At 57.8% G+C, this 55294-nt stretch carries 60 protein-coding genes, 1 tRNA gene and 1 pseudogene (1 of these 62 cut by a window edge); 30 read left to right on the plus strand and 32 right to left on the minus strand.

What is annotated here, in order from left to right; all coding sequences use genetic code 11:
- Positions 1–138: pseudogene (locus KQ296_RS01740) on the minus strand (photosystem II D2 protein (photosystem q(a) protein)); the annotation flags it as partial.
- Between the two features lie 155 nt (positions 139–293).
- Between KQ296_RS01740 and KQ296_RS01745 the strand changes: the two are divergent.
- From KQ296_RS01745 to KQ296_RS01760, 4 genes are all read left to right on the plus strand, one after another.
- Positions 294–557: a hypothetical protein gene (locus tag KQ296_RS01745; protein ID WP_011934127.1), complete on the plus strand. Its 264-nt coding sequence runs from the start codon at positions 294–296 to the stop codon at positions 555–557.
- 5 nt (positions 558–562) lie between these two features.
- Positions 563–1267, plus strand: a complete 705-nt coding sequence (locus KQ296_RS01750) for an ABC transporter ATP-binding protein (protein WP_011934128.1) — start codon at positions 563–565, stop codon at positions 1265–1267.
- 23 nt (positions 1268–1290) lie between these two features.
- A tRNA-Asn gene (locus KQ296_RS01755) sits at positions 1291–1362 on the plus strand.
- A gap of 314 nt (positions 1363–1676) precedes the next feature.
- Positions 1677–2474 carry a response regulator transcription factor gene (locus tag KQ296_RS01760; RefSeq protein ID WP_011934129.1) on the plus strand — a complete coding sequence of 266 codons (798 nt, stop codon included), beginning with the start codon at positions 1677–1679 and terminating at the stop codon, positions 2472–2474.
- Position 2475: 1 nt separating this feature from the next.
- Here KQ296_RS01760 and KQ296_RS01765 read toward each other — a convergent pair whose 3' ends face one another.
- The 3 genes from KQ296_RS01765 to KQ296_RS01775 are packed head-to-tail and all read right to left on the minus strand — an operon-like array spanning position 2476 to position 6464.
- The gene (locus tag KQ296_RS01765; RefSeq protein ID WP_011934130.1) at positions 2476–3450 is read right to left on the minus strand and encodes a DNA polymerase III subunit delta'; all 975 of its coding nucleotides are present in this window, start codon (positions 3448–3450) and stop codon (positions 2476–2478) included.
- A gap of 3 nt (positions 3451–3453) precedes the next feature.
- Positions 3454–4095 (minus strand): dTMP kinase, encoded by a 642-nt coding sequence (gene tmk, locus KQ296_RS01770; protein ID WP_011934131.1) that lies wholly within the window; start codon positions 4093–4095, stop codon positions 3454–3456.
- A gap of 2 nt (positions 4096–4097) precedes the next feature.
- Positions 4098–6464 (minus strand): cation-translocating P-type ATPase, encoded by a 2367-nt coding sequence (locus KQ296_RS01775; protein WP_050815900.1) that lies wholly within the window; start codon positions 6462–6464, stop codon positions 4098–4100.
- Positions 6465–6522: 58 nt separating this feature from the next.
- On the opposite strand from KQ296_RS01775, the gene KQ296_RS01780 reads away from it, so the two are divergent.
- Positions 6523–7044 carry a photosystem I assembly protein Ycf3 gene (locus KQ296_RS01780; protein WP_011934133.1) on the plus strand — a complete coding sequence of 174 codons (522 nt, stop codon included), beginning with the start codon at positions 6523–6525 and terminating at the stop codon, positions 7042–7044.
- 12 nt (positions 7045–7056) lie between these two features.
- On the opposite strand, the gene radA is transcribed toward KQ296_RS01780, so the two are convergent.
- Positions 7057–8451: a DNA repair protein RadA gene (gene radA, locus KQ296_RS01785; RefSeq protein WP_011934134.1), complete on the minus strand. Its 1395-nt coding sequence runs from the start codon at positions 8449–8451 to the stop codon at positions 7057–7059.
- A gap of 90 nt (positions 8452–8541) precedes the next feature.
- Between radA and rpaB the strand changes: the two genes are divergently transcribed.
- Genes rpaB through KQ296_RS01810 form a run of 5 tightly spaced genes read left to right on the plus strand, consistent with a single transcriptional unit; the run spans position 8542 to position 13234 of the window.
- Positions 8542–9288, plus strand: coding sequence for a response regulator transcription factor RpaB (rpaB, locus tag KQ296_RS01790; protein ID WP_011934135.1), 747 nt, complete (start codon positions 8542–8544; stop codon positions 9286–9288).
- On the plus strand, positions 9269–10576 hold the full coding sequence (gene plsX, locus KQ296_RS01795) for a phosphate acyltransferase PlsX (RefSeq protein WP_011934136.1): 1308 nt from the start codon (positions 9269–9271) through the stop codon (positions 10574–10576). Before rpaB ends, plsX begins: the two co-directional genes overlap by 20 nt.
- Before the next feature lie 22 nt (positions 10577–10598).
- A complete protein-coding gene (locus tag KQ296_RS01800) occupies positions 10599–11642 on the plus strand; it encodes a beta-ketoacyl-ACP synthase III (protein WP_399239995.1) in 1044 nt (347 codons plus the stop codon).
- Between the two features lie 27 nt (positions 11643–11669).
- Positions 11670–12566: an ACP S-malonyltransferase gene (fabD, locus tag KQ296_RS01805; protein ID WP_011934138.1), complete on the plus strand. Its 897-nt coding sequence runs from the start codon at positions 11670–11672 to the stop codon at positions 12564–12566.
- 2 nt (positions 12567–12568) lie between these two features.
- Complete coding sequence (locus KQ296_RS01810; RefSeq protein ID WP_011934139.1) at positions 12569–13234, plus strand: 1-acyl-sn-glycerol-3-phosphate acyltransferase; 666 nt, start codon at positions 12569–12571, stop codon at positions 13232–13234.
- Here the strand turns inward: KQ296_RS01810 and KQ296_RS01815 are convergent.
- From KQ296_RS01815 to KQ296_RS01825, 3 genes are read right to left on the minus strand one after another with little or no spacing between them, the layout of a single operon-like run.
- Entirely contained in the window at positions 13225–13812 is a 588-nt protein-coding gene (locus KQ296_RS01815) for a YdcF family protein (protein ID WP_011934140.1), read from the minus strand. The genes KQ296_RS01810 and KQ296_RS01815 overlap by 10 nt on opposite strands.
- On the minus strand, positions 13812–14462 hold the full coding sequence (gene tsaB / locus KQ296_RS01820; RefSeq protein WP_011934141.1) for a tRNA (adenosine(37)-N6)-threonylcarbamoyltransferase complex dimerization subunit type 1 TsaB: 651 nt from the start codon (positions 14460–14462) through the stop codon (positions 13812–13814). The genes KQ296_RS01815 and tsaB overlap by 1 nt, the downstream gene beginning before the upstream one ends.
- Positions 14459–14710 carry a Ycf34 family protein gene (locus tag KQ296_RS01825; protein ID WP_011934142.1) on the minus strand — a complete coding sequence of 84 codons (252 nt, stop codon included), beginning with the start codon at positions 14708–14710 and terminating at the stop codon, positions 14459–14461. The genes tsaB and KQ296_RS01825 overlap by 4 nt, the downstream gene beginning before the upstream one ends.
- Here KQ296_RS01825 and KQ296_RS01830 point away from each other — a divergent pair.
- Together KQ296_RS01830 and KQ296_RS01835 are read left to right on the plus strand one after the other, a co-directional pair.
- On the plus strand, positions 14709–15974 hold the full coding sequence (locus KQ296_RS01830) for a CCA tRNA nucleotidyltransferase (protein WP_011934143.1): 1266 nt from the start codon (positions 14709–14711) through the stop codon (positions 15972–15974). The genes KQ296_RS01825 and KQ296_RS01830 overlap by 2 nt on opposite strands.
- Before the next feature lie 64 nt (positions 15975–16038).
- A complete protein-coding gene (locus KQ296_RS01835; RefSeq protein WP_011934144.1) occupies positions 16039–16476 on the plus strand; it encodes an RNA-binding protein in 438 nt (145 codons plus the stop codon).
- Between the two features lie 81 nt (positions 16477–16557).
- Here the strand turns inward: KQ296_RS01835 and KQ296_RS01840 are convergent, their stop codons facing one another.
- Both KQ296_RS01840 and KQ296_RS01845 read right to left on the minus strand, forming a co-directional pair.
- Complete coding sequence (locus KQ296_RS01840) at positions 16558–16734, minus strand: hypothetical protein (protein WP_259726313.1); 177 nt, start codon at positions 16732–16734, stop codon at positions 16558–16560.
- Between the two features lie 59 nt (positions 16735–16793).
- Positions 16794–17312 carry a cyclic nucleotide-binding domain-containing protein gene (locus KQ296_RS01845; protein ID WP_011934145.1) on the minus strand — a complete coding sequence of 173 codons (519 nt, stop codon included), beginning with the start codon at positions 17310–17312 and terminating at the stop codon, positions 16794–16796.
- 78 nt (positions 17313–17390) lie between these two features.
- On the opposite strand from KQ296_RS01845, the gene KQ296_RS01850 reads away from it, so the two are divergent.
- From KQ296_RS01850 to KQ296_RS01870, 5 genes are read left to right on the plus strand one after another with little or no spacing between them, the layout of a single operon-like run.
- On the plus strand, positions 17391–18293 hold the full coding sequence (locus tag KQ296_RS01850; RefSeq protein WP_011934146.1) for an HlyD family efflux transporter periplasmic adaptor subunit: 903 nt from the start codon (positions 17391–17393) through the stop codon (positions 18291–18293).
- Positions 18290–19489 (plus strand): ABC transporter permease DevC, encoded by a 1200-nt coding sequence (gene devC, locus KQ296_RS01855; protein WP_011934147.1) that lies wholly within the window; start codon positions 18290–18292, stop codon positions 19487–19489. Before KQ296_RS01850 ends, devC begins: the two co-directional genes overlap by 4 nt.
- 5 nt (positions 19490–19494) lie before the next feature.
- A complete protein-coding gene (locus KQ296_RS01860) occupies positions 19495–20220 on the plus strand; it encodes an ATP-binding cassette domain-containing protein (protein WP_011934148.1) in 726 nt (241 codons plus the stop codon).
- Positions 20221–20240: 20 nt separating this feature from the next.
- Positions 20241–21206, plus strand: coding sequence for an alpha/beta fold hydrolase (locus KQ296_RS01865; RefSeq protein ID WP_011934149.1), 966 nt, complete (start codon positions 20241–20243; stop codon positions 21204–21206).
- Complete coding sequence (locus KQ296_RS01870; RefSeq protein WP_011934150.1) at positions 21203–22396, plus strand: tetracycline resistance MFS efflux pump; 1194 nt, start codon at positions 21203–21205, stop codon at positions 22394–22396. Before KQ296_RS01865 ends, KQ296_RS01870 begins: the two co-directional genes overlap by 4 nt.
- Here the strand turns inward: KQ296_RS01870 and KQ296_RS01875 are convergent.
- From KQ296_RS01875 to pds, 10 genes are all read right to left on the minus strand, one after another.
- Entirely contained in the window at positions 22369–22785 is a 417-nt protein-coding gene (locus KQ296_RS01875; RefSeq protein ID WP_011934151.1) for a VOC family protein, read from the minus strand. The genes KQ296_RS01870 and KQ296_RS01875 overlap by 28 nt on opposite strands.
- A 40-nt stretch (positions 22786–22825) precedes the next feature.
- Positions 22826–23875, minus strand: a complete 1050-nt coding sequence (locus KQ296_RS01880; protein ID WP_011934152.1) for an aromatic ring-hydroxylating dioxygenase subunit alpha — start codon at positions 23873–23875, stop codon at positions 22826–22828.
- A gap of 12 nt (positions 23876–23887) precedes the next feature.
- Entirely contained in the window at positions 23888–24166 is a 279-nt protein-coding gene (locus KQ296_RS01885; protein WP_011934153.1) for a hypothetical protein, read from the minus strand.
- A complete protein-coding gene (locus KQ296_RS01890; RefSeq protein ID WP_011934154.1) occupies positions 24163–24933 on the minus strand; it encodes a MinD/ParA family protein in 771 nt (256 codons plus the stop codon). Before KQ296_RS01890 ends, KQ296_RS01885 begins: the two co-directional genes overlap by 4 nt.
- A 75-nt stretch (positions 24934–25008) precedes the next feature.
- A complete protein-coding gene (locus KQ296_RS01895; protein WP_259726314.1) occupies positions 25009–26427 on the minus strand; it encodes a TolC family protein in 1419 nt (472 codons plus the stop codon).
- Positions 26428–26639: 212 nt separating this feature from the next.
- Positions 26640–27581 carry a phytoene synthase gene (locus KQ296_RS01900; protein WP_011934156.1) on the minus strand — a complete coding sequence of 314 codons (942 nt, stop codon included), beginning with the start codon at positions 27579–27581 and terminating at the stop codon, positions 26640–26642.
- A gap of 2 nt (positions 27582–27583) precedes the next feature.
- A complete protein-coding gene (locus KQ296_RS01905; RefSeq protein WP_011934157.1) occupies positions 27584–28618 on the minus strand; it encodes a response regulator in 1035 nt (344 codons plus the stop codon).
- Entirely contained in the window at positions 28618–28992 is a 375-nt protein-coding gene (locus tag KQ296_RS01910) for a response regulator (protein WP_011934158.1), read from the minus strand. Before KQ296_RS01910 ends, KQ296_RS01905 begins: the two co-directional genes overlap by 1 nt.
- Positions 28989–31664: a Cache 3/Cache 2 fusion domain-containing protein gene (locus KQ296_RS01915; protein ID WP_011934159.1), complete on the minus strand. Its 2676-nt coding sequence runs from the start codon at positions 31662–31664 to the stop codon at positions 28989–28991. The genes KQ296_RS01910 and KQ296_RS01915 overlap by 4 nt, the downstream gene beginning before the upstream one ends.
- A gap of 5 nt (positions 31665–31669) precedes the next feature.
- On the minus strand, positions 31670–33091 hold the full coding sequence (gene pds, locus KQ296_RS01920) for a 15-cis-phytoene desaturase (protein WP_011934160.1): 1422 nt from the start codon (positions 33089–33091) through the stop codon (positions 31670–31672).
- Between the two features lie 108 nt (positions 33092–33199).
- Between pds and KQ296_RS01925 the strand changes: the two genes are divergently transcribed.
- Both KQ296_RS01925 and KQ296_RS01930 read left to right on the plus strand, forming a co-directional pair.
- On the plus strand, positions 33200–33547 hold the full coding sequence (locus tag KQ296_RS01925) for an NAD(P)H-quinone oxidoreductase subunit M (protein WP_011934161.1): 348 nt from the start codon (positions 33200–33202) through the stop codon (positions 33545–33547).
- Complete coding sequence (locus tag KQ296_RS01930) at positions 33544–34176, plus strand: DUF3172 domain-containing protein (protein ID WP_011934162.1); 633 nt, start codon at positions 33544–33546, stop codon at positions 34174–34176. The genes KQ296_RS01925 and KQ296_RS01930 overlap by 4 nt, the downstream gene beginning before the upstream one ends.
- Here KQ296_RS01930 and KQ296_RS01935 read toward each other — a convergent pair.
- On the minus strand, positions 34167–35180 hold the full coding sequence (locus KQ296_RS01935; protein WP_011934163.1) for a LysR family transcriptional regulator: 1014 nt from the start codon (positions 35178–35180) through the stop codon (positions 34167–34169). The genes KQ296_RS01930 and KQ296_RS01935 overlap by 10 nt on opposite strands.
- A 131-nt stretch (positions 35181–35311) precedes the next feature.
- Between KQ296_RS01935 and KQ296_RS01940 the strand changes: the two genes are divergently transcribed.
- From KQ296_RS01940 to KQ296_RS01970, 7 genes are all read left to right on the plus strand, one after another.
- Positions 35312–36013 carry an NnrU family protein gene (locus tag KQ296_RS01940; RefSeq protein ID WP_041428971.1) on the plus strand — a complete coding sequence of 234 codons (702 nt, stop codon included), beginning with the start codon at positions 35312–35314 and terminating at the stop codon, positions 36011–36013.
- 34 nt (positions 36014–36047) lie between these two features.
- A complete protein-coding gene (locus KQ296_RS01945) occupies positions 36048–38060 on the plus strand; it encodes an NAD(P)H-quinone oxidoreductase subunit 5 (RefSeq protein WP_186472057.1) in 2013 nt (670 codons plus the stop codon).
- Between the two features lie 49 nt (positions 38061–38109).
- Positions 38110–38571: a hypothetical protein gene (locus KQ296_RS01950; RefSeq protein WP_259726315.1), complete on the plus strand. Its 462-nt coding sequence runs from the start codon at positions 38110–38112 to the stop codon at positions 38569–38571.
- 31 nt (positions 38572–38602) lie between these two features.
- Complete coding sequence (locus tag KQ296_RS01955; RefSeq protein ID WP_259726316.1) at positions 38603–38731, plus strand: hypothetical protein; 129 nt, start codon at positions 38603–38605, stop codon at positions 38729–38731.
- A gap of 180 nt (positions 38732–38911) precedes the next feature.
- Complete coding sequence (locus tag KQ296_RS01960; RefSeq protein WP_011934167.1) at positions 38912–40567, plus strand: NAD(P)H-quinone oxidoreductase subunit 4; 1656 nt, start codon at positions 38912–38914, stop codon at positions 40565–40567.
- Positions 40568–40620: 53 nt separating this feature from the next.
- Complete coding sequence (locus KQ296_RS01965; protein ID WP_011934168.1) at positions 40621–41523, plus strand: segregation/condensation protein A; 903 nt, start codon at positions 40621–40623, stop codon at positions 41521–41523.
- A 46-nt stretch (positions 41524–41569) separates the two neighbouring features.
- Complete coding sequence (locus KQ296_RS01970; RefSeq protein ID WP_011934169.1) at positions 41570–42748, plus strand: NDP-sugar synthase; 1179 nt, start codon at positions 41570–41572, stop codon at positions 42746–42748.
- On the opposite strand, the gene KQ296_RS01975 is transcribed toward KQ296_RS01970, so the two are convergent.
- Positions 42729–43622: a methylenetetrahydrofolate reductase gene (locus KQ296_RS01975; protein ID WP_011934170.1), complete on the minus strand. Its 894-nt coding sequence runs from the start codon at positions 43620–43622 to the stop codon at positions 42729–42731. The two genes, KQ296_RS01970 and KQ296_RS01975, sit on opposite strands and share 20 nt — an antisense overlap.
- Positions 43623–43710: 88 nt before the next feature.
- On the opposite strand from KQ296_RS01975, the gene KQ296_RS01980 reads away from it, so the two are divergent.
- A complete protein-coding gene (locus KQ296_RS01980; RefSeq protein ID WP_011934171.1) occupies positions 43711–43989 on the plus strand; it encodes a helix-turn-helix transcriptional regulator in 279 nt (92 codons plus the stop codon).
- A 208-nt stretch (positions 43990–44197) separates the two neighbouring features.
- Here KQ296_RS01980 and KQ296_RS01985 read toward each other — a convergent pair whose 3' ends face one another.
- The 9 genes from KQ296_RS01985 to KQ296_RS02025 all read right to left on the minus strand — a co-directional run bounded on the left by KQ296_RS01985 (position 44198) and on the right by KQ296_RS02025 (position 51864).
- Positions 44198–44707 (minus strand): CYTH domain-containing protein, encoded by a 510-nt coding sequence (locus KQ296_RS01985; RefSeq protein ID WP_011934173.1) that lies wholly within the window; start codon positions 44705–44707, stop codon positions 44198–44200.
- 7 nt (positions 44708–44714) lie between these two features.
- The gene (locus KQ296_RS01990) at positions 44715–45656 is read right to left on the minus strand and encodes an NAD(+) kinase (protein ID WP_011934174.1); all 942 of its coding nucleotides are present in this window, start codon (positions 45654–45656) and stop codon (positions 44715–44717) included.
- 15 nt (positions 45657–45671) lie between these two features.
- Positions 45672–46004: an NADH-quinone oxidoreductase subunit NuoK gene (nuoK, locus tag KQ296_RS01995; protein WP_011934175.1), complete on the minus strand. Its 333-nt coding sequence runs from the start codon at positions 46002–46004 to the stop codon at positions 45672–45674.
- Positions 46005–46025: 21 nt separating this feature from the next.
- Entirely contained in the window at positions 46026–46625 is a 600-nt protein-coding gene (locus KQ296_RS02000; protein WP_011934176.1) for an NADH-quinone oxidoreductase subunit J, read from the minus strand.
- Positions 46622–47278: an NAD(P)H-quinone oxidoreductase subunit I gene (gene ndhI, locus KQ296_RS02005; protein WP_011934177.1), complete on the minus strand. Its 657-nt coding sequence runs from the start codon at positions 47276–47278 to the stop codon at positions 46622–46624. Before ndhI ends, KQ296_RS02000 begins: the two co-directional genes overlap by 4 nt.
- A gap of 81 nt (positions 47279–47359) precedes the next feature.
- The gene (gene nuoH, locus KQ296_RS02010) at positions 47360–48478 is read right to left on the minus strand and encodes an NADH-quinone oxidoreductase subunit NuoH (RefSeq protein WP_259726322.1); all 1119 of its coding nucleotides are present in this window, start codon (positions 48476–48478) and stop codon (positions 47360–47362) included.
- Positions 48479–48538: 60 nt separating this feature from the next.
- Positions 48539–49729, minus strand: coding sequence for a citrate synthase (locus tag KQ296_RS02015; RefSeq protein WP_011934179.1), 1191 nt, complete (start codon positions 49727–49729; stop codon positions 48539–48541).
- A gap of 25 nt (positions 49730–49754) precedes the next feature.
- Positions 49755–50255 (minus strand): phosphohistidine phosphatase SixA, encoded by a 501-nt coding sequence (gene sixA / locus KQ296_RS02020; RefSeq protein WP_011934180.1) that lies wholly within the window; start codon positions 50253–50255, stop codon positions 49755–49757.
- Positions 50233–51864 carry a DUF3352 domain-containing protein gene (locus KQ296_RS02025; protein WP_041428974.1) on the minus strand — a complete coding sequence of 544 codons (1632 nt, stop codon included), beginning with the start codon at positions 51862–51864 and terminating at the stop codon, positions 50233–50235. The genes sixA and KQ296_RS02025 overlap by 23 nt, the downstream gene beginning before the upstream one ends.
- A gap of 76 nt (positions 51865–51940) precedes the next feature.
- Between KQ296_RS02025 and KQ296_RS02030 the strand changes: the two genes are divergently transcribed.
- From KQ296_RS02030 to KQ296_RS02040, 3 genes are all read left to right on the plus strand, one after another.
- Positions 51941–52291, plus strand: a complete 351-nt coding sequence (locus tag KQ296_RS02030; RefSeq protein ID WP_011934182.1) for a rhodanese-like domain-containing protein — start codon at positions 51941–51943, stop codon at positions 52289–52291.
- A 94-nt stretch (positions 52292–52385) separates the two neighbouring features.
- Positions 52386–53381, plus strand: a complete 996-nt coding sequence (gene hrcA, locus KQ296_RS02035; RefSeq protein WP_011934183.1) for a heat-inducible transcriptional repressor HrcA — start codon at positions 52386–52388, stop codon at positions 53379–53381.
- 63 nt (positions 53382–53444) lie between these two features.
- A complete protein-coding gene (locus tag KQ296_RS02040; protein WP_083833659.1) occupies positions 53445–54608 on the plus strand; it encodes an ABC transporter substrate-binding protein in 1164 nt (387 codons plus the stop codon).
- A gap of 17 nt (positions 54609–54625) precedes the next feature.
- Here the strand turns inward: KQ296_RS02040 and KQ296_RS02045 are convergent, their stop codons facing one another.
- Positions 54626–55294: the 3' portion of a hypothetical protein gene (locus KQ296_RS02045; protein ID WP_011934185.1), read on the minus strand. It continues 555 nt past the right edge of the window; the window shows 669 of its 1224 coding nt (coding positions 556–1224); its start codon lies beyond the right edge, outside the window; it ends in the stop codon at positions 54626–54628.

The following is a 55294-nucleotide window of genomic DNA, read 5'->3' on the forward strand; positions in this document are numbered from 1 at the left end:
GCCACCGATGGCCAAGTAGGCCGTTGGAAAGAGAAGAATGCCGGACCAGCCGACAAAAACGAAGCGGTCGCGCTTGAGCCAGTCATCGAGGACGTCAAACCATCCCCGCTGAGGCGCGCGTCCTACAGCGATCGTCATGAGGGAGCTTCATGAAGCTTTACGTGCCGAGCCTAGTGGGCGCCGCCGGTTTGTGGGCAAGAAACCCGAGCAACACACCCGACATGAGTAGAAATGCCCAACGCTTCGCTGAACGCGCTGATTGGCGAAGATGGGTTGGTTTACGGGACTGATCTGTGTACGTGATTGAGCTGGCTCTGCGCATGAGCCCGATGCCCGTATCCGTGCAGAGGAAAGAGCACGATTCGGCCGAAGCCCTTTACCAACAAGTGCGCTCGGCCCTTGAGCAGGGCCAGCCACGCCTGCTCGAACTCTGCTGCGAAAAGGTGGAAGGCAAGCGCCTCAGCGTTCTCACCAGCGATCTACTGGCTGTCCAGATTTATGAGAAAACAGCTGCAAGCGGCGGCACGAAACGCCCTGGCTTTTCGTTTGAAGCTTGATCCTGATGCAGCCGGTTAATCAGGCCGACTCTGAACCAGCAGCACTTTGCTTTGACAGGGTCAGCTTCTGCTGGCCTTGCGGAACCAAGGCGCTCGATCGCTGCAGCATCGAGATCCAATCCCCCGGGCTCTGGATGCTGGTTGGCAGCAACGGAAGCGGCAAGAGCACCCTGTTTCGAATGATCTGCGGCTTGATCAAGCCGCAGCGCGGCCACATGCACTGCACTCTGCGGCCCGCATTGGTGTTTCAGAACCCCGACCACCAACTGCTGCTACCGAGCTGCGGCAGCGAACTTCTCCTCAGCCTGCCGCCCCACCTCTCACGATCCGAGACAACCAAGAGGATTGAGGGACTGCTCGAGCAGGTCGGGCTGGCTGGGATGGCCGGCCGGCCGATCCACACCCTGAGCGGCGGGCAGAAGCAGCGCCTCGCGATTGCAGGAGCTCTGGCCAGCGAGGCCAATCTGCTCCTCCTCGACGAGCCGACCGCCCTACTCGACGCGGCCAGCCAGGACGCCATCCTGGCGACGGTGCAACAACTCTGCCACCGCTCCAAAAATCCCTTAACTGCGCTCTGGGTCACCCATCGCCTTGGCGAACTCGATCACGCCGATGGCGCAGCGCGCATGGAAAAAGGACGCATTGGCGCTTGGGGCAGCGGGACAAGCCTGAGAAGAACACTCGAGCCTCTTGCGAGACGGAGGGGCTGAAGGGTAAGTTCTCTGGGTCACATTCCTCGGTAGCTCAGCGGTAGAGCGGTCGACTGTTAATCGATTGGTCGCAGGTTCGAATCCCGCCCGGGGAGTTTTTTCACCACACACCACAGCGCTTCGCTTGTGGTGTTTTTTATTGCCAGGAGAATCCGTCGGGAACAATTTTGTTTGACCGATTGAATTTCGTTACTTCAGCCGTACCGAAACCGAAGACTTCCTGAAGAGCTGAATGACTTGATTGGCACCGGCATTGCGCCCAACACGTTCTGCCGCAATGGGTTCAGGCTGATCCACACCTCAGACACCCTTTCCAGGAATCACTGCAAGGCCGAGAGAACCTTGAGAGAATCTGTCAAGCCACGACGCGGCATCACCACGTCTTCCCTAACCACCCGCCTGCGAGTCGATGAAGCCCTGCATCCTGCTGATCGAAGACGACCGGGATATGCGTGAGCTGGTCAGCGGCCATCTCGAGCACAGCGGCTTTGATGTGCAGAGCGCTGACGACGGCATCAAAGGCCAGGCCCTCGCCCTTCAGTACAACCCTGACCTGATCCTTCTCGACCTGATGCTCCCGAAAGTCGATGGTCTGACCCTGTGCCAAAGGCTCCGGCGTGATGAGCGCACATCTGCAATCCCGATCCTGATGCTCACGGCGCTTGGAGGGACCAAGGACAAAGTGAGCGGCTTCAATTCCGGAGCCGATGATTACCTCACCAAACCGTTCGACCTCGAAGAGCTTCAGGTGCGCATCAAGGCCCTCCTGCGCCGAAGCGACCGCGCGCCTGTGGGCACCTCCGGCAATCACCACGAGATTCTCAGCTATGGGCCTCTCACCCTGGTTCCTGAGCGTTTCGAAGCCATCTGGTTCGACAAGCCGGTCCGGCTCACGCACCTGGAATTTGAGCTGTTGCATTGTCTGCTCCAGCGCCATGGCCAAACCGTGGCTCCCTCGTTGATCCTCAAGGAAGTTTGGGGATATGAGCCGGACGATGACATCGAGACCATCCGTGTTCACGTGCGTCACCTGCGCACCAAACTCGAACCCGATCCTCGGAAACCCCGTTTCATCAAAACGGTGTACGGCGCCGGTTACTGCCTGGAACTTCCCACCGGCGCTCAGTTGGAGGGGCTCGAGGATGTCCTTGCCCAGGCGCGGCAGGATCGCGAACAAAACGACCAGAACAGCCGCGCAAGCGCCTGAGTCAAGAGCTCTGAACGCTGATCAAATTGAGCAGAGTCACCTCCCAGGCCAGGCGAGGCTGCACAAACGACAACAACTGCTGACGCAGGCGATTCAGGCGTTCAACGGGCACTCTGTCGAGCTGCTGTCGCCAGAGAACGGTTTGCCACCAGCTGATCAACCACAACTGCTGCTCACCCTCCAGTTGCTCGCACACATCCCGCGCCAGAGCAAGCGCATCGAGGGGCGTTTGCGGGGGATGCTTCAGGCGCTCCCGCAGGCCCTCCGGAATCGTGCCCCAAACACGCACGTGTTCGATCAGTGCACCAGGAGAGCCTGACGCCAGAGCGACAAGCTCAGGCTCAGCGGCAGCAACCTCCAGAGCTTGGTGGCCAGCAGCCTCGGGTAACTGGGCCAGCACGGTTTGCATCGCAGCATCGGGCAAGCGGGTGAAACGGATCTGCTGGCATCGGGAGCGGATGGTGGTGAGCAAACGATCAGGAGCAGCCGAAAGCAAGATCAACAACCCGTGACCAGGCTCTTCAAGGGTCTTGAGCAAGGCATTGGCCGCTCCCTCAGCCATCGCCTCCGGCTGCTCAAGAACCACCAGCCCTCGCGGCGACTCCAAGGGCTGTCGAGCCAAAAAGCGGCCGAGGTCGCGAATTTGTTCCAAGCGAACCTGGGGTGGAGTGCGCCTGTTGACACCGGCGGCTTCGGCTTCAGACCGGGAGATGAGACGCCCCTGATGGCTGTAGGTGGGCTCCACCCAAAGCAGGTCAGGGTGATTGCGCTCTTCAAGACGCCGGCGCTCTCTGGGGTCTGGGCCGCCACCCGTGAGCACCCCTTCCATGAAGCGCAGAGCGCCAAGCCGGCGACCCACCCCGTCAGGACCACTGAAGAGATAAGCCGGTGCCAAACGCTGGTGCGTTAACGCGGACTGCAACACCTGGGTGGCAAGGGGCTGACCCTGAAGATCAGCAAACAGCTCGCTGACCATCGGTTATCGCCTCCTGAGGGCAGCATGTCCTTCCAGAGCAAGACGAATGGCCTGATGCACCTCCTTAGGACTCAAAGCCGCAGGGATGCCAACCCAGCCCCGTTCTGCAGCCAGTTGCCTGAATCCATCGGCCACCCTGGCGAGGAAAGCCTGTCCCTCCGCCTCAATTCGGTCTTCAGTCCGCTCCTCCCGTCGGGCCATGCTCGCTTCAAGGGACAGATCGAGCCAAAGCGTGACATCTGGCACGAGTCCAGCCGTGGCAATCCGCTCCAAGTCGAGGATCAGGGCCCGATCCAAACCCCGCCCATCGCCTTGATAAGCCAGGGTTGAACCACTGAAGCGGTCGCTGAGCACCCAGTCGCCGCACGCAAGGGCGGGAAGGATTCGCCGTTGCACGTGCTGGGCCCGGTCGGCGGCATACATCAGCAGCTCGGCTTCCGGGCAAGGCGCCGCTTCATCAGGGGGATGAAGCAGCAGTTCACGCAGCGCGCGCCCCAGAGGGGTCCCGCCCGGTTCACGGGTGAGGTGCAACGTTGCCCCCTCAGGCATCAGGCCGCTATCCGGAAGCCATTCAGCGAGCTGTCGCAGCTGCGTGGTCTTGCCGCAACCATCGATCCCCTCCAGCACCAGAAAACGCCCTTTCATCGTTAAGGAAGCCTCAGGCTGAGAGCATTCACCACAACCGAGACCGAACTCAAGGCCATCAACAATGCAGCCAGGGGAGGTGAGAGAAGAATGCCGAAACCGGGCAGGAGAACCCCTGCGGCAACGGGCAGAGCGATGAGGTTGTATCCAAACGCCCAGATGAGGTTCTGACGGATCTTGCGCATCGTGCGTCGTGCCAGGCCGAGGGCTTCTGGCAAAGCCTCCAAGCGATCACCCATCAACACCAGATCGGCCGTGTCTTGAGCGATCTGGGTGCCTGTCCCCACAGCGATCCCCAAATCAGCGGCCGCCAGTGCCGGCGCATCATTGATCCCGTCGCCCACCATCGCCACGGGTTGCGACTGACGCCAACACTCCAGCCGTTCCAGCTTCTGATCGGGAAGCAGCTGCCAGGCCATCTCATCCGTCTGGATCCCTAGCGTCTGCCCCACCCGTTCCACGGCCTGGCGACGGTCACCGCTGAGCATGCCGAGGGATAACCCCTGGGAGCGCAGGCGCTGCAAAGCCGTCACGGCATCGGGACGCAGACGATCATCGATGGCCACCAGGCCGATCGGCCGATGGCCCAGGCTCACAGCCACCAGGGACTGTCCACCGGTCTGGGCGGCTTCAACCGCGTCCCGCTGGTGAGCGGGCCATTCGACGCCTTGGCTCCGCAACCACTCCAGGGATCCGACCCGCAGCGGATCCGGAGCGTCCGCGAGTGTTCCCTCCATCCCTGCTCCCGGAACCGTTCGACTGTCTTGAACCGGAAGCAGAGGAAGGTTGAGACGCTGTGCCTCCTGGAGGAGAGCATGGGCCAGGGGATGGCGACTGGTTTGCTCGAGGCTGGCCGCCAGCTGAATCGTGCGCGATGGATCATCACTCATGAGCACCGCTTCCACCAACGGCCTCCCCAGCGTGAGGGTGCCCGTTTTGTCGAACACCACCCGCTCGATCTCAGCAGAACGCTCGATCACATCACCACCACGGAAGAGCCAGCCCTGGCGGGCTGCCAACCCCGACGACACGGTGATCACCGTGGGGGTCGCCAAACCAAGCGCACAGGGGCAAGCCACCACGAGCACCGCGATCGCCAACTGCAGACCCAGCCCGAATGGCGTCTGGGCAGCGGCACCAAGGGACTGATGAACGCCATGCCCATGGCCATGGTCCATCAGCACCACAGGAACCTCCAGAACCTGCGGCCACAGGCTGCTGCCGATCAGCCACCAGAACAAAAAGGTGAACAGCGCCAGCGAGACCACGCCGTAGCAGAAGCGTCCGGCCACCCGATCGGCGAGCCCTTGGATCGGCGCTCGCCGCGCCTGAGCCTGTTCCACCAAGGAAATGATGCGGGCCAGGGCCGTTTCACGACCCACCCGGCGCACCTCCATCACCAGGGTGGCCTCGAGATTGAGACAACCGGAACTGAGCTCCGTTCCTGGGCCGGCATCCACGGGCAACGGCTCTCCCGTGAGGCTGGAGAGATCCACCGCCGAATACCCCTCCTCGATCACACCATCCACCGGGATGCGATCGCCGGCGAGCAGCTCAATGCGTTCACCAGGCCGCAGCATCTCCACCGGTACGTCGCGCACGCTGCCATCGGCCATCACAAGCCGTGCCGATGACGGTTGCAGTGCTGCCAGTTCCTTGAGGGCACGACCGGTGCGCCGACGGGCCCGTTCCTCAAGAAAACGCCCGAGGAGCACAAAGCCCAGAAGCATCACAGGCTCATTGAAAAAACAGGGCCAGCCCACCGCAGGCCACACCAGGGCCACCACGCTGGCGATGTAAGCGCTGCCCACACCCAGGCTGACCAACGTGTCCATGCTGGGGACGCCACTGATGGCCGCGGCCCATCCACTGCGCAGGATGGATCGTCCCGGTCCGAACAGAGCGACGGTGGCCAGTCCCGCATGGAACGGCAGCGTGCCGATCAAAGGCAACGAGAGCGTTCCCGCCTCAGCCAGATGGCCGAGCACAGAGAGAAGCAGGAGCACCAGGGCCACCATCAGCTGACGCCACTGGTTCCACCAACCCCAGGCCCGGTCGGGCTCCGCGTTGGCGCTCAACACACCACTCTGGCGCGGCTGGGCTGAAAACCCCCTGCTGCGCAAGGCCTCGAGAGCCCCCTCCAGCGCCTGCTGGGGATCCAGAGCCGCGGGATCCAGGCGCAGCCAAGCACTGCGCGTCACCAGGTTGACGCTGGCTTCCTGCACTCCAGGCTGATCCTGAAGGGTACGTTCAACGGCGCGCACACACCCGCCGCACTTCATTCCCTCCACATCCAGCAGCACCACCTCGGCGCTTGATGAGGGGGGGCTCTCAGTTGATGACGATGGGGACACGGCGACGGATTCCATCAACTCACGCTAGGCATCACCCGTTGGGTTCAGGATGGATTGATCCGTTCTGCTCTTCGTGCCCCGCAGCAACCGCAACGACAACTTCATCGACAAGAGCTTCACGGTGATGGCTGACCTGATCGTGAAACTGTTGCCGATCAACGCCAGAGCAAAGGAGGCCTACGTGTATTACCGCGATGGGCTCTCCGCTCAGAACGACGGCGACTATGCGGAGGCTCTGGAGAATTACGAGGAAAGCCTCAAGCTCGAGGAGAACCCCATCGACCGGGGCGAAACCCTCAAGAACATGGCCATCATTTACATGAGTAATGGTGAAGAAGACCGGGCTCTGGCGACGTATCAAAAGGCCCTGGATGAAAACCCGAAACAGCCGTCGTGTTTGAAGAACATGGGGTTGATCTTCGAGAAACGCGGACGCACCGCCGAAGAAGAGGGTCGCCGTGACGATGCCGACGGATGGTTTGATCAAGCCGCCGAAGTGTGGACGCAAGCCGTGCGCCTGAACCCCGGCGGCTATCTCGACATCGAAAACTGGCTGAAGTCCACTGGCCGCAGCAATGTGGACGTTTACTTCTGATCGCCACCCTGCTCAATCGTCATCGCCGGGATTCACTCCCAAACCAAGAACGAGAGCTTCAGTGATCGATCCCGCTTCGAGCAGAGCGAGATCGAGACGTGCTGCCAAAGGGCCCAGGCCGCTGCCCCTCGGGACCACAGCACGGGTGAAGCCGAGACGCACCGCTTCCTGCAGGCGCAGTTCCAGCTGTCCCACCGGCCGCAGCTGACCACCCAGGCCCAATTCCCCAAGCAACACCGTTCCCGCAGGGAGGGTGAGATCGCGATAGCTGGCCACCACAGCCGCGGCCACGCCGAGATCAGCCGCGGGCTCCTCCACATCCAGTCCACCCGCCACGGCCAGATAGCAGTCGAAGCGCGACAAGGGCAAGCCCATGTGTTTTTCGAGCACAGCGAGGATCTGATGCAGACGGTTCACAGCGATGCCTGTGGCCGTGCGGCGAGGACTGGCGTAACTGGTGGTGCTCACAAGAGCCTGCAAATCCACCACCAGCGGACGGGTCCCCTCGCAAGCCACGATCGTGGCCACACCGCTAGCTCGTTCGCCGCTGAGAAACAGTTCGCTCGGATTACCCACCTCGGCCAGACCCTGCCCCCGCATCTCAAACACACCCAGTTCATGGGTGGCGCCGAAGCGGTTCTTCACCGCCCGGAGCAAACGATGGCTGGCAAAACGATCACCTTCGAAGGTGAGCACAGCATCCACGAGATGTTCCAGAACCTTCGGGCCAGCCAGGACCCCTTCCTTGGTCACGTGGCCCACCAGCAGCAGGGCGGTGTTCTGACGCTTGGCCACACGCTGAAGCGCGGCCGCACACTCCCGCACTTGGGCCACGGAGCCAGGAGCACTGGAGAGATCGCCGTCGTGGAGTGCCTGAATGCTGTCGATGATTGCCACATCCGGCTGCAAGGCTTCAAGCTCCTCCAGGACCAAATCCAGATCGGTTTCCGCCAAAAGCTGCAGATCACTGGGATCTGCGGTGAGCCGCTGCCAGCGCAACTTCACCTGCTGGGCCGACTCCTCTGCAGACACATAGAGCACGGACCGATCGCTGGCGATGGCCGACGCACTTTGCAGCAGCAGGGTGCTCTTGCCAATCCCAGGATCACCACCCACCAGAACCAGTGAACCGGGAACCAGCCCACCACCGAGGACGCGATCCAGTTCCCCATACCCACTGGACAGCCGCTGCAGCGGCTGATCGCCAAGGGCGGCCATTGACATGGACCGGCGTGCCTGAGGTCCGGCACCTGGATCAGCGCCAGCGCGGCGGCGCCGGGAATCCTGCTTCGGGGCGGATTGCTCCACGAGAGAATTCCAGCTACCGCAGCTGTTGCAGCGACCAAAAAACTGCCGCGTCTGCGCTCCGCAGCTCTGGCAGACGTAAGAAGTGGACGGACGGGGCACGTCGAATAGTGAAGAAAGTTGGCGTTGCGTGAACAGAACGGCGTTCTGTTCGCCTATTTGTGTCCCATAACTTGAAGCATTGCCGGCGACATGACGGCCTCAGCCCCTACCAAGGAAACCATTCTCGTAGTGGACGACGAGGCCAGTATCCGCAGGATCCTGGAAACCCGCCTCTCGATGATCGGCTACAACGTCGTCACCGCTTGCGATGGCACGGAGGCCCTGGAGTGTTTCCAGGAGTGCGAGCCGGATTTGGTCGTGCTCGACGTGATGATGCCGAAGCTTGATGGCTACGGGGTCTGTCAGGAGCTGCGCAAGGAATCGGATGTGCCGATCGTGATGCTCACTGCGTTGGGTGACGTGGCTGACCGCATCACCGGGCTGGAGCTGGGAGCCGACGATTACGTGATCAAGCCCTTCAGCCCCAAAGAATTGGAGGCCCGAATCCGCTGCGTGTTGCGCAGGGTGGAGAAAGAACACGCTGCCGGTATCCCCAACACCGGCTTGATCAAGGTGTCGGATCTCAAGATCGACACCAACAAACGCCAAGTGTTCCGGGCCGATGAACGCATCCGCCTCACAGGAATGGAATTCAGCTTGCTTGAACTGTTGGTGAGCCGCTCAGGCGAACCCTTCAGCCGTGGTGAGATTCTGAAGGAGGTCTGGGGGTACACCCCAGAACGACACGTGGATACCCGCGTGGTGGATGTTCATATTTCCCGTCTTCGTTCCAAACTGGAAGACGACCCGGCCAATCCCGAGCTGATCCTCACAGCCCGAGGAACCGGTTACCTGTTCCAGCGCATCGTCGATTCCGTTGCCTCCGAAGGACCCTGAGCTGAACCCGGCCTCCACACCGCGGACGAAGCCGCGCCGCTCCAAGGCGGTGCGCCGTCTGGTGATTTGGTACAGGCGCAATGCCGCCGTGACCAGCCTTGTGGGCACGGCGACGACCTCGGCCAACGCCGCAGGCTCCATGGCCGGTTCCGTGACCTCCATGGCCGGATCCATGCTGCAACCGGTGATGGATCCCCTCCGCCGCCTTCAAGGAGGTGTGCCCGGAGACGACATCGAGATCAACGACCAAGACCGGATTTGGGTTGCAGTGGATGGCATGGGCGGCGACCACGCCCCCGGGCCAATCCTGGAGGGATGCCTGCAGGCGATCGAACGCCTGGCCGTGCGCATTCGCTTCGTCGGCGAAACCGATCGCGTTCTGGAAGCCGCCGCAGCCTCAGGCCTGAGCGAAGCCTTGAACGCTGCGATGGATGCCGGCCACCTCGAACTGATCCTGAGTGGTCCGTCCGTGGAAATGCACGAAGAAGCCACGGTTGTGCGCCGGAAACGCAACGCCAGCATCAATGTGGCGATGGATCTCGTGAAACGTGGCGAAGCCCAGGCGGTGTACTCGGCTGGAAACTCTGGAGCCGTGATGGCCTCCGCCATCTTCCGGCTGGGGCGCCTCACAGGAATTGACCGGCCAGCCATCGGCGCCCTCTTCCCCACCAAAGACCCAGGACAACCGGTTCTGGTTCTCGATGTGGGCGCCAACATGGATTGCAAGCCCTCCTACCTGCATCAGTTCGCGCTGCTCGGCAACATCTACAGCCGCGACGTGCTGCAAGTGGCGCAGCCCAGAATCGGGCTACTCAACATCGGCGAGGAAGAGTGCAAAGGCAATGATCTGGCACTCAGCACCTTCGCGCTTCTGAAAGAGGAATCCCGCTTGCACTTCGCTGGCAATTGCGAAGGCCGGGACGTGCTCTCTGGAGACTTCGACGTGGTGGTGTGCGACGGCTTCACCGGCAATGTGCTGCTCAAGTTCCTTGAATCCGTGGGCAGCGTGCTTCTTGGTGTTCTGAAAGCCGAACTGCCGAGAGGCCGCCGCGGCAAGGTTGGCTCAGCGTTTCTGCGCAGCAACCTCAAACGCATCAAGAAGCGCCTGGATCACGCCGAACACGGCGGTGCGCTGCTTCTCGGCGTGAACGGCATCTGTGTGATCGGCCATGGCAGCAGCAAAGCGCTGTCCGTGGTCAGCGCCCTGCGTCTGGCCCATTCAGCCGCAAGCCATGGCGTGATGGAGGATCTCGCTGCGCTGAGCCAGCAAACCGCGGTGAAGGCCTGAACGGCCTCCTGCCGGACTGTGGTTGACTGACGCCACCTGCTTGGATCTTCTCTTGGCTGGACAATCACCGCCGGTCCTGGGCGTGGGCCTGATCGGCAGCGGCAGCGCCCAGGCAGCACAGGTGATCAGCAACGATCAGCTCAGCCAACGGGTGGACACCAACGATGAATGGATCCGAACCCGCACAGGCATTGGGCGTCGCCGGGTTAGCACTGCCGATCAGACCTTGGTCGACCTCGCGGCAGAGGCAGGTCGAAGCGCCCTGACCATGGCCGGTCGCTCCCCCCAGGATCTCGACCTCATCCTCCTGGCCACGTCCACCCCCGATGATCTGTTCGGTTCGGCCCCGAGGGTGCAGGCCGAACTCGGCGCGACCAATGCCGTCGCCTTCGATCTCACCGCCGCTTGCAGCGGTTTTCTGTTTGCACTGGTCACCGCAGCGCAGTACCTGCGAACGGGTGCGATGCGCCGTGCGCTGGTGATCGGTGCAGACCAGCTCAGCCGCTTCGTTGACTGGGACGATCGCCGCAGCTGCGTGCTGTTTGGAGATGGCGCTGGAGCCGTCGTCCTCGAAGCCAGCGATGAGGACGGACTTCTTGGTTTTCTGCTGCACAGCGACGGGGCGCGTGGTGCGGTCCTCAATCTTCCGGCCAATGACACGTCCGCTCCCCTCATCGCTGGGGCCGAGCACCGTGCCGGGGGGTATCGCCCGATCGTGATGAACGGCCAGGAGGTCTACAAGTTCGCAGTCCGCGAGGTCCCTGCCGTCCTCCAGTCACTCCTGAAGCGCTGTGACGTCTCAGCTGATCAACTCGATTGGCTCCTGCTCCATCAAGCCAACCAACGCATCCTCGATGCCGTTGCTGATCGACTGTCGGTGCCCGGCGCCAAGGTTCTGAGCAACCTGGCGGCGTACGGGAACACCTCGGCAGCCACCATCCCGTTGATGCTCGACGAAGCGGTGCGCGATGGCCGGGTCAGCTCCGGCGATCTTCTGGCCAGCAGCGGCTTTGGCGCGGGGCTGAGTTGGGGAGCAGCCCTGCTTCGCTGGCAGGGGCCCACGTAGGCTCCAGCAACGCTTGCGCCGTTGAGAATGTCGATCGCCTGGGTGTTTCCTGGTCAGGGGTCTCAGAAAGTCGGAATGGCTGATGCGGTGCTCAGCCTCCCTGGCGCCGAAGAGCGCTTCGCCTTGGCGTCGAGGCTGCTGGGTCGTGATCTGCTGGCGATTTGTCGCGGCGAGGCTGGAGACGGGGATGATCCCGTTGATTTGAATGACACGCGCAACACCCAGCCCGCGCTGTTCGTGGTCGAATCGCTGATCGTGGATGAGTTGCGGCGGCAGGGGCGCGAGCCTGCGCTCGTCGCCGGCCACAGCCTCGGTGAACTGGTCGCCCTCTATGCCGCTGGGGTCTTCGATGCCGACACCGGTCTTGAACTGATGCAACGCCGGTCTGAGTTGATGGCCGGCGCTGGCGGCGGAGCCATGGCCGCCGTGATCGGATTCGAACGCAGTCAGCTCGACGAACTGGTCAATGCAACGGAAGGGGTGGTGATCGCCAACGACAACAGTGCAGCCCAGGTGGTGTTGTCAGGCACAGCTGACGCTGTGGCGGCGGTTGGCGACGCCCTCACCTGCAAACGGGTGATCCCCCTGGCTGTGTCGGGTGCCTTTCATTCGCCCTTCATGCAAGACGCGGCGGATGCCTTCTCGCAGCACTTGAACGATCTGGCCTTTGAGGATGCGCGCGTCCCTGTGCTGAGCAACACGGATCCCACCCCTTGCGTGGATGCGGTTGAACTCAAGCGCCGCCTGCACCGCCAGATGATCACAGGCGTCCGCTGGCGTGAAACCATGCTGGCGATGGGCGAAGCCGGGGTGGAGACCCTGGTGGAAGTCGGTCCAGGGGCTGTTCTCAGCGGATTGGCCAAACGCGCCATGCCCGGGATCACGCTGTCTCAGCTCGCTGGAGCCGACGATCTCGGTCTCTGAACGTGAGCAATCTTGAGTTGCAGGATCAAGCGCCAGGGCCGCTGGTTCTGACGCCACGCCCGAGTCTCGCCTACCGGCTTGTGAGCGCAGCGTTGGTGTTTCCGCTCTACCGGCTGCTGTTCCGGGGGAAGACCCATGGGAACGAGCGAGTCCCCTTGCAGGGGCCTTTGGTGGTGGTGGCCAATCATGGCTCCCATCTCGATCCACCCTTGTTGGGGCACGCCCTGGGGCGCCCGGTGGCGTTCATGGCGAAGGCGGAACTCTTCCGGATTCCCCTTCTGGGCCCCCTGATCCGGGCCTGCGGGGCCTACCCAGTGAACCGTGGAGCCAGTGACCGTGAGGCCATTCGCACCGCCACAGCCCGCCTGCAGGAAGGATGGGCCATTGGCGTGTTCCTCGATGGAACGCGCCAGCCCGATGGCCGCGTCAACCAACCCATGCCCGGAGCGGCCCTGCTCTCCGCTCGCTCAGGAGCACCGCTACTGCCCGTGGCCATCGTGAACAGTCATCGGGCCCTGGGCACGGGGCGAAGCTGGCCCCGGCTGGTGCCCCTGCAAATGCGCATCGGCGAACCGATCCCTGCCCCTGCCAGTCGCCGCAAACCCGACCTGGAGGCCGCCACCCTCGAACTGCAACGCAGGATCAACGCCCTGCTCGATCAGGGCTGAGCAAACAGTCCGGGCCATTGCCTGCGCACCCAGGGCTTTAGATCACGGCCCGTGAGCACCCATGCCAAGGCTCTGAAACCATCACCCCATCGCTTTCCCATACTTTCCATGCGGCACTGCTCAGCACAACTCACCGGCACGCCCGTCAGGCGAATGCCGCGGCTACCGGCAACCACCCCTCCCACCAGCAAAGCGCGGGGCAAGTGATCCTCACTGGTCACCAACAGCACATGCTCAACCCCCTCAGCCTGCAGCTCATCCACCAATGAGGTGAAATTGCCAAGCGTGTCCTGGGCCCGGTAATCGAGGCGCACCTCGTTGGTTCCAAGTCCCTCATGCTCCATCAACCACCTGGCGTACTCAGGATTGGTTCCACCGCTGACCACCAACGGCAACGCCAGTCGACGAGCCAGGCGTAATCCGATGCGCTCTCGTTCGGCATCACCACCCAAGACAAGAATGCGTTGCGGGTCCTGTCGGGTGAGCGCTGCCTTAGCAAAAGGCCGCAGGGGCGTCGCCATCGCGGCCCCACCAATCAACGCTGACACCAGCAGAAAGGAGCGGATGCCGTGGCCCATCAAACGGATCCCACAGGAGAGGTGGGGTAGATCGGCAGCACGGAGTCCCAGGGCCCCAAAGCGTCACTGGCATGGCGATCCACGCAACAGCGCAGCAGCTGCAGCACATCGCACGCCACATCGACAGCCATGGTCAGCGCTGGAGCCGGCTGATCTGCCGCTTGAAGCAGCGCAGGATGCTGCAACTCCCTGAAATCAAGGTCTGCGCAGGTTGCGTTGTCTTGATTCCAGCCGTCGCGCACCTGATAGCGACCTGCAACCCGGCCGCGCCGAGGTAGATCCTGAATGATGGAGAACGGTTCTCCACGCTGTGGGGCGGGAAGCGTCAGCTGAAGGCGCGGAGCCATCAGCGCAAAGCTGCTCACCCCATCGAGGGGACATTGGAGCTGCTGAGCCAACGTGCGAGCCAGCACGACCGTGAGCCGGGTTCCTGTGAACCCCCCGGGCCCAGTCGCCACAGCGAGGCGACGGATCCCAGGCCACTCGGACGCGGGCAAGATCTCGTCCAACACGGAGGGCAGCGCATTCGTCAGCGCACGCCCCATGGGACGGCAGACAACCTGAGCCGCGCTCAGGGGTGCTTGGGCAGACACCACCGCGATGCCCAGGGTGTCCGTTGAGCTATGCAGGGCCAGCAGCCAGTCGCTCATTGAGGCACCTCCTCACCAGGGCGCAGGCGCGCCCATCGTCCTTGATCGAGGCTGAAGCTTCCGCAGGCGCGCACATCCCACTCAACGCCGACCTGCCCGTGGGGGAGATCCTGCACACTGATGTGAATCCTGGGCTCAACAGGCTTCATCGGCGGGGCCTCACAGAGATGGGCAGCACCATGCTGACGCTCGACCGCGTGATAGGCCTGACAACGATCGACCCAGCGGCAGTCCACACAGATGCACATGCCCAATGGTTCCAGTGCGGACTCCATTTTGACGGTGAGCCCAGAGCAACTGACTGATCTGCTCTGGCGCCGACTCGAACCGGAGCGATGGCCCCTCAAGCCCTCTCAGCTCCCTGAAGGGGCAGTTCTGGTGGGCGGAGCGGTTCGTGACGGATTGCTGAATCGATTGCCTCCATGTCCGGATCTTGACCTGGTGGTTCCGGGTGCGGTGCTGGGCACCGTCCAACGCTTGGCGAGGGAGCACGGTGGCGCGTGCGTGGTGCTGGACGAGCAGCGGCAGATGGCTCGGCTGGTGCTGAAAGGCTGGACGATCGACTTCGCCAGGCTTGAGGGGGAAGACCTCACCGAGGATCTGTTCCGTAGGGATTTCAGACTCAACGCCATTGCGCTGAGCCTGTCGCACCCCCAGCAACTGATCGATCCCACAGGAGGACTTCAAGATCTTCAAGACGGGCTGATCTGTGCCATCCGGGAAAGCAATCTTCGCGACGACCCCTTGCGCCTGCTGCGCGCACTTCGCTTGATGGCCGAACTGGAGATGCGCATTGATACCGACACCTTGGCCATGGTGAAAGCCAATGGTGCATTGCTGACGCGTTCGGCCCCGGAACGCATTCAGGCCGAATTACTGAGACTCGTGGCCGCTCCTGCTGCCGATGCGGCGATCACGCTCCTGCAGTCCCTGGACCTTCTCAAGCCATGGAGTGCGCCCGGTTGGCAGCACTCGCACGTCAACGCAAGCCAACCACTGCGCGCAGCCTCCTCCATGACCTTGGAAGAGCAGAGCCTGGCCCTGCCTCTGGCTCGGCTCACCGCCCTACTCAGCGATTCAGGACTGAGGTCCCTGCGCTTCAGCCGACGACAGATTCAACGTTGCGCCAAGCTGCGCCAATGGCAGGAGCGCTGCGCTCATGGGGACAGCAGCAGCTTGGATGAGATGGAAAGGCTGCGCTTGCACCAAGACCTTGAGGCTGATCTTCCAGCCCTGGTTTTGTGTTGGCCAGAGCAGCACAGAGACCGATGGATGCAGCAATGGAGGAACCCGGAGGACCCGTTGTTCCATCCCCGTTCCCCCTTGGATGGGGACACCCTCCAGAGCGAGCTCTCTCTCAATCCGGGCCCAATACTCGGTGCCTTGATCCTGCACCTCACGACCGCGCGCGCCTATGGTCGTGTTTCATCCCGTGAGCAGGCCCTCGACGAGGCCCGCCGATGGCTCCACCGGCCTCCTTCGACAAGCGAGTTGAGCAGGCGCTGTGATTAACTGCCATGGCAGCGACGACAACGATCGGCCTGACACGCAGTTTTCCGTTTTTCTTCCCCGTTTCATGAGCGTGCGTCTTTACATCGGCAATTTGCCGCAGAATTTTGAAAGCAAAGAGCTTGAAGCTCAGCTCACCAGCGTGGGAGAAGGCGTTCGCTTCAAAGCGGTCTTTGACAGGGAGACTGGAGCATGCCGCGGGTTCGGTTTCGCCAACATCGACGATGAAAAGGTCGCCGATGCCGTGATCGAACAGTTCAACGGCAAGGAGTTCAACGGCAACAGCCTGCGCGTCGAGCGCTCTGAACGTCGTGACAACAATGGTGGCGGTGGTGGTCGCCGTGCCGGACAAAATGGAGGAGGCCACGCTCCCGGTTCAGCCCGCAAAGCTGTCAACAAGGTGGTTCACAGCGATGCCAAAGCTGAGGATGGCCCCGATCCCCGCTGGGCAGGCGAACTGGCGAAATTAAAAGACTTACTTGGCAATCAAAAAACTGCCGTTTGAGATTTCCACAAGGTCAAACATAAAAAAGAGGTCCAATTGGGCCTCTTTTTTTTTGCGTTTAAAACAACCAAAGCCAGGCTGCTAGGGCAGGAAAGCTGCAATCGCGATCACGCTTGCAAAAATACCAAGAAACAAAAATCCCATTTTTGTCATATTGGCTTCATGATCGTCCACACCTTCGTCGATGGCGTCCTTCATTTCAGACCTGAAGGAATCCATCGCTTGATCGATTTCGCTGTCCGCTTGTTTTCTTGACATGGGAGGAAGGGTTCAAAGGGAAAGGAAATAAAACTCGGTTACGCCGAACTGGGCTGGGCTTAGCCCCTGTGGAAGAACCAATAGGCGCCCACAGCCAGGACGACCAGCAAAATAATTGGCACTGCGATCGCAGCCATTCCATTGTGGCTCTTGAGGACCCTGGATTCGTGGGCGACGACCGCATCGCGAATGTTCACATGCATTTCCTCTCGCAGGCGCTCGAGATCTGAATCAATCGAGGCATCGTCATAAAGAGAGCGCAGATGCTCAAATGTGGACTTACCAAGAATCAGGCTCTTTTCAGGCTTCTCGTAAAGGATTTCCATGAGCTCCTCCTTGGGGATCTCCACGATCTGGGAGGACCGTGCTGCGCGGGCATTGGCGATCCGAGGTCGGCTGTCGATGATCTCAACTTCTCCGAAAACGTGACCAGGACCATGGGTCTCGTCCACACCTTCTCCGGTTTCCGGATACAGGGTGGTGATTTCTACCGATCCGGATTTAACGAGGTAAATCGAAGCGCTGTCTTGATCAGCCCTGTAGATGTAATCGCCCTGTTGAACCGCAAATCGACGCACGGGTTGTCACGGAAATTGCGACCACCTTATCCGCACATGCATTAAGGTGCAGCGCCAGTAAACACCCATGTGTCAACGATGACAGAGCAGCCCGCAAGACGCGGCGTCATCCGCGGCACGTTGATCGCCCTTGGAGTGGTTGCCGCTGGCGCCATCGGCTGGAACGTCTTCAAACCCAAGCCAGTCCCTAAAGCTGTTGTGAGTCGTCCTCAGCAGGTCACGGCTCTCGGGCGCCTGATGCCCACAGGGGGGCTTGTTCCAATCTCCATTCCAGCAGGAACGGCTGGGGGGAACGAGGTGGTTAAGGAGTGGTTTGCAGGGGAGGGTGAGCCGATCCGCAAGGGTCAAGTTCTTGTGAGGCTCAGCAGCTTTCAGGAGCTTCAGGCCGCCGTCGTACAGGCCCAGTCCAAGCTTCAGAGCACGGGAGCGTTGCTTCCTTTTCTCAAGATCAGTCAAAGCCGAGGCAAGGAGCTGTTCCAGGGAGGCGCCATCTCCGAAGAGGAGCTCGCCAAAACAACGGCGAGCATTTTGGAAAAGCAGGCTGACGTCGAGGCAGCACGCGCCTCGCTCGTGCAGGCCAAAAGTCAGCTGAAAGCTGCAGAGGTTCGCTCACCACTAGATGGTCGCCTGATCAGGATTTACAGCTGGCCAGGCATGAAAGAGAGCGAGGAAGGACTTGCAGTGATTGGCCGCACCGGCTCGATGCAAGCATGGGTTCAAGTGTTCCAAACTGACGTTGAGCGCTTGCGGATCGGACAAAAGGCCTCGATCACCGCTGAAACAGGAGGGTTTCCCGGAACAGTGCAGGGCACACTCAAATCCATCATCGGCAAAGTGTCCGAGCGTGATCTGTTCGCGGTGGCAGCCAATAACGATGTCAATGCGCGAGTGGTGCTTGTGAAACTCGATCTCGCGCCCAACCCTGATCTGCAGCTGGATCGCCTCAGTGGCCTCAATGTGACGGCGCGCTTCGAGCCATGAGACGCGGAGGGGGATGGACATCTCGGCTGAATTGGCACGACCTGCCTCTGGCATGGCTTCAGCTGAAGCGTCAACCAGTTCGTTACCTGGTGGCCGTCACCGGCATCGGTTTTGCGGCCTTGCTGATGTACATGCAGCTTGGCTTTCAGTCCGGTCTGCTGAAAAGCGCCACCACTTTTTACAACGCGCTCGACACAGACCTTGTTCTGATCAGCCCCGCAACCGTTAATAGCGGCAGTTACCAACAGTTCCCGCAATCCCAACTGTTTCAAGCTCTGGGACTGCGCGGCATCAAGGAAACCATTCCTCTCTACATCGCCAATATTAATGCTCAACAACTTGGCGGAGTCAAGCCAACATCACTAAGGATGATTGGCTATGACCCCGATCTCACGGTCTTGAATGTTCCTGAGATCAACGCGCAAAGCGATCAACTCAAAACACCGGGCTTTGTCCTCTTCGACACCCTTGGCATCGCAATCAAAACAGGCCCTGTTGGCAAAACATTTAAAGCCGATGGCCCACTCGACATGATCTTGTCGAACTTTGAAAAAACCTTTCGAATCAAAGGATTGTTCAAGCTTGGCTCAACCTTCGTTGCCGACAGCAATTTGATTGGCAGCCAGGCAACTGCTCTACAACTTGCATCCAGACAAATCAATCTGGGCGAAATTTCACTGGGATTGATCCGCGTTGACAATCCATCCGAGATTCCGAGAATTCAAAGAGATCTGAGATCGCTCTACGGTAATGAGCTTCAAGTCTTGACCAAGCCCGAACTGATTACGCAAGAAAGAGATTACTGGAATAACGTTTCATCATTTGGCGTTATTTTCGGCTTCGGGACAATTATGGGACTTCTGGTGGGAGGGGTTGTGGTTTATCAAGTGCTTTACACCGATGTCAGCGACCATCTCAAGGAGTACGCCACCCTGAAAGCCATGGGATTTTCTGATCAATTTATTTTAATTGTTGTTATTCAGGAAGCCGTTCTCCTCGGCGCATCCGCCTTCATCCCAGCCACAATTCTCAGCGCCATTCTCTATGCAGCTCTAACGGCAGTGTCTGGCATCCAACTGCAGATGACCGCCGACAAATCCCTCCTCGTTGGGGCTCTCACGATCAGCGTTTGCGCCATCGCCTCCGCAATTGCAATCCGCAAGCTGCGTGATGCAGATCCGGCATCCGTTTTCTGACTTTTATGCAGAACTCCTCTCCCAATTCACCCGTCATCAGAACGGAGAACCTTTGTCACAGCTATGGCAAAGGCGAGCTGCGCACGCAAATTCTGCATGATCTGACATTCGACGTTCGTCGTGGTGAAATCACTCTCTTGGTTGGCCCCTCAGGCAGTGGGAAGAGCACCCTTCTCACGCTGATCGGAGCCCTCCGTTCGGTGGAGGAGGGATCCATTCAGGTTCTTGGTCAGGAACTGAACGGAGCGAATGAAACGGTCCTGATGCAGACACGTCGCAGGATTGGCTTCATCTTCCAGAGCCACAACCTGGTGTCGTCACTGACCGTGCTCCAGAACGTGCAAATTCTGCTCCAGCTCACGGAACCGAACCCTCAAGCCCGCCGCGAGAAAGCCATGGCTTTGCTGGAGGCCGTTGGCCTAAGCCATCGGTTGCATCATTTCCCAGAAGAACTCTCCGGAGGTCAGCGTCAGCGTGTGGCCATCGCCAGAGCCCTCGCTCCCGAACCAGAATTGGTGCTTGCCGATGAACCAACAGCGTCCCTCGACAGCCGCTCTGGTCAGGACGTGGTCGAACTACTCGGCAACCTCTGCCGCGATCGTGGCAGTGCGGTACTTCTTGTGACCCACGACCTCAGACTGCTCAATGACGCTGACCGCATCTGGGCCATTGAGGATGGTCGCGTCAAAGCCTGGACTGAATCCAACGGCAATATCGTGCAGACTCACTGAGCCGCATCGAAGTCCCAACCGTGACCGCCAGTGCCAGTGCAGCAGTCTTCCCTGATCACTGGATCAAGCAGGGGAGTTGGAACAACCACAGGATCAGCTGGATCGAGACAGACCGCCGAGACGGTGAAAGCACGGCGCTTCTTATTCACGGGTTTGGAGCCTGCAAGGAACACTGGCGCCATACCGTGCCTGCCCTGACGGGGGATCACCACGTTGTCGCTCTCGACTTGCTCGGCTTTGGCATGAGTAACAAGCCCCAGTCGATCCTTCAGGGTGAGCCCCCCAATCCTGAAGGAGTGGTGTACAGCATCGACCTCTGGGCCAATCAGGTGGTTGATTTCATCGACAACCATGGAATCGTTGATGTTTCTCTGATTGGCAATTCGATTGGTGGTGTGGTGGCGCTGCGCGCCGCCGAAATCCTTGAAGAACGCCAGAAGCCTGCAGCCATGGTCGTTCTGATCGACTGTGCACAACGGGCCATCGACGACAAACGCGTTTCGGAACAACCACCTTTCAGGGCCCTTGGTCGGCCACTGCTCAAACAACTCGTGCGGCAACGCTGGGTGACACGCTCGCTCTTTATGAGCCTGGCCAGGCCCGGAGTGATCCGAAAAGTTTTGAAGTTGGCGTACCCCACCGGCGCTTGCGTGGACGACACCCTGGTGGAGGTTTTGCACCGGGCCGCACGCAGCCCTGGAGCGACTGAATCCTTTCGCGGTTTCATTAACCTCTTTAACGACCACCTTGCCCCCGAGGTGCTTGAACGAATCAAAACACCGGTGGGGATGATCTGGGGAGAAGCCGATCCCTGGGAGCCACTCAGCCAAGCTCAGCAATGGACGCGCTTTGCGTCCGTTCATGAACTCGCGACCCTCCCATCCCTGGGTCACTGCCCGCACGATGAAGGCCCTGATCAGGTCAATCCCATCCTGCAGAGAATGCTCAACACCAATGGCCGTTCCTCCGCGGAGCTGAACTCTTGAACAAGAAAATCCTTCTCGTCCTCTGCCTCGTGGTGGCAGTGGATGCCGCCAGTTTCGGCCTGCTGCTTCCAGTGGTGCCGTTTTTCGTGAATGAGCTCACTGGCTCCTTTAACGCCATCGCTGTGACCAGCGTGACGGCGACGTACTCAGGCTTGCAATTTCTCGGAGCTCCACTGATTGGACGATTGTCGGACCGCTGGGGTCGACGCAGTGTTCTGACGGTCACCGTGGCGATCAGTGCCATCGCCCTGATTGGTCAGGCACTCTCCACCTCGCTTCTGATCCTGCTGCTGTTTTCCGCCTTGAATGGCGCCTCCTCTGGCGTGTTCGCAATCTCCCAGGCTCTGGTCGCTGACACCGTCGAAGATCGAAATCAGCGCACCGTTGGCTTCGGTGCGATCGGTGCAGCCCTCGGCCTCGGCTTCATCATCGGACCTGGAATCGGTGGAGCACTCGGGGCCATTGATCCACGCTTTCCGTTTGTGGTGGCATCAGCTTTTTGCTTGCTGAATGTTGTTTTGATTCGCCTTTATCTTCCGAAGACGACGAGATCGAATCAACCCGAAGCGTCCACAGAAAAAACGAAAAACCCCCTGTTGACCCAAGGCAACCACCGTTTAAAAAAGCTCATCAGCATCTATTTCCTTTTCTATCTGGGCTTCAGCGCCTTCTCGGGCATCTTCGTGTTGGCAGCCAAAGAACGGTTCAACTGGGGCCCCCAACCCACGTCCTTGGTGCTTGTGTATGTGGGCGTGGTTGCCGTTGTTGTGCAAGGCGCCCTGCTGCCTCGCCTCCTCAAGGCGATTCGTCCCGACAAGCTCTCGATTATCGGGCTCAGCCTGGTGGCCGTTGCCATGTTGGGCGTGTCCGTGATCAGCGAGGGCCGCGAACTGTACGTGACCCAATTCCTGTTCGCCGGGGGCGTCGGACTCAGCACCCCTGGTCTTCGATCAGCCATGTCGCTTTGCGTCAACGAAAGCCAGCAGGGTGTCCTTGGGGGAATGACGCAGTCCGTGGTGAGTCTGACCTCTCTGATCGGTCCTCTGCTTGCCGGACAAATGTACGAGTCAGCAGGCTACGGAGCCACCTTCCAAACCCAGGCGGTTTTGGTCTTGATCGCCGTTGGGCTGTTGGCCTCAATGCCACGGCTGCCGGCTGAATCTCAGGCTGTAAACACCCCTTCGGCATAACCGATCAACTCGATTTGGTGACCGTCAGGATCTGACAGAAACAGAGCACGGCAGCGGGGCCCGTAGTCAAAAGCAGTGATCGCGAGACCCTGGGATTCCAGCTTCTTCTGAACATCGTCGAGGCAGGCGTAGGTGATGCGGAAGGCCACATGACGCATCGCCACGGTGCTGTGATCGGGCACAGGCTTGAGCTCAGCGCTGTCTGCAGGGAACAGATTCAGATAGTTGCCCTCGGCAACGCGAAGAAGGAAAGGGGGGCCCTGCTGAAGCCCCTCCATGGCAGCGGGCTTAAAGCCGAGCATGGTCTCGTACCAGCGCATGGAGCGCTGAGGATCACTCACGGTAAGAGCGACATGGTCAAGGGCTTCGATCGGAAGAGAAGAGGCCATGATTTGCAGTAACAGTGGGGGAAAACAGCAACAAGAGTCCCTACCGGAAGAGTCCGGCATCACGCTTCTCTCTCAACATGCGGCGGAGGGCAAGCGTGGAAACATCACTGGCGACAAGGAGATCGCCATGGCCATCGAGATCAGGGATCAGAGGCCTGAGGGTCTCGACCGTGCCCTGGTCCTCGGCCATGAAACGGTCGACCCGTCCACGCGCATTGCTGTCAGCCAAGGGGCTGCGCAAGAAGGAACGGAAATGACGCCAGAGATTACGGGTTTTGGTCCCATCAACTGGAACGTGGGCCGTGAGCAGCGAGATCTGAAAATCACCAAAAACCACGCGAACCAGAGACACATTCGCCAGCCAGAGCTGAATGTGCTGTTCTCCGCCGTCATCAGAGGAAACGGAGGATGACTGGTCATCACCTTGGTTGAACCAAGCACGCAATCCGCGACCCTGGTCAGCGCGGTAGTGACGGTCACGGGGGGCCAGAACCCTCTCATAGACACTGTCATCCTTGGCCCACTGCTCAACGGGCATCAGCTGGTCCGGAGCCATCGCCCCAAAGCTGCCGCTGTGCACAAACGGCGCATGGGTGAGATCCATGAAGGCCTCGAGCACACGCAGCCAGTGGGCATTCCATTCCACAGAGCCTTCCAGCGCTCGCCAGCCGCGATCGTCATCCTCTGGAACGGGACCAACCGTCGGCAAGGGGGGCAAGTCCTCAGCAGAGGACTCTGCGCTGGGGTCCCACCAGATCCAAATGAATCCAACGGACTCACGGCATGGTAATGAGAACGCTTGAGCCCGCCGGGGGATGGCTTGCGCGCTGTCCTGGGCGGGAATCTTGGCGCAGTGGCCATCCGACTGAAAACACCAGCCGTGATATGGACAGGCCAAGCCCTCCTCACCAACGCGTCCTGCGCTGAGGCTGGCTCCCTTGTGGGGGCAGCGATCAGAAACGACTGAGAGCGTGCCGTCGAGGGCTCTCCAGATCGCAAAGGCCTGACCATGAAAATCGAGACGGCGCACAGACCCCGCAGGAACCGCGGATGAATGCTCGACGACGTACCAGGAGCGAGTCAGCTGCATGGTGATGAGGGTTTAAGAACCGAGATGGGTTTTCCAGACGTCGGCGTCCGCAGAGGATATGAACCAGCGCCGATCCTGCAACGCCTTGAGAAGGCTGGATGCAGACTCGCTCTCTAAAGCCAGACCCCAATCAGCGTCAAGACATTGGCGAAGTTCGGCAGTGGAGAGACCACGGCGCAGGCCCTTTTTCAACAGCCGACGGAGAGGAGGGGGCTCCAGTTGAACCATCAGGGCCATGGTGAGAGGACCGCGGGGCAGAGCCTCGAGGTTGGGGAATGACCCTTCAGTCATGCAGAAGGAGATGCTTCTAGGAGAGCTTGGGCCAACTCTCTAACTGCCGTTGACCAGGTGTGATTCGGGAATTCGAGCACGGCAAGACCACCACTGGCGAGGGTCAGCAAATCTTCACTCAGTGGCAGAATCGACCCAATACTGACCTCATAACTTTCCTGCATTCGCAGACGAACTTCGTCTCGACTGAATTGGCTGGGTAATTTATTCATCACGAGCTGAATATTCGCAACGTCCAATCGCTGTGCGACCTCAATGGCGACAGCAGTACCCAGATAATCTTGGCTGTCTGGACGCATCACCATCACCAAATAATCGGCAATGGCTGCCGAAAGCAATGTCTCTTCATTAATACCAGGATGGGTATCGACAATCACATAATCAAGACTGAGCGCATCGGCTAGAGCAAAAATTGCATCATTCAACTTCTCAACCTGATATCCCTCACGAAGCAGACGAGCAATTCGATCGCTATCCATTGAAGCCGGAGCGAGGAACACATGCCCCTTTGCGGCCTTGACGGGAGCGGGCGTAACTTCGTGAACACAGTCCTTAATTGCTGCGTCTTCCTGAAGAAAATCGTTCAGGCAAAGGCTCTCGCCCTCATGCGTGTACCCGAAGAGAACATGCACACCAGGAGAAGCCAGGTCCGTATCAAAAACAGCCACCCGCTTGCCTTGAAGCCCAAGACTTGCAGCCAGATTCGCCGTGAGATTGGATTTCCCCGTACCCCCTCTAAACGAGTGAACAGCAATGATCTGCGTCATGGAGTACCTCTTCGAAGACAGTGAGGGCTAACTTCAGAACAGGTTAACCGGCAACCTCTGAAAAATCATGCTGCTTCAACGATCGGAGTCGAACGAGCTCTGAGCCCTACGCAGAATTGATGTGAGCCCCAACTCAGACAAAGGATTACCAACTTGTTGAATCAGGTTTGAATCCTCTGCAAAGGAGAGCCCGCTGGCCCGCGAAAGATTAACAAGAGCAAGATTGTAATTGGAAAGCTGTGAAATATACGACTCAACAGCTTGCGTCAAATCCTGCTGCGACTGAACAACATCAGTAATGGTTCCGTAGCCTGCATTGAAACGAAGTGATTGCAGCTTTAAAGCAGTTGATGCTGCTTGAACTCTTTGAGACGCCACGATGACAGCCTCGCGACCTTCGACGGACTCAGAAAAGTACTCTCTGACCTCTTCAATCACAGAATTGATTGATTGCTGCGCCGCAGCTTGAGCTGATTTTGCACGCTTGCGAGAGGCGGAGGCATCCATACGGGCGCGTCCACCATCAAATCCAGTCAACGTCACTTGAATGACGGATTCGGAATTCCAAAGGTCACTGCGACCCGTTTCAATGATCCAGGGAGAACCAGAACTCGGAAAACCTAAATTCTTAGTCCAATAGAGAGAATTGACAAGTTCAATTGTAGGCCGATAAATAGCTAAATCAATCTGAGCCTGCAATTCATTTTGCTGAGCAATCGAAAGATTCTTGACAATAATCTGACGATAGTCGAGAGCTGATTCGATCGTTTTATCAAGAGACTCCTGCCAAGAGCCCAGTGGACTGAGTGCTTCGCTGGGCTTGATCGTGCTTGCTTTTGGATCATTCAGCAACGCAGCAAGCTCAGCCTGCGCAACCATCGAGTCACTTTTCGAATTAACGAGATTAACCTGATCAGTTCTCAAGACCGTTAACTGCTTGGCTACATCAAGCTCGGATGAAACGCCAAGTTTTTTTCTTGATTTAGCAAGATTGAGAAGCAACAAATCATTCTCAACAAGCTGCTCACTCGTCAGGATGGAGGCCAGAAACTTCTGCAAGCGTACGTAAGCTTGTTGCGTTTGCAACGCGTAGTCGCGGCGTGAAATGATGTAATCACTGCCCGCTTCTTTCACGAGATACTTACCTTTCCAGATCTGAGGCTGCCGAGCCGGGTCATAGATCTTCCAGTTCAAATCAAGTGTTTGAACTCCCTGAAGGAAACTGCTCGTGTAAGATCGCGCGAATAAATAGGAGGGCAATTCACTCGCAGAAGCGCCATACTCAGAATAGATTGAAGTGTCAATTCCACTGTTTGCGCCAGCATAATTGTAATAAGAATTTTGATTATAATTACCAAAATTGAAGTTAAAACTTAAAACTGGCCACCACGTCGCAAAATCAGAGCCCAAGGAATCTTGCGCAGCCTTGAATGACTGAAGATTTTCAAGAATGACGGGATTTCTCTCTTCAGCCAAGCGAACAGCTGTTGGCATGTCGAGACTTTTCAGAGTCTCCTCGGGTATGGACGCTGGCTGGGGCTGAGGCAACTGACGGCTCACTGGCCAAGACTTCGTTATCGCCTCAATGGAGGCAGCAGATGGACGCTCATCGTCGGCACGAACAATGTCGGTGTTTAAGCCCTCGCACAGAAGCACTCCTGCACTAATTGCGGACAGATAAGCGATTAGCTTTAAACGTAAAAGTCTCATTTTGATTGCGAGAGAATGAACGAAAGCGGCAAGTCAATTAATTTGCGATATCGCGGAACAAAGGCACGATAGTTGAAGACATCATAATCATTGTCTTCAATTCTCGATAGAATTCCACGATACAGTCGCAAGGAAGTCCAAACAGGCCAGCGAGCATCGGGTGCCAGAAAACGCACTCCAGATTCAGAGCGCTTGAACCACTCTCGCGCACGATGGATCTGAAAAGCCATCAACTTTCGCCATTGATCATTCAAGACACCGTCAAGGAGCTCTGCCTCGGAGTAGCCAAAGTCATTAATTTCATCCATTGGCAAATAAATTCTGCCTCGCTGGCGATCTTCACCAACATCGCGAAGAATATTAGTGAGTTGATTGGCAATACCCAATGCAACGGCCGCCCCAGACGTCTCTGCTTCTTCACTCCAAGGTGCCGAGGTGTAAGAATCATCAATTCCCATCACCTGCTCAGACATCAAACCAACAGTGCCTGCAACGCGATAACAATACAATTGAAGGTCTGAAAAAGTCTTATAGCGCAGATTAGTTAGATCCATGCGCATGCCCTCGATCATGTCGAGATAGGGCTGAAGCGGCTGAGAATAACGTTGAATTGTATCCACCATGACTTTGTCAAGCCATGTCTCAATATGACCTTTAAACATTGCTCGAGTGTGCAGCTCCCAAGCATCTAATTCATCCAACAATTGTTCTTTTGGCTTAGAGAGAGCCTCAGTGCTATCCATAATTTCGTCTGTGCGTCTGCACCAGACGTAAATCGCCCAGATTGCTTGCCGTTTCTCCAGCGGCATCAGCATTGTGCCGAGGTAAAAGGTTTTGGCCCATTCTTCGGTTTCTGCGCGACAGCGCTCGAAAGCCTCCTTCAAAGAAAGAGGGGTGGTCTCAGGCACAACCGAAGAGAGAGATGAGGTAACACCCATCGTCAAGCACCCAGCTGCTGACGCCGTTGGCGCATCAACCGCGCACGGTCGGAGAGGGACTGGAAAGCAGGATCGCTGGTGATGGCCTTGACCTGCGAAACAACGGATTGACGGCTGATCTTAACCTCTAGCTTCTGGATTGTCACATGCAGCGCTGTGTCATTGTCGACTAGCACTGACGCAATCTCAGACACATGGCTGAGCAAGCGCGTCACGTTGGGATCATGGCTGGACGTAGCCGACAATTGACTGATCACTGACTGCGCTTGATCAATTTGAGCGCGTACACGTGATTGCGCCTCCTTAAGGTTCTCGTAAAGCGTTAAGTCGTCGTCATAACGGAATTTCTTTTCCAGTGATGAGTCAACCCGTGCTCGCAGCAATGTGAGGTTGCAGGGCTTCGGCAAGTAATCATCAGCGCCACAATCAATACAACGGATCACCACATCGATATCATCCAATCCAGAGATCATGATCACTGGAATCATAGAGAATTGATCATTGGCTTTTAAATACTCCAAGACCTGTTCTCCATTGAGGCGAGGCATCTGCACATCTAAAAGAATCAGATCGAATGGCTTCTCTTTAACACTACTCACCGCGATCTCACCATCTTCAGCCGTTGAAACGACGTGGCCTTGCCGTGATAGTGCAGCAACAAGCAAATCTCGATTGCTTGCATTGTCATCAACCACCAATACCCTTCCTTTTCGACCAGCCAGACGATCTGACTGGCGCAAATGCTCTTTGTTAGTGTGATTAGTTTTGAGCTGAACGACAGAACCTGACGACTTTTCTTCTGTCGAAGAGTGCTTTTCAGCTTTTAATTCCTGAGGTGTTAATCGGCTGCGGATCATCTCCAACAAAACAAGTGCGGAGTCCTTAATCTTAGATAGGTCTTCTGTCGCGAGATCTTCTCCTGCTTCCAGTTCTTCAGTTAAAAGCTCGCTATAACCAACAATTTGGTTGATCGGATTATAAAGGTCGTGGCGTAGGAGCCTTAGATTTGTTTCTTCAGAAATGGAATGATCTGACATTATGAAGCACTCCTTTCCAACAGGTTGTTGATTTTCTCAAGCAAACGGGGTAAATCGATTGGCTTGGTATCAAAATCATCACACCCAGCACTGAGGCAGGCTTCACGGTCTTGCATCATGGCGTGAGCCGTCAGCGCAATGACTGGGATAGCTTGGGTTTGGGGATCATCTTTTAATCGTCGCGTTGCATCGAATCCATCGATCACTGGCAAACCGATGTCCATCAAAATCAAATCAGGCTGCAGCGCATTGGCACGTTCGATGGCAGCAGCGCCATCGAACGCCATCTCAACTGTAAAACCCTTACGAGTGAGCCGACGCGACAGCATATCGCGGTTCAACTCGTTGTCTTCAACCAGCAAGATCACTGTCATGGTGTCGATGGTACCTCGGTCGAGAGCGTGATGAGTTCTTCAATAACAGAGATAAGCACATGAACACTATCATTGGTTAATGGAAGCCAACGCGTACCTACCGCATCCAACCTTGTGAGAACATCAAGCGATAAATTGTTTGAAGAAATAGCAACAAGCGGCAATTCTCGTGCGTTGTAATGTTTGCGGATGCGCTCAATCATCAACATTGTTGGCTCAAGGCGGTAAGTCATATCCACGATCATGAGATGTGGACAGTGCTTTAAAACAGATGCCTCCATTGCGCCTGGTTCCTGCTCGATCGTGAGCTGGCATGGAATATTTTCAAGCGACTCAAGCTTTTCTTGAATCTTCAAACCGAGATCAGAGCAATTTTGCAGCAAGGCGATATCTAAATGATTCGCCTTGTGGCTGATGCTCACACGATTTAAAATTGACTCCAATCGATCCCAATCGATCGGTTTCTGTAAGCAACCAGCGGCACCGAGCATCGCTGACAATTTCTGCGTGTCATCCCGGCTGACAACCACAACCGGCAATGAAGATAACTTTCGATCACTCTTTACCATTGCAAGAACATTCCATTCATCTGATCTTGACGTATTGATATCTACGATCAAAGCATCAGGCTGAATGCTGACGATCGACTCGAAACCAGCTTCTCCGTTGGGAACACCAAAAACCTCAAAATTATTTTTTTTCAAAAAACGCTTAATCAAATCCATGGAATCTTGATCATCATCAGCAACGACAATTTTTCCACGGCTTACTGATGAGGAACTAGTCTCAGCACTTTGCGAGCTACCTTGAGTTTGCTCTGTAGAAGCATGGGTATCGGAGGTCTCTTCAGAGACTTCAGATGATGCATAACGTGGGAGAATCATCGTAAAGGTGCTACCCACACCTAACGAACTTTGTACACTGATATCACCACCCATTAAGCGACTGAGTTTCCTACTCAGGGACAAGCCAAGTCCAGTACCTCCATATTGGCGTGTTGTACTTGCATCTGCTTGACTAAAATCACTAAACAACTTTGCTTGCTGTTTCTCTGACATCCCGATTCCAGTATCGATGACTGAGAACGAAACCTGAGGAATACCAGCTTCAGAGTTCAAAAGCCTGCAAGACAAGCGTACTGAACCGTTCTCAGTGAACTTACAAGCATTACCGATAAGATTGATAAGAGACTGACGCACCTTTGTAACATCCAGAAAAGCCATATCATCATCTCGAGAAGGTCTCTCACAAACAAATTGATTCTTATTTTTTTGAGCAAGAGGCTCAGCCGTCGCGCACACATCATCTAAAACTTTATTAATCGAAAAACTTTCATTGTAAACAGTCATTTTTCCAGCCTCGATTTTCGAAAGATCAAGAACGCCATTGATCAATCCCAAAAGATGACGTCCCGAGGACAATATTTTTTCCAGGTCAACAACAAAATCGCTCGGCTCTAACTCCTCTGACTCTTCGATCAGCATTTCGCTGTAGCCAATAATCGCATTCATCGGTGTACGGAGCTCATGGCTCATATTCGCCAAAAACTCACTTTTTGCCTTACTCGCTAGGAATGCTGTTTTCTTTGCTCGGTGGGCGCGCATACTTTGATGTTCTGCCTCGAGACGGAGCTTCTCCGCCTCAAGTAACGTCATTTTCAGTCGCCTCTCGAAAAACACAGTAACCAAAATTACCAGTAACAAAATAAGAGTGATTGGCGCCATCGATACAAAAACAATGCGAGCAGCCAAATCATTAATTTCAGATACTTTAGAGCCAACATAAATCTGAAAGCCCCAGCGCTCGAATGGATACTGTTGTATCTCAAATCCATCAACCAGCATCTGCTGATTGTTGCTTTGCCTTGATTGATCAATAATGGATTGAATCTTTTCACGCGGCTTACCGACCGTGAGGTAGACAATGTCCCCTTTATCGTCAACAAGAGTCAGAAATCCAAGAGATCCAACCGCTGATGTTTGGATCACTTGCCCAACATCGCGAAGCTCCTCCAAGGGATAACCGACCCCCACAGCGCCAATAACATTGTTTTTACGATCTTCAATTGGTTTATATTGAGTGATGTAAGGCCTGCCAAATAGATATTCAATCCCGTAGGATTCTTTACCCTGCAGCAGCAGAGGTTTTACCTTTCCGTCTATATTTAGAACTGTTCCTTGCGCCAATTCACCACTCTGCTTACGCACAGTTGTTTTGACGCGAACAAACTCTCCGTTTCGAATCAGGAATAATGTTGCCTGAGCACCGAGACTGTCATCGAGCATGTCAAAGACTCGGTCCACTCTCTGAGAAGAACCATCCTCGAACTCCTTCAACGAATCAAGAATTAACTCACGCGACTGTTCGTCAGACCGCGGCGAAGCGGTTTGACCATCACTCAACGTGGCAAAGATAAAACTAATGTCAGCTTCTGTAAGACTCCGGTAGAAAGAGTCAACCAGATCAAGCTGTGCTGCTGTTGAGCGAATGAGTTGATCGGTTCTTTCCAGAAAATATTGTTGCGTGCGTTCGCGCAAGCGCACATAGGTATAACCAACCGATCCAACGATGAGTGTAGCAACAACTAAAATCCAGGTTCGCGACAAACGCTGAACACGCTCGGAACGGGATTCCGAGGTTCCAAGCAAACGTTGCTTAATGGCTTTCAGCATTCAAGCTATCCCACAGGAGCCGATTGTTCTTTCTCGAACATCCCACTCAGTCGATCGCACTGACCGTCCACCGCTCCAGCGCAGAGTTTGCCGCTCAGCACAGCACCTTCCATTGAGGCCAAATAGCGCTGCATTGTGTAGTCACCAGCAAGGAAGAAATTCTTGATCGGTGTGGTTTGATCAGGACGCAGCTTCTGACAACCCGGAGTGGTCTTGTAGACCGAAAGAGGAGTCTTCACAACCTTGTACTTGCGCAGGGTGGCGGGATTATCGCCACTGAAGTGCATGGGGAACAGTTTCTTGAGCTCACCCATGGTGGCTTCGATGATCTCCTCATCGGGACGACCGATCCAATCCTTGGCTGGAGCAAAGACCAGCTCCAGCATGGAACGGTCTGGGTCTTCGTACTCCTTGCAGGTGATGCTCATGTCGGCATACACACTCAACAGTGGAGAGCGGCTGAAAAGAAGGTGGTCGATGTCGGTGAGTTTGCGGTCAAACCAGAGATGCAGGTTGATCACGGGCACCCCTCGCAATCCGTCCAGCTTTTGAAAGACGTCCATCTGTTTCCAAGGCTCTGGAAGCAGCAACTTGAAGGGATCCACGGGCAAGGCGCTCACATAGGCATCAGCCGTGAGGTCGAAACTCTCCTTGCCTTTCACACCGCCGATATGAAACGCCGCCACAGAGCCGTCGGGGTTCAGCTTGATTTCACGAAGTGGGCTATCAAGATGAACCTCGCCACCCAGGGAGTGAATGTGTTCGACCATTGGTTCGCAGAGGCGCTCCGGTGGAGCACCATCCAGGAACGCCATCTGCGAACCGTTTTTCTCCTGCAAAAAGCGATTCAGGGCTGTGAGTACCACAGTGGATGAAATTTCATCGGGATCGATGAAGTTCAGAGCCTTACTCATGGCAATGAACACTTCATCATTGACTCGCTCAGGGATGTTATGAATTTTCAGCCACTCAGTCCATGAATACTGATCACACTCCTCGACGTAGCCCTGCCCCCTGAGCATGGCCGGCACCAGGCCCAGACCGAAACTGATCTTCTCCGGCCAGGTGAGCATGTCGTTGTTACCGAGAATGGCGGCAACGCCATTCACCGGAGCCGGAAGATCAGGAAAGTCGAAACGGCTGTAGGTACCAGGCTCTTCCGGCTGGTTAAAAATCATCGAGTGGCTTTTCCACTGCAGCCTGTCTTCGATACCAAGCTCCTTGAACAGCTGGAGCATGTTGGGGTAAGCCCCAAAGAAGATGTGTAGGCCGGTTTCGTACCAATCCCCGTCTTCGTCTTTCCAGGCCGCCACCTTGCCGCCAAGCACGTCACGGGCTTCCACCACAACAGGCGTGTGACCTGCATCTGCGAGGTATTTGGCACAGGACAGTCCTGCCAGGCCGGCTCCCGCGATAGCGACGCGCATGCTTGAGATCAGAAGTTGAAACCAACCTTAAAAGGAGAGCCTCCCGCTCCGCTTCCTAAAGTCGGATCCAATTCGCTCATGCGGTGCTGAAGCCGCAACGTCGTCCCCATGGCCGAGACCCTGCTCAAGAGCACCACGCGCCACATCCGCCTCTTCACGGCTCGGGTTGAAAACGGTGATCTCGTCCCCGATCCAGAGCAGCTCACGTTGGACCTTGACCCGGACAACGAATTCCTCTGGACCGAGGGCACGGTGACCACAATCCAGACGCGCTTCCGCGACCTGGTTGAAAGCTATGCAGGCCAACCCCTCAACGACTACAACCTCCGGCGCATCGGCACCGAACTCGAGGGAAGCATCCGCGAGCTTCTTCAAGCTGGAAGCCTCACCTACAACCCTGACTGCAGGGTGATGAACTACTCCATGGGCCTGCCAAGGACCCCTGAACTGCTGTGAGCCGCTCCCCTTACGACCGTCCCCGCGGCGGCAACGACCGTCGCTCCGATGACCGCCGTCGCATGAGAGATCCCCGCTTGGATGAAAGGCGCAGCGATCGTGGCTACGGAGGCCCACCTCCCGACCAACCTGGCGGCCCAGGACTGCGCCTCAACAGTGCCACCATTGCCGTTCTGGCTGGTGTGCTCGTCATTGGAATTGGCATCGGCAGCGCCGTCACCAGCACAACGCAAGGCGACCAGGGCAATATCGCCAGTTCTCAACAGCTCGACATGGCCGTGCCGGATCCTGAGTTTTGCCGGCAATGGGGTGCCAGCGCCTTCGTGATGGATATCGAGATGTACACCACGCTCAACCCGTCCAGCAGCTTCGTCACCCAACCCACACTGCAACCGGGCTGTGTGATCCGCCGTGAAAACTGGGCTGTTCTCAGAAAGGAAGGGGCCATCACCTCCGCCCAGGAACGGGAATGCAAGCAGCGGATGAACACCTTCGCTTACATCGGTTCCGTGCGAGACAAACCAGTGGTGCGCTGCGTGTATCAAACCGACATCAGTCAGAACAAGTTTCTGACCCGCGGCGTTGCCGACGACACCGTGGGCATCACCCCGGAAGCTGATCAGTTCTGATCTTGGCTCGGCAGGGGATCGGCTCCTCCATCTCCTGCTTCCCCAGCCAACCCGCTCCCTCTGGCTTGGCGCAAAGGGCTGTCAGCACTGGCGAACACCGGTAAGACATCGCGGCGAAACGCCTCTGCGGCCCGAGAGCAGTACCGGGAGGGGTTGGTGATCAGCTTCAGCTGTCGCCGAACCTGAAGATCCACCACCGCCGGACGGTGCAACGTGTTCGCGGTGAGCTCCCGCTCAATCGACACCACAGGGAGGAACGCTGCTCCAAGACCGGCCTGAACAGCATTCTTGATGGCCTCAAAAGAATTCAACTCCATCTCAATGCGCAGACGGGGCACATCGAGACCGGAACGCGCCAAGAGCTGATCCACCATTTTGCGGGTCGTGGACTGCGCATCCAGGCTGACGAAGCCAAGGCGGTAGAGGTCGTCCTTGCTGAGCTCCACCAGACGCGAGAGGGGATGCTTGATGGGCAGCACAAGAGCCAACTCATCGCTGGCGTAGGGCACGACCTGCAGAAGTTCATTGAGTTCAGCAGGAAGCTCCCCGCCAATGATCGCCAAATCGATCTGACCGTTGGCAACGCTCCATCCCGTCCGCCGGGTGCTGTGCACGTGCAGCTGCACTGACACATCAGGGAATTTTTGGCGGAACAGTCCGATCATCCGCGGCATCAGGTAAGTGCCGGTCGTCTGACTCGCCCCCACGAGCAGCGAACCACCTTTGAGGTCATGAAGATCATCCAGCGCGCGGCAAGCCTCATGGCACTGGCTCAGGATTCGATCGCAGTAACTGAGGAGAAGGTGACCTGCTTCGGTGAGCTGAGCCTTGCGTCCACCACGATCAAACAGCGACACCTCAAGCTGTTTTTCAAGGTTCTGAATCTGGAGGCTGACAGCCGGTTGGGTGACGTAAAGACTGTCAGCAGCCTTCTTGAAGCTTCCTTCGCTGACGATGGCCCGCAGGATGCGCAGCTGATCCAGAGTGAAGGGCAGATCGGCCATGGAGAGCTGCCTTGAGGCAGCAGGGACTTGAAAACTGTAAGTGCGCCCTTCCCCCCAGACTCCAGAATCAACACTCTTGCAGCATCTCGTTGGCTGAAGTCACCGGCGATCTCCACCACAGCAGCCTGGTCATGATTCTGCTGCTCTTGGTGTTCGCCATCATTCACAGCGGCGGTGCGGCGTTGCGAAGTCGTGCGGAGGAGCGGATCGGTGCTCGGGCCTGGCGGTTGGTCTTTGCCGCCCTGAGCATTCCATCAGCTGTCGTGGTGATCGGCTACTTCCTGGCCCACCGCTACGACGGCATCCGTCTGTGGAATCTCCAGGGCGTTCCCGGCATGGTTCCCGCCGTGTGGATCGTGACGGCGATCAGTTTTCTCTTCTTGTGCCCCGCCACCTACAACCTGCTGGAAATTCCCGCCGTTCTGAAACCGCAGGTGCGTCTCTACGCCACCGGAATCATCCGCATCAGTCGACACCCCCAGGCTGTTGGACAAATTCTCTGGTGCCTCAGCCACGCCCTCTGGATCGGAAGCAGCTTCATGCTCGTGACCTGCGTAGGCCTAATCGGACATCATCTTTTTGCCGTCTGGCACGGCGACCGTCGCCAGAGGGCTCGGTTCGGAGAGGCGTTCGAAACCCTGCGATCGGAAACCTCGGTCGTTCCATTCGTGGCGATTGTTGACGGCCGGCAGCAGCTGATTTTGAAAGAACTCGTCAGGCCAGCTCAGTTGGGAATCGCCATTGCCGTGGGTGTGTTTTGGTGGGCGCATCGCTACATCCCGGCCGGTGGGATGGCTTTTCTGCATTCCCGTCTTGGAGAAGTGCTGAACTGAGCTGCTTACACTCTTAACAACACGTTTTCTCCGGATGCCCTCGGCTGCCGATTCCGCCTGGTTGATTCCGGTGCTGCCCCTGATCGGGGCGTTGATCACTGGTCTCGGCCTCATCAGCTTTAACCGCACCATCAACCGCCTGCGCAAGCCGGTTGCACTGCTGCTGATCAGCTGCGTCGGAGCTGCTGCTGTGATCAGCTACGCCGTTCTCTTCGAGCAACTCGGTGGAGCGCCGCCCGTTGAGCACTTGTTCGTTTGGGCCAGTGCCGGTGATTTCAGCCTGCCGATGGGCTACGTGGTCGATCCTCTTGCCGCTGTGATGCTGGCTCTCGTCACCACCGTGGCGTTGCTGGTGATGATTTACTCCCACGGCTACATGGCGCACGACAAGAGCTACGTGCGCTTTTTCACGTACCTGGCGATCTTCAGCAGCTCGATGCTTGGCCTGGTGGTCAGTCCCAACCTGCTGGAGATCTACGTGTTCTGGGAACTGGTGGGGATGTCCTCCTACCTGCTGGTTGGTTTCTGGTACGACCGTGATGGAGCGGCCCACGCGGCACAAAAGGCCTTTGTGGTGAACCGCGTGGGCGACTTTGGCCTCCTGCTTGGCATCCTCGGATTGTTTTGGGCAACGGGAAGCTTCGGCTTCCAGGGCATTGCCGATGGGCTCTCAACCGCTGTCAGCAGCGGCGTCGTTCCTGGCTGGGCCGCTCTGGCCCTCTGCCTGTTCGTGTTCATGGGCCCGATGGCGAAATCGGCCCAGTTCCCTCTGCATGTGTGGTTGCCAGACGCCATGGAGGGCCCCACGCCAATCTCAGCCTTGATTCATGCCGCAACGATGGTGGCTGCGGGCGTGTTTTTGGTTGCCCGGCTGGAGCCGCTTTACAGCCAGTTCCCCGCGGTTGGGGTGTTCATCGCCGTGATCGGAACGCTGACCTGTTTCTTGGGTGCCACGATCGCCCTCACCCAGATGGATCTGAAAAAAGGGCTGGCCTACAGCACCGTGTCTCAGCTGGGTTACATGATGCTGGCCATGGGTTGCGGTGCTCCGGTTGCCGGGATGTTCCACCTGGTCACCCACGCGTTCTTCAAAGCGATGCTCTTCCTGGGGTCAGGGTCCGTGATCCACGCCATGGAGGATGTGGTGGGTCATGAACCCGTACTGGCGCAGGACATGCGCCTGATGGGAGGCCTACGCAAGAAAATGCCCATCACGGCCATCACCTTCCTGATCGGCTGTGTCGCCATCAGCGGAATTCCTCCTCTGGCCGGTTTCTGGAGTAAGGACGAAATCCTTGGTCAGGCTTTTCAGACCTTCCCCCTGCTTTGGGTCGTGGGCTTTCTCACCGCAGGCATGACGGCCTTCTACATGTTCCGGCTGTACTTCCTGACCTTCGAAGGAAGCTTCCGCGGCCATGACGAAGCCCTGCAGGCTCGCCTGATGGAAGCGGCAGGCAAATCCGTGGATGCTGAGCACGCCCACCATGCCGGCACACTGCATGAGTCACCCTGGTCGATGACCACACCACTGCTGGTGTTGGCGGTTCCCTCCATCCTGATTGGCTTGCTTGGCACGCCCTGGAACAGTCGGTTTGCTGCCTTGCTCAACCCGGAGGAAGCTGTTGAGATGGCCGAGCATTTCAGCTGGGGTGAGTTCCTGCCGCTGGCCGGTGCCTCGGTTGCGATCTCGGCAGCAGGAATCACGGTGGCTGTGCTGGCCTATGCCCTGAAACGAATTGATCTTGGACAGCTCGTTGCAGCGCGCTTCCCGAGCGTGAATGCCTTCCTCGCCAACAAGTGGTATCTCGATGCCATCAACGAGAAGCTGTTTGTGCGCGGCAGCCGGAAAATTGCCCGGGAGGTGCTGGAGGTGGATGCCAAGGTCGTGGATGGTGTCGTGAACTTGACCGGCCTCTTAACGCTTGGCAGTGGCGAAGGCCTCAAATATTTCGAAACGGGCCGCGCGCAGTTCTATGCCCTGATCGTGTTCGGAGGGGTGATTGCCCTGGTGGTTTTGTTTGGGGTTCTGGGTGGTCCGATCGCCTGATGGCCAGTTCACGCAGCATTTCTACACTCCGAGCAAACTTCGGAGGAGCATGACCTTTCGATCTCTGTCTGGTTTGGGCTTCACCATTGGATGCCTGAGTCTTTTGACAGGCTGTTCGGGAGGCGAGCTTCTCCATCGCTTTACGTTTTCCCCCGAGGCGATTGAGGCTCAGCAAACGAACCTCAGCTTGCGCAAGGGAGAACGATTGCAGTTCTGGAACAGTCTCGATGTCAGTTATCAGAAGGGAACAAAACTGACCTTCAAGATTGGGCTGAAGCCTGGCAACAGCAAAGAAGAGTCAACCGTCATTTGTGATGCCCTGAATCCCTCGCTCACGATCATGAGCTCAACGGTGGAGCGAAACAGCAGCATCACGAAGTCGTGGAAGCAGGCGCGGATGAACTGCAGTTTTGGTCCTCTCTCTGAGACGCAAACCATCTCCATCACTGCATTGCCAGCCGCCTCCGGACCTGTGCAAGTGAAGCGTTTGATCCTGGACGTGAAGCGCTGAATGATCGCTCGCAGATCCGCGGTTCGCTGCCTTGGCCCTGTTCAACCCGAAGGAAGCTGTTGAAATTGAGATGGCCGAGCACTTCCGCGGGGCTGCCTTCCTGCCTCTTGCCGGAGCCTCAGTTGCAATCTCGGCAGCCGCAATCACTTTGGCTGTTTGACCTATGCCCTGCTCGTGTTCGGAGGGTGACAGCCCTGATGGTGTTGCCTTGGGTTCCTGGGGGTCCGATCGCCTGATGGCCAGCCTGGGGAATCAGGCGTTGTGTGTGTCAACGCCTATCGACAGGATGCCAGTTCACTCAGCATTTCTACACTCCGAGCAGTGGTGAATGTGCTGACCCTTGCTCGAGTTTGCCGTCAGTGCTCCGTTTGACCCGGCAGCTGATATCTCCGCGGGAATCATTCCCGCCCAGTTCCCCTGGCTGAGCCTTTCGATCCTCTTCCCGATCGTTGGTTCGCTGATGGTTCCCTTCATCCCTGATCAGGGTGACGGACGTCAGGTGCGTTGGTTCGCCCTTGGGATCGCCTTAACCACGTTTCTGATCACAGTCGCTGCCTACCTCAATGGCTACGACCCCAGCTTCAGTGGGCTTCAGCTTTCAGAGCGGGTGAGCTGGCTTCCGAATCTCGGCCTGACCTGGGCCGTTGGCGCCGATGGCTTGTCCATGCCCCTGATTCTTCTCACCAGCTTCATCACAACACTGGCCGTTCTGGCCGCGTGGCCTGTGACCTTCAAGCCGAAGCTGTTCTTTTTCCTGATGCTGGCCATGGACGGGGGGCAGATTGCTGTCTTCGCTGTTCAGGACATGCTCCTCTTCTTTCTGGCCTGGGAACTCGAACTGTTGCCTGTGTATTTGCTGCTGGCCATTTGGGGAGGAAAAAAGCGGCAATATGCAGCGACCAAATTCATCCTTTACACCGCAGGAAGCTCTCTATTCATCCTTCTGGCGGCGCTGGCCATGGGCTTCATGGGCGGAGGAACGCCCAATTTCGAATACGCCGTACTGGCCCAGAAAGGGTTCAGCACCAGTTTTCAACTTCTTTGTTACGCAGGCCTACTGATCGCTTTTGGGGTCAAGCTACCGATCGTGCCGCTGCACACCTGGCTTCCTGATGCCCATGGTGAGGCCACAGCTCCTGTGCACATGCTGCTGGCAGGGATCCTTCTGAAAATGGGGGGGTATGCACTGATGCGTTTCAACGCCGAGATGTTGCCAGACGCGCATGCGCAGTTCGCACCGCTGCTTGTGGTTCTGGGTGTGGTCAACATCATTTACGCAGCACTCACCTCCTTCGCCCAACGCAATCTCAAACGCAAGATCGCCTACAGCTCAATCAGTCATATGGGATTTGTGTTGATCGGCATCGGCAGCTTCAGTGCGCTGGGCACGAGCGGAGCCATGCTCCAGATGATCAGCCACGGGCTAATCGGAGCCAGCCTCTTCTTTCTTGTGGGCGCCACCTATGACCGCACCCACACGCTTCAGCTCGATGAGATGGGCGGAGTGGGACAGAAGATGCGCATCATGTTTGCCCTCTGGACCGTGTGCTCTCTGGCGTCCCTGGCTTTGCCAGGAATGAGTGGCTTTGTCAGTGAACTGATGGTCTTCACCGGATTTGCCACCGACGAGGCTTATACCCTCACGTTCCGGATTGTGATTGACGGTTTAGCGGCGGTTGGTGTGATCCTGACTCCGATCTATCTGCTGTCGATGCTGCGAGAAATCTTCTTCGGCAAGGAAAATGTTCAGCTGGCCTCGAACACCAATTTGGTGGATGCCGAGCCCCGCGAGGTTTACATCATCGGCTGTTTGCTGGTGCCGATTATCGGCATCGGCCTCTACCCACGCCTGATGACCGACAGTTACCGCACGGCAATCGAGGCGCTGGTGGATCGTGATGTTGCGGCAATGGAAACCATCAGCCGTCCCACCGCACCGCTGATCCGAAACCCAAGCCTCGCACCTGCTCTGCTTCAGGCACCAAAGCTTCCCTAGGACTGGCCCATCCCTTCCAGGATCGGTACTTTTCCAGGAGATGGTGATCACGGGTGGCAGAAGCCGGGCTGAATCCAAGTGCTGATTCCGGCGCCAGGCTTGCCATTCGTCTGCTCCAGGATGCAGCGCAACGCGGCGATTTAGACCCCTGGGATGTGGATGTGATCGCCGTGGTCGATGGATTCCTCGACCAGCTCAAGCAAAGGATCGAGGTTCCGAAGCGCGTCGCGGCGGAGATCAACAACAGGGGAGGCAGCTACGAACGCGATCTGGCCGACAGCAGCGAAGCCTTTCTGGCCGCATCGGTTTTGGTCAGCCTCAAGGCTGAAGTGCTTGAGGCCCAAACATTCCCACCGGAACCAGTGCTGGAGGAGGCCTTCGACGCTGACTTCGCTGATCAGGGATGGCTGGATCCAAGCTTCGACCTCCCCAGACGTCCTGAAAAACATCTTCTGCGCCGTCCGGTGGCGCCGCCGCCCCTACGCCGACCGGTCACCCTCGGAGAGCTGATTGAACAGCTGGAGTCGATTGCTGAACAGCTGGAGTCGGATGAGCTGGACATGCGTCGACGCCAACGACAGAAACGATTCTCCAATCGCGAAGCGATCGCCCAGGTCGCAGCCCTGGCCCATCGCGAAAAGCTTCCGGAAACCACCGCCGCACTTGGTGTGTTCCTCAACAAGTGGGAACAGGCTCTGCAGTGGGTCAACTTCGAGAGCCTCGTTGAGCGCTGGGGCGACGCTGCTGCGCCGGATCTCGACACCGATCGTGTCGGTGTGTTCTGGGCCCTCCTGTTCCTCTCATCACAGGGTCAAGTGGAGTTGGAGCAGGTCGGGACTTTGCATGGACCGATTCAGCTCAGACGGCTTCTGGAGCCTGGCGCCATGGCACAACTCCCCCTGACCAGCCTTGACGTGCCAGATGTCGTGCCGGCCAAAGCAGCGATAGCCGCCTAAGCCCCCACTTATGGTGGCTTTTCGAATCAAAAGCTGTGTAACGCCGATGAAGGCGATGATCCTGGCCGCGGGCAGAGGAACAAGGGTCCAGCCGATCACCCACGTGATCCCCAAACCCATGATTCCGATCCTGCAAAAGCCGGTGATGGAGTTCCTGCTCGAACTTCTCAAGGAGCATGGGTTCAAGGAGGTGATGGTGAATGTGTCTCACCTCGCTGAAGAAATCGAGAATTACTTCCGCGATGGTCAGCGATTCGGCGTAGAGATCGCTTACAGCTTCGAGGGAAGAATCGAAGATGGCGAGTTGATTGGTGATGCCCTCGGCTCAGCGGGTGGGCTGAAAAAAATCCAGGATTTTCAGAGATTTTTCGACGACACCTTTGTGGTGCTTTGCGGTGATGCGCTCATCGACCTTGATCTCACCGAGGCCGTGCGCCGCCATCGAGAAAAGGGTGCCATGGCCAGCCTGATCACCAAAAGGGTCCCTAAAGATCAGGTGAGCAGCTACGGCGTTGTTGTCAGTGATCAAGAAGGCCAGATCAAAGCCTTCCAAGAGAAGCCAACGATTGAGGAAGCCCTCAGCGACACGATCAATACCGGTATCTACCTCTTCGAACCCGAGATCTTCGATCACATTCCATCAGGTCAATCATTTGATATCGGCTCCGACCTCTTCCCGAAGCTGGTGGAACTCGGAGCTCCCTTCTACGCCCTGCCCATGGATTTTGAATGGGTCGATATTGGCAAGGTTCCCGACTACTGGCAGGCCATCCGCAGCGTGCTGCAGGGCGAAGTCCGGCAGGTGGGCATCCCTGGCAAGCAAGTACGTCCCGGTGTGTATGCCGGCCTGAACGTGGCGGCCAACTGGGATCGCATCAATGTGCAGGGGCCGGTTTATGTGGGCGGAATGACCCGAATCGAAGACGGAGCCACCTTGATCGGTCCCTCGATGATTGGCCCCAGCTGCCACATCTGCGAAGGGGCCACGATCGACAACTCCATCATTTTTGACTACTCGAGAATCGGTGCCGGCGTGCAGCTGGTGGAGAAACTGGTGTTCGGTCGCTACTGCGTTGGCCGCAACGGCGACCATTTCGACCTTCAGGAAGCAGCGCTCGACTGGCTGATCACCGATGCCCGTCGCCAAGATCTTGTGGAGCCCTCCCCCCAGCAAAAGGCCATGGCCGAGCTGCTCGGCACCGACCTCACTGCACCGGCAAGCTGACACCGGCACGGTCCAACACCTCAGGAATGCGCTGTTCCGCTTTCACAGCCATCAGATGCACCCCCTGGGCGATTCCTGTGAACTGACGCACCTGCTCAGCAGCAATCGCGATGCCTTCAGCCATTGGGTCCTTGGCCTGATCCAAACGGTCAATCAGATGGTCGGGGATGCATGCACCCGGCACCATGCGATTGATGAACCGGGCATTGCGGGCTGACTTGAGCAAAAACACCCCTGCGAGCACTGGCAGTTCGAGGGGATCGGCAAGGTCTCTGCAGAACCTTTCCAGCGCATGCGGATCCATCACCATCTGCGTTTGCACGAATCGAGCACCGGCCTCACGCTTGCGCGCGAGGCGACGTGACAGACCGGACCAACTCGCGCAGTGGGGATCAGCGGCAGTTCCGGCGAACAGATTGGTTGGACCGTCAACCAGCCTGTCTTTGACAGGATCCTCCCCTCGATTGAACGCGCTCACCTGCTGCAGAAGCCGAACCGACTCCAGCTCGTGGACCGAGCGAACAGACGCTTGATCACCGGCGCGTACTGGATCTCCGGTGAGGCAAAGCACATTGCGGATCCCCAGGGCATGGGCGCCAAGCAGGTCGGCTTGAAGTGCGATGCGGTTGCGATCGCGTCCAGCCATCTGCAGAACGGGCTCCAAGCCGTGATCGAGCAGTAAACGACACACAGCGAGACTGCACATGCGCATCACCGCCCGGCTGCCATCGGTGACATTGATGGCTTGAACACGGCCGCGCAGGCATTCCGCCATCGCGATGGTGTGGGCGGGATCGCCTCCTCTCGGTGGCATGACCTCAGCAGTGATCGTGATGGACCCAGCCTCAAGGCTGCGCTGCAGCGCGGAACTCAAACGACGGAACGCTTCTGAGGGCCACTATGGAAGATCACGTTCTGCGGCGATGCCTAAGATGGTGGCTAGGTTGATCCAGTCGGTCAGTATGACCAAGGCCGAGGGAGCAGACGCAATGAATGTTTCCCTCTCCGCTAGGGAGCTTGAAATCATCGAACTGGTCTCAGAGGGACTGACCAATCAGGAGATTGCCGAGCGACTCACCATCAGCAAGCGCACCGTTGATAATCATGTGAGCAACGTGTTCACAAAAACCGGATCCAAGAATCGCGTTGCCCTCCTCAACTGGGCGATGGATCACGGCAAAATTTGCCGGGATGGCTTCAACTGCTGCTCGCTTCCGGAAGCATCCGACGACGCGTCCTAACCGCCAACGGCAACGGAACGGGAAGGTCGAGCATCGAGCAGTGCGTTAGAGAAAGGTCGAAGAGATCGGCATAAGCAATGCAGGCCTCACGATCGAGACCGATGAATCGCAAAATCCCCTCATGGTCATAGAGGCCGTGCACGGCACCTTCACGTTTCCTGAGAGAAATCTAAAGGAAAACCAAAGAAGCCTTCAAGGGTGTTTGGACTCATTCACCGGTGCTCAAGCCGTAGCTGGATCTCAGCTCATCAGGCCATGCCGCCATGGGAGTGGCAGCGAGGGCCGCATTGCTCCAGCGGCCATCACCCGTTATTTCCTGGCCACACCACGAAGGCACATCAAGAGAGGCCCCTTCACGAGCCAACTCCACCTCAGCGAGCACAAGAGGGGCGTTGTCCCCCTCGAAGCAATCCACAACCCAGTCACCACCGGGCAGCGCGAGGGAATAGCGGGTCTTGATCAGGCGATGAGGTGCCAGATCCCAGAGCGCCTCTGCATCGGTGGTGGGCAGGGGATATTCAAATTCATGGCGTGCAAGTCCCGACGTGGGCGCCTTGAGGGTGAGCCAGGCCTGACCATCGGCGCGCAAGCGCATCCGCACGGTGACACCATCCTTGGACACCGCCAGATAGCCCTGCCTGAGCGGCTGAGGAGCACCTGCCAAGGCACGCCAGCCCGAACCGGTCACCAAGAAACGTCGTTCGATCTCGAGAGGCATCGGGGTTTCAGTTCGGCGAAGGCATGCTGTCGACCAAACTGCCCGCCCAATGCAGTTTGCGCGACAAGGTGCGGTAGTACGAAGGGTTCTGCTCCAGCTGCACCATGAGGGCGTGATGGGGAGCCCGTTGAATCACACAGCATTCCCCAGGTGCCATCACTTCCCCCGCGGCACCATCCTTCCAGAGCTTCACCTGGCGATGGGAATCCCCGAGAGGCCAGATCACCAGACGCGAGCGAGGGGGAAGCACAATCGGTCGACTCGACAAGCTCATCGGACAGATGGCACTGACGATGATTGCGTCAATCCCGGGGTGAAGAATGGGTCCTCCAGCCGCCATGGCGTAGCCGGTGGAACCAGTGGGTGTGGACAGGATCAACCCATCACCCCTCACCTGATCCACCACCTCTCCATCAATCTCCAGTTCCAACGTGCATGTTGGGGCAAGATCCTCGCGATAAGGGCGGAGATAGATGTCGTTGAGAGCCCAGTGCCGTTCCTCCACAGACGTCGCCCCCGAGGGAAGGCCTGAAACGGGACAGGCCAGATCATCGCCTCTGTTGACCACGGCCTGAAGCATCATGCGTCGCTCCATGGCGAAATGATCCTCAAGAATCCGCGTCCAGAGCGTGTCACTGCGCAGCAGGCCAGGCTCATGGGTCAGAAATCCCAGATGGCCACCCACGTTGAAGCAGAGGATGGGGACATCCAGCACGGCCAGGTGCCGAGCGGCTCCAAGCACGGTGCCATCGCCACCGAGAACAACCGCCAAATCAGGCAGCTCAGGCTCAGATGCCAGAAGACCGGGAAAGGGATCCGCCGTGAGCCCACTCATTGCGATCGCAACAGACACACCCAGCAACTCCAACTGGGAAGCACACGCTTTTGCCTCCTTCAGAGCGAGCGGACTGTCAGCCCTATAGATCAGCCAAACCCGTTGCAGCTGCATGGTGGGGGCGCTGCCCTACCAGCGCAGAAGGTTGAAGCGTTCCATGTCCACTGTGACGCGATTGCGATAAAGCGACAAAAGAATCGCCAAACCAACAGCAGCCTCCGCCGCAGCCACGGTGATCACAAAAACCGAGAACACCTGTCCTCGAATCAACTGTCCATCCACGTAGGACGAGAACGCCATGAGATTGATGTTCACGGCGTTGAGCATCAACTCGATGCTCATGAGCACCCGAACAGCGTTACGACTGTTGATCAGCCCCCAAACTCCTGTGCAGAACAAAACTGCCGCAACAAGAAGGTAAGCCTCGAGGGGAACGGAACCGGAAAGCAGCTCAGAAGCCATGGGTGAGAGGGGAAGAGAAGATCAGGCGGGTGGCTGGTCCACCAGCAGAGGAGTGCGTGCTTTTTCGATCAAGCCTTGATCCACAGCTTCACCAGTGCCTGGGTCCACTGCCTGCACATCCCGCCGCGCCAACACGATGGCCCCAATCATGGCCATCAGAAGCAGCACGGATGCCAGCTCGAAGGGAAGCAGGTAGTCGGTGAAAAGGTGCTCACCGATGCGAATCGTCGCCCCTTCGCCGATGGGCTCTGGCCCCTGAGCCCAAGGCGTGGTGAGCACCACGCGGGTCAGGAGAACGAACAAGCCCGCACAAACCCCACCGGAGAGCAGACGACGGACTGCAATCCCAGGAATCGGAGCCAGATCCTCACGCTTGTTGACCAGCATGATCGCGAACAGGATCAGAACATTGACAGCACCGACATAGACCAGGACCTGGGCGGCTGCCACAAAGCTGGCATTCAGCAGCAAATAAAGGCCAGCGACCGCGAGAAAAACGCCACCCAGGAGGAAGGCCGAGTACACGATGTTGCTGAGGAGCACAACACCAAGGGCTCCCAGAACGATGACAGCGCTGAGAACAAGAAAGCTGATCAGCTGCGTTGACGCTGCGATCGTCATTCAGCGCTCCCCTTGCTGGTGTTGGTTGATGTCGCCGATTCTCCCTCATTGCCTGCTGAGCCACCAGCGTTCTGCTTCAGAGAGGACAGAACCTGGTCGGGACGTTGACCTGCCCGCGGACGCGATGGATCCACGCCATGGGGCTGCACTTCACCGGCCGGAAGATACGCCAATTCCCTGAGGGGTTGGACGGCGGGGTCGGTGGTCACACTGGTTGGGAGCCGCCCGAGGGCCACGTTGTCGAAGTTGAGGCTGTGGCGGTCGAAAGCAGCCAGCTCATACTCCTCCGTCATCGACAGGCAATTGGTGGGGCAGTACTCCACACAGTTGCCACAGAAAATGCAGACCCCGAAGTCGATGGAGTAGTTCCGCAACTCCTTCTTCTTGGTCTCCTTGTTCATCACCCAGTCCACCACTGGGAGGTTGATGGGACAAACCCGCACGCAGACTTCACAAGCGATGCACTTGTCGAACTCGTAGTGAATCCTTCCGCGGTAGCGCTCTGACGGAATCAGCTTCTCGTAGGGGTACTGCACCGTCACGGGACGGCGCTTCATGTGATCGAAGGTGACAGCCAGGCCTTGGGTGAGATTGCGCGCTGCGTCAACAGCGTCGCGGGTGTAGTCACCAACCTGTTTGAGGAAACCGAACATTGGCTGAGGTCAGGTAAGAAGCGGTCTGACGAGAGAAAACCAGAGCGTCATGATGACGTCACCCGGATGAAAGTGTCGTGTTCACCCACCGAACGCTACGGGGAATGCGAGCTTGAGAGCCGCCGTGACCAGCAGATTGACCAAGGCCAGCGGAAGCAGAAATTTCCAACCGAGGTCCAAGAGCTGGTCAATGCGCACCCGGGGCGTGGTCCAGCGCAGCAGGATGGCGATGAACACCAGCAGGTAAGCCTTCAGCACGGTCATCACGATGCCTGTCGCGCCTGTGATCACCTGAACGAGCGGCGCGTCAACAGACTGGCCAAGCCAACCAGCGAGCCATTCCACGGGCACTGGGAAGCCCCAGCCACCGAGATACAGAACGGAGACCAGAAGGGCGGATAACACCAGGTTGATGTAGCTGCCCAAATAGAAGAGGGCGAATTTCATGCCCGCGTATTCGGTCTGGTAACCGGCGACCAGTTCCTCTTCCGCTTCGGGGAGGTCGAAAGGAAGACGTTCGCATTCAGCCAGGGCACAGATCCAGAAGATCAGGAAACCCACCGGTTGGCGCCAGATGTTCCAGCTCAGGATTCCAGCGCCTGTCTGCTGGCTGACAATGTCGACGGTGCTGAGTGAATTGCTCATCATCACCACCGCGAGAACAGCGAGGGCAAGCGGAATCTCGTAGCTGATCGACTGGGCGGCAGCCCTGAGTCCACCGAGCAGGGAGTACTTGTTGTTGGAGGCATACCCACTCATCAGCAGCCCGATGGGCTGAACGCTGCTGAGGGAGATCCAGAGGAAGATCCCAACCCCCACATTGCTGATCAGAAGATTCTGTCCAAAGGGAACGATCAGCCAGGACAGGATCACCGGCACCACGACGAGCACAGGGCCAAGCGTGAACAGCAGCCCATCAGCCCTTGCCGGAATGATGTCCTCTTTGACCAGAAGCTTGAGGCCATCGGCAAGGGGCTGAAGAACACCGAGAGCTCCGGCATATTCCGGTCCAATGCGCTGCTGAACAGCAGCGGAGATCTTGCGTTCCAACCAGACCGTGACCAGCGCACCAACCACTGCTGCCACAAGCACCAGAAGCATGGGCAGCGGCAGCCAGATCAACCGGGCCGCCTGATCAGAGAGACCGAAGCCCTCCAGGGTCTGACTGAAGCTCTGTTCGAGATCCAGACCGGGACTCACCAGAGCCGGTGCATTGGTGGCAAAGAAAGTCACCATGAACTGAGGATTGATGTGTGCAACTTAGGTGCTTGCGGAGGGAAGCCGGTCTTCCAGCGGGCTCCACTGACGCATCGAACAGCCCGTGTAGATCTGAGAGGGCCGGAAAATGCGGTTGGCGCCCAGTTGCTCCCGCCAGTGGGCAAGCCATCCCGCCACCCTGGCGATGGCGAACACGGGCGTGAACAGATCCCTTGGAATGCCGAGCTTGCGGTACACCAAGCCCGAGTAGAAGTCCACATTGGGGAAAATCCCTTTCGGCCCGAGGCGACGCTCGGCAGCGGCCTCCAGAGCACGGGCCACGTCGTACATCTCGTCGTGGCCGAAGCGGGCAAACAGCTCTTCGGCCAGTGCCTGAAGAATCACAGCACGGGGGTCTTTCACCCGGTACTCCCGATGGCCGAAACCCATCACTTTGCGTTTGCTTGCGATGGCCGCATCGAGGTAATCGGCGGCACGATCGGCTGTCCCGATCTCATCCAACATGGCGAGCACATCTTCATTGGCTCCTCCATGCAGGGGACCGGCCAGGGTTCCCACAGCGGAAGCGACCACGGCGTAAGGATCGGTCAACGTGCTGGCTGTCACCCTCGCGCTGAACGTGCTGGCATTCAGGCTGTGTTCCGCATGCAGGATCAGACAGCGATCAAAGATTCTCGACGCCAGAGGGTCAGGCTCACGCTCCATGAGCATGTAAAGGAAATTGGCCGAATAGGCCAGGTCATCACGGGGTTGAATCGGATCCTGTCCTTTGCGGATCAACTGAAACGCCGCAACCATGGTGGGGATCTTGGCGATCAACCTCACGACGGCGTCGTAGATGTACTGGGGATCATCGATGGCGCGCCGGGAGTAAAACAACCCGAGCGAGGCCGCACTCGACTGCAGAGCATCCATCGGATGACCATCCGATGGAAAACACTTCATCATGTCGCGAACGCGGAAGCTCACCCGTCGGTGCATCTGCACCTCCTGCTCGAAATCTCTCAGCTGCTGTGGATTGGGGAGTTCACCCCAGATCAGTAGGTAGGTGGTTTCCAGGAAACTGCAGTGGGACGCGAGCACATCAACGGGATAGCCGCGATAGGACAGCAATCCCTTCTGCCCGTCGATATCGCAGATTGACGACTGGGTTGCAGGAACCCCTTCCAACCCAGGGCGGAACACCAAACCGGTGCGCTCATGACGGATTTCTCCCCCCTCGGTTGGACTCACCAATCGCCTTCAACTCAGAGGCAACTTAATCGGAGCACGGGATCAGGAGTCGAGGCTTGAGCAGCGCCTGCAGCTCAGCATGTCCGAAAGGATCGTCAAGAAGCGCATCCCAACGGAGATGGCAAAAGCCTGCTTTGCGCAATCGCAGGCTGCCAGGTGCCGCTCCGATCAGTGCAGCGGCGAGCGCGCTGAGATCGGGTTCATGGCCGACCAGAAGGCATCGGCCGTGGAGTGATCGCAGCAAAGGCCTGGGATCGCGTCCAGGGGCGAGGGTCGACTCGATCCTTGCCTGCGAAGCCAAACCCGCCTGTACGGCCAGATCGGCGGTTTCTGCGGCACGCCTGTAAGGACTGCAGAGAATTTGGTCGGCTCGATAACCCAAAGCCCGAAGGCGGTTGGCGACCGCCAAGGTGCGCTGCACTCCGCGCAGCGTCAGGGGGCGATCCGGATGGTCCTGCCCATGGTCCCGTTCAGCAGCAATGCCATGACGGAACAGGAAGAGATCAACCGAATCGGAGGCGGGCATGCAGACGCAGGCTGCTCGACTCACCACTCTGACTTGATGCTGAGTCTGGTGCTGCAGCCAGCGTGAGGCTCTGCACCGCAGGACTCAGCGCTCGTCCACCCAGGCCCTGAAGCAGAATCCAGGGTCGCCACTGCGCAAGGCCATCCCGACTTGGATCGGCGGACAGGGCGAGCTGCTGCGTGATCGGTGCCTTGACCAGGCTGCGCAACTCCTGCAGATGCTGCTTCAGAGCGCTTGGATCGCTGCCACTGCGACGTTGACGCAGTCCCTCCAGGGTTTGCCCCCACCAGTTGAAGCCAGAACCATGCTCTAACGCCACAGCAAGATCAGCCGTCAGCGACTCCTCACCATGGCGTCGTTGACGCACCAGCCGTGTCCAAACCTGAAGCGATTGGCCATCGGCATCCAGGGTGGATCCCACGAGGCCGCCTTGCTCGAGCTGGCGGCTCACCGCATCCGGCGATGGTGCATCCGCACGGCTGCCCAGAAGCCAACCCGCCTCACCCTCTTGGAAGAGCAGCGGGCCGGAATCGAGAGCAGCCACAGCCGCTGCCCCTTCTGCCGTGCTGGACTCCAGCGCTCGCCGCAACGCTGGAGCAATCCACTGCGCCAAAGGATTCTGGCTGTCGGGATTGATCAATGCCTGGGGCGCCGACAACAGGGCCAGCGCGTGAGCGTCCCCCCCGGCACCGGCAAGGAGAGCCTCAGCATCAGAGCGTTCATCGGCCGCAGGTATCACCTCGTCTCGAAAACGAACCAGCGCCTTCAGGTCGAGATCCGTGCCCTGGGTTGCGAGGCCAGCGACCAAACCGGTGAGATCACCACGGTTGGCGATCACGGCGGGGACGCCAAGCCAACGCTGCATGGCAGCTGGACTGGCTGTGAGAAACGCCACCCCAGAACCGAGAGATCTCAAATCATTGGCAAGACCTTCATCGCCTTGGAGCTGCAAACTCTCCAACTGCGACACATCGAGGGCCTGCTCCAGTACCCCACGACCTGAAGCCAGGAGCAGAAGGTCATCATCGATCAGTGCCGTGGCGATCGGCTGGGGGTCGCGCCCCAACAAGGCACCTCGACCACTAATCACACCCATGCCCCGATAGCGGGTGATCTGCAAATCAGTCCCGGCCAGGCTGCGGGTCTGCCAGAACCGCTGCAGAAAACGTCTCGCCCCGTCGTCGTCCTGACTGGACAGAGCCAGAACCCACCCCAAAGCGCCCGGATCACCGGCGTTGGCGGTGCTGTCATCCAACACGGCCAAACTCACCTGCGGGCCGATCCAGTCCCGCAGTTCGTCGTTGAAATTCAGGCCTGCCAGAGCGAAAGCGCCATCACGGAGCTGGCGGGTGCTTTCACTCACGGCCTCGCGTTGACGCACCGGGGCAACAGCTCGGGCATAGGCCGGGATGCGCGACGGATCCACCAGCCAATTGAAGGTGAGTTCAGCATCGCGGGGCATGAATCGCGCCGCTCGGGTGAGCTCCAACGGGCGATCCACAATCCGTAGCGGGCTCTGTCTGGCCATTGCCCACCACACCCCGAGGGCCAGGGTGAGGAGCACCATGGCCGATGCGACCAGAGCGAGCAGGAACGAACGCCCCTTCATGAACAAGCGGTGAAGGACATCATGGTCATCTTCATGCATCCAGGATGCATGGCCAGCCCAGAGCCAGACTGATGCCATGAACCAACGCACGCCTCAACCCCTGACCGCCGCGGAGCTGGCGGCCTGGCTGAAGAAGGAGCCTGCGTTGACCCTGGTCGATGTTCGTGAACACAGAGAACTGACAATCGCTGCCTTTCCCTACCCAGTGGAGCATCTGCCGTTAAGTGAGGCGGCGCAATGGATGGATGCCATCGACCAGCGGCTGCCCGCATCCCAAGCCGTGGTTGTGCTTTGCCATGCAGGGGTGCGCAGCTGGAACTTCGGATGCTGGCTGCTGGAACGCAATCCCGCGCAGGAGGTTTGGAATCTCGAGGGTGGCATTGATGCCTGGAGCCTGGCCGTGGATTCCTCCGTGCCGCGCTACTGAACGCCATTCCTGCCTGAACCAACCGTCGGCTTCGTGACGGTCACGCTCGAATCCAAGGAATCATTCGTACGATCGCTCCATCTCGTTAGCTGCTGTGGAGCTCCTGCCCCGACGCCAACAGGAAGTGCTGCAGGCCACGGTCCATCACTACGTGGACACGATTGAACCGGTAGGCAGCAAAACCCTCGTTCAGCGTTTCGGGCTTCAGGCGAGCTCAGCCACGGTGCGTTCGGCGATGGGAGCTCTGGAGCAAAAAGGCCTGCTGGTGCAGCCCCATCCATCCGCCGGTCGAATTCCCAGTCCAAGGGGGTACCGCCACTACGTGGACTGCTTGCTGCCCAAGCCTGGAGCCGCAGTTCACCACCTTGAGCAGGAACTCACCCAACTGAGCTTGCGCTGGGCTGCACTCGATGATCTCCTGCAGCAGCTGACACGGCGCTTAACCGATTTCACAGGGTTGATGAGCCTGATCACCCTGCCGCAACCGTCAGAGCAACGGCTGCACGCGATTCGCCTGGTCCCCACGGATGAAAGGCTTTTGGTGATGCTGGTGGCTGATTCCAGCCAAACCCATCACCTCAATCTGCGTTTGCCTCACGGCAGTGTCCATCAGGTGGCGGCCCTTGAGCGCTGGACCGATGATCAACTGCATCAGTCCGGACAGATCAGCTGGGAGTCGTTACCGCAGCAGCTGCAAACCTGTGGACAGGCACTGAGGGAAGCCCTTCACAACGAAGAAGGTCGATTCATCAGCCCAAGTGATCAGAGCGCTCACGTTCATGGCGTGTCCAGACTGGTGGCACAACCGGAGTTCAGCGACAGCACCAAGGTGGCCCCGCTCCTCGATCTGATGGATTGCAACCCCGCCGCCTTCATCCCCAGCGGTCCCGGTCATGATGACTGGGTTTGGATCGGCGGGGAGCATCCCCATACGGCTCTGAGCGACTGTTCTGTGATCCAATCGAGTTATCGGGATGGACAAGGAGGTGTGGGGCAAGTGGCTCTTGTGGGCCCAATGCGCATGGCTTACGCCACGGCACGTGCTGCCGTTCAATGTGTTGCGAAACACCTCAATCATCTTCTGAGCTGAGTGACAAGCCCCAGGCCATCTCGCCATCTCCCTCGGGCCCTGATGTGGTCTGCAGGAATCACAATGCTGGCCTTGGGGCTTTGGGCTGGAACAACCTTCCACGCCAAACGCTCGACCTTGATTGCTCCTAAAGGAGACAACGTTGATCCAAGCAGAAAGAACGCGGTCGCGACATCAAACATCAACTCACTGCTGAACGAGCAACCAAAGCCCTACATTTTCGCTCAGTCACTCCCACTAACAGGCCCTGCTGCACACCTGGGCAAGAGCTACAGCAGGGGGATCGATGCCGCGCTTCGCGAGATCAATCAGGCTGGTGGAATCAACGGACGCCCTGTAAAAATCTGGCGCTTGGATGATGGCTATGAACCCAATTTGACCATCACCAATACAGCACTGTTCACGAAGCAACCTGAGGTGCTGGGTCTTTTCGGGTACGTGGGGACTCCCACAACCAAAGCCATCCTCAACGCAGCGAGCAAGGCCAAGCTTCCCATCATCGCGCCGATGACAGGGGCTAGCGCACTACGACAGCCGCAACAGGGCAATCTTGTGCACTACCGCTCCAGTTACGCCCAAGAAGCCAATCGCATTGTCAACCACCTCATCAACGACGGATATGTGCGCATCGCCATCGCCTACCAGAACGACGCCTACGGGAAGGACGTCCTGGCCAGCCTGAGATCAGCCTTACGACGCCATGGGCTCAAACCAGCGAGCACGGTTCCGCTACCGAGAAACTCCACCCGTGTCAGTGCAGCGGCACTCAGCCTCGACCGAAGCAATCCAGACGCGCTCGTGGTGATTTCCACCAGTCAAACCATGAGCGCCGTCGTTTCCAACCTGCATCGCATGGGCAGCCATCCCCAGCTGATGACCATTTCCTTCATCGGAACGAAAGCACTGTTCGACGACCTTCCCCAGAGTGCGTCCTACGGAATCGGCGTCACCCAAGTGGTTCCTTTCCCTTGGGATCGTCGCCAACCCGATGTGAAGCGCTACCAAAAAACATTACAAGCACAAAGTGACCAGCCTGATTTTGATTTCGTCAGCCTTGAGGGCTTCCTCGCGGCTGAATGGCTGATCAACGCACTAAAAAATTTAGGTCCACAGCCCACCAGATCAGCTCTGATGAAGGAACTTAAACGCACATCACCGGTTCAAAACAGGCGAGGAAGTCAGAACGTGGATCTCGTGTTTCTCGGCAGCGGCCCTTGGCAACCTTAAAACCCTCCTGATAACTCCTAAGTCAACGTCCAGGTCACCAGCGAAACCCCAACCAGAATTGAAAGTGAGAGCGAAGGCCAGATCTGCTCTAAAAACAACTCTCTACGCAACAACAGCCGACGGAGATCAGGGTCTTGTGCATTAGCAGCTCGACGCTTGAGGGCTTCGAGGTAGAGCACCAGCCCGAAACTTACAAACGACGTGAGATAAGCGATCACATACACACTATCCATAAACGTAAGATACGAAAGATCTGGCAAATCCGCCTTGTAACCCTCCTGCAAAAATATCAACGTTAAAAGCACTGCAACAGGAATTTCTATTCGGAATTCAGTCATCACACGCGTGATCAAAATGACGGATGCCATCACAATGATCAACGGCTGAATCAAGGTCCAGAAGGCCGACCAACTCGATCGCTGATAAGAGGAATCAAAGATCAGCTGACTAAACTCATTATCCTCAGAGCTGAACCCCAAACCCGAGGAAAAATGGTGTCGATACTCTCCGATAGACCACCCTCGAGAGAGCCATCCAGGGAGCGACGAATACAACCCTAAACCGCTGTCGCGGAGATCAGGGATGAGTCGCAAATTCTCAAAGACCAGATCTCCGAAAGGATCTTCAGCCTCAAGAACGATGGGAAGACTGACCGAATTAAACGGAAAACGACGCAAATCCAAGGT

It is taken from the genome of Synechococcus sp. CS-197, from assembly GCF_025128215.1.
In the GTDB taxonomy this organism is placed as follows: Bacteria; Cyanobacteriota; Cyanobacteriia; order PCC-6307; family Cyanobiaceae; genus Synechococcus_C.

What these genes read in the sequence shown, in the direction of transcription:
- KQ296_RS01750 (WP_011934128.1), top strand. Translation starts at nt 563, where the DNA reads ATGCAGCCGGTTAATCAGGCCGACTCTGAACCAGCAGCACTTTGCTTT.
- KQ296_RS01760 (WP_011934129.1), top strand. Translation starts at nt 1,677, where the DNA reads ATGAAGCCCTGCATCCTGCTGATCGAAGACGACCGGGATATGCGTGAG.
- KQ296_RS01765 (WP_011934130.1), bottom strand. Translation starts at nt 3,450, where the DNA reads ATGGTCAGCGAGCTGTTTGCTGATCTTCAGGGTCAGCCCCTTGCCACC.
- tmk (WP_011934131.1), bottom strand. Translation starts at nt 4,095, where the DNA reads ATGAAAGGGCGTTTTCTGGTGCTGGAGGGGATCGATGGTTGCGGCAAG.
- KQ296_RS01775 (WP_050815900.1), bottom strand. Translation starts at nt 6,464, where the DNA reads ATGGAATCCGTCGCCGTGTCCCCATCGTCATCAACTGAGAGCCCCCCC.
- rpaB (WP_011934135.1), top strand. Translation starts at nt 8,542, where the DNA reads ATGACGGCCTCAGCCCCTACCAAGGAAACCATTCTCGTAGTGGACGAC.
- fabD (WP_011934138.1), top strand. Translation starts at nt 11,670, where the DNA reads ATGTCGATCGCCTGGGTGTTTCCTGGTCAGGGGTCTCAGAAAGTCGGA.
- KQ296_RS01815 (WP_011934140.1), bottom strand. Translation starts at nt 13,812, where the DNA reads ATGGGCCACGGCATCCGCTCCTTTCTGCTGGTGTCAGCGTTGATTGGT.
- tsaB (WP_011934141.1), bottom strand. Translation starts at nt 14,462, where the DNA reads ATGAGCGACTGGCTGCTGGCCCTGCATAGCTCAACGGACACCCTGGGC.
- KQ296_RS01830 (WP_011934143.1), top strand. Translation starts at nt 14,709, where the DNA reads ATGCCCAATGGTTCCAGTGCGGACTCCATTTTGACGGTGAGCCCAGAG.
- KQ296_RS01825 (WP_011934142.1), bottom strand. Translation starts at nt 14,710, where the DNA reads ATGTGCATCTGTGTGGACTGCCGCTGGGTCGATCGTTGTCAGGCCTAT.
- KQ296_RS01835 (WP_011934144.1), top strand. Translation starts at nt 16,039, where the DNA reads ATGAGCGTGCGTCTTTACATCGGCAATTTGCCGCAGAATTTTGAAAGC.
- KQ296_RS01840 (WP_259726313.1), bottom strand. Translation starts at nt 16,734, where the DNA reads ATGTCAAGAAAACAAGCGGACAGCGAAATCGATCAAGCGATGGATTCC.
- KQ296_RS01850 (WP_011934146.1), top strand. Translation starts at nt 17,391, where the DNA reads ATGACAGAGCAGCCCGCAAGACGCGGCGTCATCCGCGGCACGTTGATC.
- devC (WP_011934147.1), top strand. Translation starts at nt 18,290, where the DNA reads ATGAGACGCGGAGGGGGATGGACATCTCGGCTGAATTGGCACGACCTG.
- KQ296_RS01860 (WP_011934148.1), top strand. Translation starts at nt 19,495, where the DNA reads ATGCAGAACTCCTCTCCCAATTCACCCGTCATCAGAACGGAGAACCTT.
- KQ296_RS01875 (WP_011934151.1), bottom strand. Translation starts at nt 22,785, where the DNA reads ATGGCCTCTTCTCTTCCGATCGAAGCCCTTGACCATGTCGCTCTTACC.
- KQ296_RS01880 (WP_011934152.1), bottom strand. Translation starts at nt 23,875, where the DNA reads ATGCAGCTGACTCGCTCCTGGTACGTCGTCGAGCATTCATCCGCGGTT.
- KQ296_RS01885 (WP_011934153.1), bottom strand. Translation starts at nt 24,166, where the DNA reads ATGACTGAAGGGTCATTCCCCAACCTCGAGGCTCTGCCCCGCGGTCCT.
- KQ296_RS01890 (WP_011934154.1), bottom strand. Translation starts at nt 24,933, where the DNA reads ATGACGCAGATCATTGCTGTTCACTCGTTTAGAGGGGGTACGGGGAAA.
- KQ296_RS01895 (WP_259726314.1), bottom strand. Translation starts at nt 26,427, where the DNA reads ATGCCAACAGCTGTTCGCTTGGCTGAAGAGAGAAATCCCGTCATTCTT.
- KQ296_RS01900 (WP_011934156.1), bottom strand. Translation starts at nt 27,581, where the DNA reads ATGGGTGTTACCTCATCTCTCTCTTCGGTTGTGCCTGAGACCACCCCT.
- KQ296_RS01905 (WP_011934157.1), bottom strand. Translation starts at nt 28,618, where the DNA reads ATGTCAGATCATTCCATTTCTGAAGAAACAAATCTAAGGCTCCTACGC.
- KQ296_RS01910 (WP_011934158.1), bottom strand. Translation starts at nt 28,992, where the DNA reads ATGACAGTGATCTTGCTGGTTGAAGACAACGAGTTGAACCGCGATATG.
- KQ296_RS01915 (WP_011934159.1), bottom strand. Translation starts at nt 31,664, where the DNA reads ATGCTGAAAGCCATTAAGCAACGTTTGCTTGGAACCTCGGAATCCCGT.
- pds (WP_011934160.1), bottom strand. Translation starts at nt 33,091, where the DNA reads ATGCGCGTCGCTATCGCGGGAGCCGGCCTGGCAGGACTGTCCTGTGCC.
- KQ296_RS01925 (WP_011934161.1), top strand. Translation starts at nt 33,200, where the DNA reads ATGGCCGAGACCCTGCTCAAGAGCACCACGCGCCACATCCGCCTCTTC.
- KQ296_RS01935 (WP_011934163.1), bottom strand. Translation starts at nt 35,180, where the DNA reads ATGGCCGATCTGCCCTTCACTCTGGATCAGCTGCGCATCCTGCGGGCC.
- KQ296_RS01940 (WP_041428971.1), top strand. Translation starts at nt 35,312, where the DNA reads ATGATTCTGCTGCTCTTGGTGTTCGCCATCATTCACAGCGGCGGTGCG.
- KQ296_RS01945 (WP_186472057.1), top strand. Translation starts at nt 36,048, where the DNA reads ATGCCCTCGGCTGCCGATTCCGCCTGGTTGATTCCGGTGCTGCCCCTG.
- KQ296_RS01950 (WP_259726315.1), top strand. Translation starts at nt 38,110, where the DNA reads ATGACCTTTCGATCTCTGTCTGGTTTGGGCTTCACCATTGGATGCCTG.
- KQ296_RS01970 (WP_011934169.1), top strand. Translation starts at nt 41,570, where the DNA reads ATGAAGGCGATGATCCTGGCCGCGGGCAGAGGAACAAGGGTCCAGCCG.
- KQ296_RS01980 (WP_011934171.1), top strand. Translation starts at nt 43,711, where the DNA reads ATGACCAAGGCCGAGGGAGCAGACGCAATGAATGTTTCCCTCTCCGCT.
- KQ296_RS01985 (WP_011934173.1), bottom strand. Translation starts at nt 44,707, where the DNA reads ATGCCTCTCGAGATCGAACGACGTTTCTTGGTGACCGGTTCGGGCTGG.
- KQ296_RS01990 (WP_011934174.1), bottom strand. Translation starts at nt 45,656, where the DNA reads ATGCAGCTGCAACGGGTTTGGCTGATCTATAGGGCTGACAGTCCGCTC.
- nuoK (WP_011934175.1), bottom strand. Translation starts at nt 46,004, where the DNA reads ATGGCTTCTGAGCTGCTTTCCGGTTCCGTTCCCCTCGAGGCTTACCTT.
- KQ296_RS02000 (WP_011934176.1), bottom strand. Translation starts at nt 46,625, where the DNA reads ATGACGATCGCAGCGTCAACGCAGCTGATCAGCTTTCTTGTTCTCAGC.
- ndhI (WP_011934177.1), bottom strand. Translation starts at nt 47,278, where the DNA reads ATGTTCGGTTTCCTCAAACAGGTTGGTGACTACACCCGCGACGCTGTT.
- sixA (WP_011934180.1), bottom strand. Translation starts at nt 50,255, where the DNA reads ATGCCCGCCTCCGATTCGGTTGATCTCTTCCTGTTCCGTCATGGCATT.
- KQ296_RS02025 (WP_041428974.1), bottom strand. Translation starts at nt 51,864, where the DNA reads ATGAAGGGGCGTTCGTTCCTGCTCGCTCTGGTCGCATCGGCCATGGTG.
- KQ296_RS02030 (WP_011934182.1), top strand. Translation starts at nt 51,941, where the DNA reads ATGAACCAACGCACGCCTCAACCCCTGACCGCCGCGGAGCTGGCGGCC.
- KQ296_RS02040 (WP_083833659.1), top strand. Translation starts at nt 53,445, where the DNA reads ATGCTGGCCTTGGGGCTTTGGGCTGGAACAACCTTCCACGCCAAACGC.